The sequence below is a fragment of the Pyxidicoccus fallax genome (assembly GCF_012933655.1).
GTDB lineage: Bacteria > Myxococcota > Myxococcia > Myxococcales > Myxococcaceae > Myxococcus > Myxococcus fallax.
In genome coordinates this window covers 1-57671 of the sequence record NZ_JABBJJ010000019.1, presented here as the reverse complement: position 1 = coordinate 57671, position 57671 = coordinate 1, and the positions used below count along the sequence as shown (strand labels likewise).

Below are 57671 nucleotides of genomic sequence, written 5' to 3'. Positions count from 1 at the left end.
TTCCCTGTCCCCCTCCCGGTCAACTGCGCAAGGAAGCTAGGGACCGGGGCACAGGCAAGGAAACCGGGTCGAAACAACCACATGGGCCCCAAGCAGGGCCCGTCAGGCAACCGGGCGTCCAGGCACGCCACCTCGAAGAGCAACGTGCCGGAAGCCCGGAGAGGACTAGCGGGTGCCGCGACGGCGGCGGGTGCCCGCGTCGGGAGCGACGCCCGCGTCCACGGCGCCCGTGTCCACGCCAGCGTCACCCTCGATGCCGCCGTCACCCACGCCGCCGTCCGCGCCGCCCGCGCCAGCGCGCTCCACCGGCGGCGGCGGGTTGACGAGCGCCAGCGAGCCGAGGAACGCGTCCGCGCCCGGCGCGCCGATGCTCGGGTTGTAGAGGACGAGCATGGTGTAGAGGCGCGGGCCCACCAGGTAGTTGCGCGCCTTCACCTCGCCGTTGGGCGAGGACACCGTGTAGGACTTCCCGGGGTAGCCGTCGATGGTGATTTCCTGCTCGTTGCTGACGGTGCCCTTGAGCTGGTTGGTGAGACCGTCGCGGCCCTCGTTGAGGAAGGCCTCCGGAGGACGGGCGGCGACGACCTTCTCCGGGTAGTCCGCGATGCTGACGGAGTAGATGACGCCCTCGGGCGTCTGCAGCGAGTACGCCGCCGTGGCCACCTCACCCGCGGGGATGGTGACCTTCTGCCGCTGCTCCTGCGGCTTGCTCGGCATCTTCACCGAGAAGCCCTCCTGCGCGTCCACCTGGACGAACGCCGCGGCGGGGTCGGCCGTGGGAGCAGCCCCGGTGTCACCACCCTCGTGGGGGACCTCCTCAATCGTGGAGGAGGCCTGCTGGTTGTCAGCGGTCTTCTGCTGACCGGCGCACGCGGCGGCAATCAGCGCGAGGGTGGCAACGGCGGCGAGAAGTCGGGACACCGGGGGCATGGGCACGTTTCCTGATGGAGGTTGAACGCGGTGCGTCGATTGAATGAAGGTAAACGAACTGCTTGCCTGCTGACTACCCAAGATTGGGGGGCTTGCCAGTTTCCGTGCGACTTGTTTCATCGGCATCCGTCAGCGAGCGGACGTCTCGGGGGTACCCCCCCTTGATTACAGGACACCCCGGAAGCTCCGGCGACCCTACTCGCCCAGGTACGCGCGGCGAACCTCGGCGCTCTCCAGCAGCGCCTTGCCGGGGCCCGCCATTACCACCTCGCCCGTCTCCAGCACGTAGCCATAGTGGGCCGAGTTGAGCGCCAGGTGGGCGTTCTGTTCCACCAGCAACACGGATACGCCCGTGGCGTTCACATCGCGCAGGGTGCGGAAGATGGTCTCCGTCACCTGCGGCGCCAGCCCCAGGGACGGCTCGTCCAGCAGCAGCAGCTGGGGCCGGCTCAGGAGCGCGCGGGCGATGGCCAGCATCTGCTGCTCGCCGCCGGACAGCGTGCCCGCCAGCTGCTTGCGCCGCTCCTTGAGCACCGGGAAGAGCGTGAAGCCCTTCTCCAGGTCCTCCTGGATGGCGGCCGTGTCCTTGCGCAGGTACGCGCCCAGCTCCAGGTTCTCCAGCACGGTGAGGTTGGGGAACACGCCGCGGCCTTCCGGCGCGTGCGCCATGCCCCGCGGCACCAGCTGGTGCGCCTTGAGGGACGTGGTGTCCTTGCCCTCGAGCGTAATCCGCCCCGCGCTGGGCTTGAGCATGCCGCTCACCGCGCGCAGGGTGCTCGTCTTGCCGGCGCCGTTGGCGCCGATGAGGGCCACCACCTCGCCCTTGCCCACCGTGAGCGACACACCCTTCAGCGCCTGGATGGCGCCGTAGTGCACCTTGATGCCCTCCACCGTCAGCAGCGGCGGGAAGGACCGGCGCTCGCCCAGCGTCTTGATTTGCGCCTCGCTCACGCCGCCCCTCCGTGGCTCTCCAGGTAGCTGTCACCCAGGTAGGCCTCGATGACCTTCCTGTCGCTGCGCACCTGCGCCGGAGCGCCCCGGGCAATCGTCTCCCCGTGGTCCAGCACGGTGATGTGCTCGCAGATTCCCATGACCAGCTTCATGTCGTGCTCGATGACGAGCACGCCCAGTTGGAAGTCGTCGCGCAGCTTGCGGATGAGCACCATCAGGTCCGCCTTCTCGCGGGTGTTCATGCCCGCCGCGGGCTCGTCCAGGAGCAGCACCTTGGGCTTCGTCCCCAGCGCGCGGGCAATCTCCAGCCGGCGCTGCTCGCCGTAGGGCAGGTTGCGCGCCTCCTCGTCGCGGCGGTGCGACAGGCCCATCACCTCCAGGAGGTGCTCCGCCTGACGCGTCAACTCCCGCTCCTCCGCCTGGAAGCCCGGGGTGAGCAGCAGCGCCCGCCACCAGTCGCGGTAGTTGCCCAGCGCGTTCTTCATCTTCGCGCCCACGCCCAGCACGTGCGGGTGCAGCGCGCCCTGCGCCCGGCACGCCACCTTCACGTTGTCCAGCGCGGTGAGCGCGCGGAACAAGCGGATGTTCTGGAAGGTGCGCGCCAGCCCCAGGTGGTTGATTTGATGCGGCTTGAGCCCGTTGACGCGCTGGCCGCCCACGTGCACGTCGCCGCGGGTGGGCTGGTACACGCCCGTCAGCACGTTGAACGCGGTGGACTTGCCCGCGCCGTTGGGGCCGATGAGGCCCAGCAAATCCCCCTGGCGGATGGTGAGCGAGAAGTCCGTCAGCGCCTTGAGGCCGCCGAACTGGATGCTCACCCCGTCCGCCTGGAGCAGCGGGGCCTGGGCCCCTCCCGTCACGCTCACGGCCGCGCTCACGACAGCCCCCTGCGCTTGCGCGGAATCCACCGCGGCAGCACGTCCCAGAGTTCCCGCACGCCAAACAGCCCCTGCGGCCTGGACAGCATCAGCACCACCAGCAGCAGGCCGTAGATGGGCATGCGAATCTGGTCCACCTTCTGCGCCAGCGAGCCCTCGGTGCCCAGCGCGTTGAACAGCGAGCGCATGCCCTCGGGCAGGAGCGTCAGCAGGATGGCCGCGACGATGGCGCCCGTGGTGGAGCCCAGGCCTCCCAGCACCACCATGACGACGATTTCCATCGACTTCACGAAGGTGAAGGAGCCGGGGTTGATGATGGGCACGAAGTGCGCGAACAGCCCGCCGGCGATGCCCGCGAAGAACGACGAGATGACGAACGAGCGGACCTTGTAGCCCGTGGTGTCCACGCCCATGGCCTCGGCGGCCACCTCGTCCTCGCGGATGGCCCACAGGCTGCGGCCGTGGCTGGAGCCGGCGATGCGCCGCGCCACCAGCACCACGAGGAACACCCAGAAGTAGACCATGTACGGGCTGGAGTACTGGGGGATGCCGGACAGGCCCAGCGCGCGGCCGAACGCGTTCGTGTTCTGCACCACCACGCGGATGATTTCGCCGAAGCCCAGCGTGACGATGGCCAGGTAGTCACCGCGCAGCCGCAGCGACGGCAGGCCCACGAGGAAGCCGCACGCCGCCGCCGCGAGGCCGCCCACCAGCAGCGCCACGGTGAAGAGCACCTGGTCGCTGGCCGCCACCGGGAGGAAGGACAGCGCCACCTCCTTGAGGTTCAGCGACAGCACGCCGGAGATATACGCCCCCACCGCCATGAAGCCCGCATGGCCGATGGAGAACTGGCCCGTCATCCCGTTCACGATGTTGAGACTCACCGCGAGGATGATGTTCACCCCCATCACCGACAGGAGGTAGACGGCGAAGGGGGACTCGCTGACCAGCCACTGGAACAGCGCCAGCAGCACCAGCGCCACCAGGACGGGGAAGATGCCGCGGAGGCCCGCCGGAATGACGGAGCGGGCCTCGGGGACGGGGAGCGCGGGGGTCTCCATCATCACACCTTCTCCGCGGCGACGCGGCCGAAGAGCCCGCCCGGCTTCACCAGCAGCACCAGGATGAGGAAGCCGAAGGCCACCGCGTCACGCCAGGTGCTGGCCGCGTAGCCCACGACGAACTCCTCCACCAGCCCCAGCACCAGCGCGCCCACCACCGCGCCCGGCACGTGGCCGATGCCGCCAATCACCGCCGCGACGAAGGCCTTCAGGCCCACGTACAGCCCCATCAGCGGGCTCACCGACGTGTCCTTGATGGCGTACAGCAGGCCCGCGCCCGCCGCCAGCGCGCTGCCCAGCATGAACGTCAGGGCAATCACGCGGTCGGTGGGGATGCCCATCAGCGCCGCCACGCGGTGGTCCCAGGACACCGCGCGCATCGCCCGGCCGAAGCGCGTGCGGAACACGAGGTACTGGAGCGCCACCATCAGCGCCACGGCGATGAGGAAGCTGATGACCTGCCAGTTCCACACGACGACGTCGCGGTCGCCGATGACAATCCACTCCTTCGGCTCGATGACCTCCGGGAAGGCGCGCGGAGACGCGCCCGGCAGGAAGCCGATGTCCAACTGGAAGCCGTAGGACAGCGCGAAGGAGATACCGATGGCGGTGATGAGCGCCGTCAGCCGGGGCTTCTCGCGCAGCGGCCGGTACGCGAACCGCTCGATGAGGAAGCCGAGCAGCGCGCAGCCCAGCATGGCCACGGCGAAGATGAGCGCCACGCCCAGCAGCGAGTTGCGGGCCTCGCGGCCGAGCGCGAAGGCGGTGGCGTAGCCCATGTAGACGCCGACCATCATGACGTCGCCGTGGGCGAAGTTGATGAGCTTGAGGACGCCGTACACCATCGTGTAGCCGAGCGCGACGAGCGCGTAGATGGTGCCGGCGGCCAGACCGTTGATGAGGTGCTGGAGAAGCTGCGCCATTAGGGATTGACCGTGGTGACGTACTCGGTCTTGCCGTCCCCGACCTTCAGGACGACGGCGGACTTCACGGCGTTGCGCTTGTCGTCCAGGGTGATGGTCCCCGCCACGCCCGGGAAGTCCTTCGTCTGGGCGATGGCGTCACGCACCGCCGGACCGGACAGGTCCTTGGAACGCTTGAGGGCCTCAATCGCCACGCGGGCCGCGTCGTAGCCCAGCGCCGCCAGCGCGTCCGGCACGCCGCCGTAGGTGGCCTTGTACTCGGAGATGAACTTCTGCACGCGCGGGTCCGGGTTGTCCGGCGAGTAGTGGTTGGAGAAGTAGCTGCCCTGGATGGCGCTGCCGCCCAGCTCGAAGAGCTTCTCGGAGTCCCAGCCGTCGCCGCCCATCAGCGGGACCTTGAGGCCCACCTCGCGCGCCTGGCGGGCGATGACGCCCACCTCGCTGTAGTAGCCCGGCACGTAGATGCCGTCCGGCTGCGTCTTGCGGATGGCGGTGAGCTGCGCGCGGTAGTCCGTATCGCCCTGGCTGTAGCTCTCCGTGGTGGTGATCTTCCCGCCCATCTCCGTGAACTTGCGCGTGAAGACGTCCGACAGGTCGATGGAGTAGGCGCTCTTGTTGTCCTGCAGCACCGCCACCTTGTTGAGCTTCAGGTCCTCGCGGGCGAACTTCGCCATCACGTAGCCCTGGAACGGGTCGATGAAGCAGACGCGGAAGATGTAGTCGCCCTTCTGGGTGACGGTGGTGTTGGTGGACGAGGGCGTAATCATCGGCACGCCCGCCGCCTGCGCCTTCTCCGCCATGGCCAGCGAGTTGGACGAGGCCACGTCGCCGAGGATGATGGCCACCTTGTCCTGCGTAATCAGGCGCGTGGTGGCCTGGGCGGCCTCCTCCGGCTTGCTCTGATTGTCGTAGACGCGAATGGCCAGCTTCTTGCCCTTCACGCCACCGGCGGCGTTGGCCTCCTTGAGGGCCATCTCGATGCCGTTGCGGGTGGAGATACCGAAGGTGGCCTGGCCGCCGGTGAGCGCGCCCACCTGGCCCAGGAGGATGACGTCACCGCTGGCGGGGACATTGCCGCCGCCGGGCGCGGCGGGCTGCCCCTGCTGCGTGGCCTGCGCGCCTCCCTCACCGGACGGGGCGGGCTGCGTCTTCTTCTCGCAAGCGGCCGCCAGGACGGCGAGCGCGGCGAGCAGCATCGGGGCAATTCGTCGCATGCGGGGCTTCCCTCAGCAGGGGGGAGACGACAAAGCCCCGGTTTTCTAGGAGAGCCCTCTCCATGGGTCAAGCTCGCAGCCGGGCCCGAACCACCCCCACACGCTCCGTGCACCGCGTCAGTCAGGAGTGCAGCCCGTCCACCGGGCCATCGTGGAGCACCTCGCCTCGCTCCTCCACCTCGGCCGTTTCCCGGCGAACGGTGGTGTGCACCTGACGCAGTTCCTCCTGGGTGGACCTGGAGATGGAGACCTCCTGCCAGACGTGGGCCGTCTTGGTGAACTCCACCCGCTCCTCGTGCAGGGGGATGACGAAGGTGGCCTGTTCGAAAGGTGCCACCCCGCCCGGCACGGGCCGTGCGTCCGCTCCTCGGGGCCGGACGCCCTCCGGGCCTTCGACGGTGACGCGCTCCACCACCAGCTCCTCGCGCCGCACCGCGATGGAGAAGTGCTTCACCTCCGTCCGGACGACCTTGTGCAGGCGCAGCTGCCCCACCTCGTGCGTCACGATGCGCGGGGTGGCCTCCTCATGGGCCAGGGGGATGACCAGGTCCTGGGACTCGCCGAACGCGCCGGACCGCAGGGTCTCCGGACGGCCGTTGGCGGCCGCCTCGCGCGAGCCCGGCCCGGGCATCACCTCGTCGCGGGTGAGGCCCAGGTGCACCTCGCCGTCGCGCATCGCCACGATGTCCGTGAAGCGCGCCACGTAGTCCCGCGCCCGGAGCACCCCGCGCTCGACGACGAAGGTTTCCCCGCCACAGCCCACCACGGTGCCCAGCCGCGCACCGTCCGCCGTGATGACCCGCATCCCTTCCTTTACGTCCCAGCGCATGTGGTGCTCCTTCCGAAGTCCGGCACGCGCCCGCGGCTCACCCGGAGGTGGTCGCCAGCGCCTCGTGCCAGGGTTGTTCCCTGCCGCTGGGCCCCCGCCGGGGCCCCCGCTCCATGCTCCGGGCACCCTCGCGCCCGGGTGGCTCGGACACCGTCGCCGCGCGCGGCTCCAGCGCGGCCAGCCGCCGCCTTCTCACCGCCCTGCGCCAGTCGAGCAGGGCCGCCACGTCGTCCTCGGAAGGAGGCTCCGCCGCGGGCTCGGGGGGCGCCATGGCTTCGGTGTCGACCGGAGTCTCCGCGGACACGCGGCCCGCCTCCTCATGCGAGGACTTCAGCCGGCGGCGCGCCAGCCCTCCGGCCACCAGCGCGCCCATCACCCCCGCCGCCCAGCGCACGCGGACGGGCGAGCCCCGGCGCTCCAGGCCCAGCACCCTCCGCAAGCCTCCCAGCAGGAGGGGCGCGCTCACGCTCGCCGCCGCGCCTCCCAGCAACAGTCCGCTCCACCGCCCCTGACGCGTGCTCGCCTGACTGGTGTGCATCGACTCTCCCCACGTGGGCACTCGCGGCCTGTTGGCACGCGTACGGAAGGTGGGGCGGGCCTTCTTCGGGTGAGAAGCCCTCGCGGGAATGCCCGCCCGCCGTTTCGCTCCCTGGCTTGAGGGGGAGCGAGGAGTCGTGCGCGCGTTCGGGCGGGCAGGCGCGGTGCCGAGCCCTCTGGCGTCGGCGGTCGCCCACTGTCGTTCGGCCCACTCACTCCCACCTTCCCGATGAGACCGGGGCGGAAAAAACCCGCGGCATCGTGCAGCGCACGAGCCGGCAGTCACCGCACCAGGGCCCCGGGGGCCTTCCGCTCCGGCAAACACCCCACCCTGGTTACAAGGAGCCAGCCATGTTCCAGCGTAGCGATGTGAGAGAGGGAATGATCGTTCGTAGCGTCGACGGCGAGAAGCTCGGCAAGGTGTTCGCCGTGGGCGACGGCGAGTTCCACATCGAGAAGGGCCTCTTCTTCCCGAAGGACTACCTCGTCCGGTACTCCGAAATCAGCGACATCCGCGGCGGGGAGATCATCCTCAACCACGGCAAGGAGGCCCTGCGCGGGCTGTCTGGCGACAACCGCTACGACGCGGGCGCGACGGCGGGCCTGGGCGGCGGCGCGGGCGTGGGCCCCGGCGCGGTGGGCGTGCCGGCCACCGGCAGCACCACGACGGGCTACGGCGCCACGGGGCTGGGCACCAGCGCGGACACACTGTCCGGCAGCGGCCTGGGCCGCGACACCAACCTCGGTGCCAGCGCGAGCGCGAACCTCGGCACCGAGCGCACGATGACGGGCCGCTCGGAGGACATCGCCATCCCCGTGCACAAGGAGGAGCTGGACGTCCTCAAGCGCGAGCGGCAGGCCGGTGAGGTGCGCGTGCGCAAGGACGTCATCGAGGAGGAGAAGGTGGTGGACGTGCCGGTGCGCCGCGAGCGCGTGCGCGTGGAGCGCCGCGACGTGACGCCGGACCGCCCGGCCATGAATGCCTCCTTCCAGGAGGAGACCATCGTGGTGCCGCTGCGCGCCGAGGAAGTCGAAGTGCAGAAGCGCGCCGTGGTGGACGAGGAGGTCGTCATCCACAAGGACGCCATCGAGGAGGAGCGCCGCGTCGCGGAGAGCGTCCGCCGCGAGGACGTGGACATCCGCACCGACGGAGACGTGGAGGGCGGCTCGCGCACGCTGGGCGCGCCCAGCGATGACCCGCTCAAGCGCGGCTACTAGTCGCTGAAGCACGTAGGCCCCCGGGGTACCCCGCGCCCCGGAGCGCCTTCCCTAGCGCGCGGCCCCTCGGGGTGCCGCACGCACGAGTGTCTCCACCTGCGCCTGCGCGTCCTTCACGCCGGGCCGTCCGGCGGCCTCCGTCCGGTCCAGCTGGTTGAACTGACGCAGCCGGTCCGGGAAGTGCCTCGACGTGAGCCGCGCCAGCTCCGTGTCTCGCGCCGGCGTGCACACGTCCGCCAGCCGGTCCGCCATCTCCTGCGCGCCGCCGAAGCGCGCCTCGGGCCGCTTGGCCAGCGCCACCTCCATCACGTCCCACAAGGGCTGGGGGATGACGTGCGGCCGCGGCAGCCGCTCGTCGCAGATGGCATGCATGGAGGCCAGCTCGTCGCCCCGGTCGAAGGCGCGCTTGCCCGTGAGCGCCTCGTAGAGGATGAGGCCCATGGCGAACAAGTCACTGCGCGCGTCCAGCCGCTGGCCTCGCGCCTGCTCCGGGGACATGTACAGCGGCTTGCCCTTGACGATGCCCGGCAGCGTCACCGTGCGCTGCGACCGCGCCTTCGCCACGCCGAAGTCCAGCACCTTCACCCGCCCGTCGAACCCCACCATGAGGTTGTGCGGGGACAAGTCCCTGTGCACGAGCTGAAGCGGCGCGCCGTCCTCGCCCCGCAGCGAGTGCGCCGCGTGCAGTCCGTGCAGCGCCTGCACCACCACCGCCACCGCGTGCGCCGGCTCCAGCGGCCCCTTCAGCGAGCGGATGAGCCGGTCCAGGTCCACGCCCCGCACCAGCTCCATGGCGATGTAGTACGCGCCCTGCGCCTCGCCGAAGTCGTAGACGTGCACCAGGTTGGGGTGCGACAGCCGCAGGCCGATGCGGGCCTCGTCCAGGAACTGCTGGACGATGGCCGGGTCCGCCGTCAGGTGCGGGAGGATGCGCTTGAGCGCCACCAGCCGGCCCAGCCCCTCCGGCCCACGCGCCCGTGCCACCAGCACCTGCGCCATGCCGCCGGTGCCCAGCGGCGTCACCACGTCATAGCGGCCAATGCGCCCGCGCGGCTCCGGCGTATCGTCGTGGGCCAGGTCGTCCAGGCGCTCCAGCGCGCCGCGCCCGTCCGTCAGCGCCAGGAAGCCCAGCACCGCCGTGTCCAGCTGCTCGCCGATGGCCTCCACCAGCTTCATCACCAGCACGCCGCCGTCGTCGAAGCGGCCCTCCACCACCAGCCCCAGGCCGCCCAGCTCCAGCTTCCCCAGCTTTAGCCGGGTGCAGAAGAGCATGCGCCCGTCCTGCAACCGCCGGGGCCCCGTCCAGTGCGCCGCCTGGAAGACGTCCACGCCCGGGCCCAGGTCGCCCAGCACGCGCGTCAGCACCGGCCCCCGCGTGCCCCGCAGCGACACGAAGCCCGCGGGCGCGTGCACCATGCGCGCGCACTGCGTGAGGAACACATCCAGCCCGGCGTCCAGGTCCAGCCCGCGCTCCAGGCAGTCCTCGAGGATGTCGTCGGCCATCCGGTGGACGGCCACCAGGCCGCGCAGGAACGCGACCTCCGTCTGCAGTGAGGGAAAGTCCACGGGTGCATTCAACACCCATGGGCGTCATCCCTGGAAGACGGGTAACCCCGTACCTAGACGCGCTCCCGGTCCTTCAAGGGAACGTTGGCTGGAAGACGCTCGACGGAGTCCTGGTGGAGGGACACAGGCTGGCGCAGGTCCATGAGGCCATGCGCCTCCAGCACGCGCTCCAGGTGCGCCACGCGCTCACGCAGCAGGGCGTTGTCGGAGGCGCCAAGCTGCGCCTCGCGCAGGCGGATGAAGGCGTCCACCAGCGGCTTGAGGGAGAAGCGCAGGGTGAGTCCCATCATGGGGATGCCCACCACCGTGATCACGATGAAGAGGGTGACGATGCTATCGACGATGTCTTCCATGGCGCCTGCCTCGCGGGACGACGGGGTACCGTCTGCTACGCCCGGGCGCGGAAATGATTGCACGCGCCCGGGGTGAAGCCCGGAGGGCCCAGGGCCCGGAAGCTCAGCTCGCCTGACCCGTGTAGATGGCGTCCGCGATGCGGTAGGCGCTGCCCTCCAGCCGCTGGAAGGCGTCCTTCAGGGCGGCGGCGTCGGAGGTGTTGAGCAGGCCCTTGAGCCGCTCCAGGTCCGACTTGATTTCCTCGCGGTCCTTCTCTGACAGGAGGCTGGCGTACTCCTCGAGGCTCTTCTCCGTGGTGTAGATGAGCCCGTCCGCGTTGTTGCGCAGCTCGGCCAGTTCCTTCTTCTTCTTGTCGTCCGCCGCGTGCGACTGGGCGTCGGCGATCATCCCCTGGATTTCCGCCTCGGACAGGCCGGAGTTGCTCACCACGCGCACCTGCTGGACCTTGCCGGTGCCCAGGTCCTTGGCGCTGACGTGGACGATGCCGTTCGCGTCGATGTCGAAGGACACTTCAATCTGCGGCACGCCGCGCGGCGCCGGGGGGATGCCGACGAGCTCGAAGCGGGCCAGCGTCTTGTTGTCCGCCGCCATCTCGCGCTCGCCCTGGAGCACGTGCACGCTCACCAGCGGCTGGTTGTCCACCGCGGTGGAGAACACCTGGCTCTTCTTGCAGGGGATGGTGGTGTTCTTCTCGATGATCTTCGTGAAGACACCGCCAGCCGTCTCGACGCCCAGCGACAGCGGCGTCACGTCCAGCAGGAGGACGTCCTTCACCTCGCCCTTGAGCACGCCGCCCTGGATGGCCGCGCCCACGGCGACGACCTCATCCGGGTTGATGCCCTTGTGCGGCTCCTTGCCGAAGAACTCCTTCACCTTCTGCTGCACGCGCGGCATGCGCGTCATGCCGCCCACCAGGAGCACCTGGTTGATGTGCTGCGCCGTCACGCCCGCGTCCTTGAGGGCGATGCGGCACGGCTCAATCGTGCGGTCGATGAGGTCGGAGACCAGTGCCTCGAAGGTGGCGCGGTCCACCGTCTCGGTGAGGTGCTTGGGGCCGGTGGCGTCGGCGGTGATGAAGGGGAGGTTGACCTCGGTCTCCGGCGCGCTGGACAGCTCGTGCTTGGCGCGCTCGGCGGCCTCCTTCAGGCGCTGCAGCGCCATGCGGTCCTTGCGCAGGTCCAGGCCGTTGTTCTGCTCGGCGAAGCGCTTGGCGAGGTAGTCGATGAGGCGCTGGTCGAAGTCCTCGCCGCCGAGGAACGTGTCGCCGTTGGTGCTCTTCACCTCGAAGACGCCGGCGTTGAGCTCCAGGATGGAGATATCGAACGTGCCGCCGCCGAGGTCGTAGACGGCGATGCGCTCAGTGCCGCCGTCCTTCACCTTGTCCAGGCCGTAGGCCAGGGCCGCCGCCGTGGGCTCGTTGATGATGCGCAGGACGTTGAGGCCGGCGATGCGGCCGGCGTCCTTGGTGGCCTGGCGCTGGCTGTCGTTGAAGTAGGCCGGGACGGTGATGACGGCCTCGGTGACGGGCTCGCCGAGGTAGTCCTCCGCCGTCTGCTTCATCTTCATCAGCACGATGGCCGAGATTTCCGGCGGGCTGTAGCCCTTGCCGCGAATCTCCACCCACGCGTCCCCGTTGGGGCTGGAGGCCACGCGGAACGAGCTCACGCCGATGGCCTTCTTCGCCTCGGGCGAGTCGAACTTGCGGCCGATGAGCCGCTTCACCGCGAAGACGGTGTTTTCCGGGTTGGTGATGCCCTGCCGCTTGGCGATCTGCCCCACGAGGCGCTCGCCGGAGTCGGTGAAGCCCACCATGGAAGGCGTGGTGCGGCTGCCTTCACTGTTGGGGATGACCACCGGCTCGCCGCCCTCCATGACGGAGACGCACGAGTTGGTCGTCCCAAGGTCGATTCCAATCACCTTGCCCATGACGCTTACTGACTCCCCCCGGAAGAGTTCTCGGACTGCGGGGGCGTGGAGGCCCCCTCATCGCTGGACGGGGAGGTCGCCGCGACCTCCGCCGGTTGAGTGACGGGTGTCGCTTCCACGGGCGCGGGAGCCCGGGCGACGACGACGAGCGCCGGACGCACCAGCCGCTCGTTCAGATAGAAGCCGCGCACCACCTCGTAGGCCACGTGGCCGGCGGGCACGTCCGCCGTCTCCACCTGCTGGATGGCCTCGTGCATGCGCGGGTCGAAGGGCTGCCCCTTCGCGCTGAAGGACTTCACGCCATGGCGGCCGAGCGCGTCCTCGAAGGACTTGCGCGTCATGGCCACGCCCTTCTGGAAGCTGTCGATGTCCGGAGACTTCGCCGCCGCCTCCAGGGCGCGGTCGAGGTTGTCCATGACGGGGAGCAGGTCCTTGAGCAGCTTCTCCGAGCCGAAGCGCTGGACCTCCTCCTTCTCCTTCAAGGCGCGCTTGCGGTAGTTGTCCAGGTCCGCGGCGGCGCGCACGGTGCGCTCCTGCGCTTCCTTGGCGCGCTCGTGCGCCTCGCGCAGGCGCTCCATCGTCTCGCGGCCCTTGGCCTGGCTGAACTCCAGCTGCGCCTTGAGCGACTCCACCTCCTGGCGCAGCGCCTCCACCTCTTCGGGCGTCGCGCTGGGGGCGGCGGAGCCACCCTCGGGGGGAGGAACGTCGGAGGTCTCCGCGGAGGCAGGCTCGGAAGCCTGCACCTCGATGACGGTCACCTCTTCGTCGGGGTCCATGTGACGCTCGACGCTGCGCACCGCCGCGTCGATGACGTCCTGACCGATGTCCGTCTGGATGCTGCCCTTCTCGTTAGCGCCGGCCACGGCGCGCACTATCTCATGCGCCGCCAGCCGATCCAACAGCGGGGCGGGCCCGCCAGTACCCAGCCCAGGAGTACGAGCAGGCCGCTTCATTTGCAACGGAACTTCACGCCCCGGCAGTGGGCTTCCTTGCTCTCCCAATCGTCTTCTTGGAAGCCGCGTTCCCCTTCTTGGCGGCCTTGGCGGCCGGGCGGGAGGTGGCCCCCTTGGCGGCGGCCTTCTTGCGGCCAATCGACTTGTTGCCCGCCTTCCTGGCGGTGCGAGGCTCGGCCTTCGGGGCCCCGGAGGCGCCGGGGTCGGCATTGCCCCCGGAGGAAGCGGCCGGGCGGGCCTTCGCCTCCGCCGCCGAGGCCGGGGCCTGTCCCGCGCCGTCCTCCGGCTTGAAGGCGCGCTCCACGGCGCCCTCCACCTGCTTCACGGCGGATTCAATCTTCTCCGTCGCCACCTTGCTGGTGACGGTGGCCCAGGTCCGCAGCTGCTCCAGGCCCTCCTTCACCTTGGTCTGGTTCTGCGGGTCCTTCACCTCCTTGAGGAGGCGCTGGGCCTCGCCGCGCAGGTCATCGGTGGTGCGCTTGAGCTCGTCACCGGTGCGCTTGAGGAAGTCCATCAGCTGCTTGTCCCACTTCTCGGCCATTGCTGTGTCCTCCGTGGGGCGGCGGGGCCCCCCGTCGCGAAGCATGCCACTCCACACCCGCCGGGAGCGCAAAACCTTCCTGGGCTTTCTGGACTCACGAACGGCGCACGCGACCATTGCCTTCCCTGCTGGTAGAATGCGCGCGCCGAGCCCCCGACCCCAGGGCTCGCGCTGGAGCCCACCGACATGTTGTCTGTTCGAGTGACCGGGACGCTGGCCGTCCTCGTCCTGCTGAGCGCCTGTTCCTCGGGTCGTAGCGACCCGAACGGCCCGATGCTGCCCGCCGTCGAGCTGTCGCCCACCACGGTGGGCGTCCCCTACGAGGCGATGCTGCCGGCCACGGGCGGCACCCCGCCGCTGCGCTACTCGTTCGTGGGCACGCCGCCGCCGGGCTTCTCCTTCTATACGGCCGAGGCGCGGCTGACGGGACCGGGCACCGAGCCGGGCGACTACACGCTCACCGTGGGCGTGCAGGACGCGGATGGCCACGAGGACGTCCGAACCTACGCGCTGAAGATCTGGCCCCTGCCGGCGGTGTCCGGCGCCGAGCCTCCCTTCGCCACCACGGGCAGCAACTACCTGCACACCTTCGCCGCCACCGGCCGGCCGCCGCTGCGCTGGTCCGTCGCGGAGGGCTCGCTGCCCATGGGGCTGAACTTCAGCCAGGACGGGGTGCTGAGCGGCGTTCCCCAGGGGAGCGGCATCCATCCCCTCACCCTGCGCGTGCAGGACGGCAGCGGGGTCTGGGCCGAGGCCCGGGTGACGCTGCGGGTGGGTTCCCCCGGGGAGCAGCCGGATGGGGGACCTCTGCCCACGGACAGCTTCCCCGTCTCCGTGGCCAACTGGAACATCGAGTGGTTCGGGGACCCGATGTTCGGCCCCAGCGATGAGCCGCTGCAGCTCGCCAACGTCCAGGCCGTCATCGCCGACGCCGGCGCGGACATCTGGGGCCTGGCGGAAATCGTCAACACGGACCGGTTCAACGAGCTGAAGGCCCAGCTGCCCGGCTACGACGGCTTCCTCGCGAACGACGCCAGCCGTGTCTCGGCCGGCACGAGCTACTACGACGCCAGGGACCAGAAGCTGGGCGTGCTCTTCAAGTCGGACGTGGTGAGGGTGCTGCAGGCGAGAGTGGTCCTGACCCAGTACAGCAACGACTTCGCCGGGAGACCCCCCCTGCGGGTGGACCTGCGCATCACGCGCGATGGCGCCAGCGTGGACATGACGCTCCTGGTGGTGCACCTGAAGGCCACGACGAGCGACGACCCCACGGAGGACTATCAGCGGCGGCGGGCCGCGGCCGGGTGGCTCAAGGACTATCTGGACGCCCAGCTGCCCACGCAGCGGGTCATGGTGGTGGGGGACTGGAACGACGACGTGGATGTCTCGACGGTGGGCGGGCTGGATACCCCCTTCCGGGACTTCGTCAACGACACCGCGGACTACGTCTTCCCCACCCAGGCCCTGTCCCTGGCGGGCATCCGCAGCACGGCGAGCCGCCCGGCCTTCATCGACCACCAGCTCGCCTCCAACGAGATGGCCGCGGCCTACGTCGCCAACTCCGTGACGTCGATGCGGCCGGCCATCACCCGCTACAGCAGCACCACGTCCGACCACTACCCCATCCTCAGCCGCTACGACTTCAACCCGAACGGCCTGCGCTAACCGCGGCTCACCGCGCCCAACGGCGGTGAGACGCTCGCGGCCGGCACGACGTACAACGTCACCTGGGTGGCCAACCGCGTGGAGTCCGTGCGGGCGTCAGGCGTCGCACCCGGGCCGCGTCGGCAGCAAGCCAGCCCGCGCCGGGGGACGTCCCCCGGTGACAGGGCGCACCCCGCATATAAAGGAGGGGGCCGCCATGGTGGAGACGCTCACGCTGTACCGCCCGGTGGGCCTGAGGGAGTCGGAGCTCGTGCTGGCCAGCGGCTGCTCGGGCTTTCCTCCCCGGCTGCCGGACCAGCCCATCTTCTACCCGGTGATGAACGCGGACTACGCGCGGCAGATTGCCCGCGACTGGAACGCGCCGGACGCGGGCTCGGGGCACGTGGGCCTCGTCACCGCCTTCGACGTGGACGCGGCGTACCTCGCCCGCTTCCCCGTGCGGACGGTGGGCGGGCGTGGGCACCAGGAGCTGTGGGTGCCGGCGGAGGAGCTGGCGGAGTTCAACGCCCGGCTGGTGGGCCCGGTGCGCTTCCTGGAGGTCTGGTATGGCCCGGGCTACCGGGGGCCGGACTCGCCGCTGGGCCCGCTGGAGTCGCAGGTGGCGGCGCTGCTCGAGCGGACGGGCGGCGCTGAGGCCCGGCTCCAGGAGTTGATCCGCGCCTGCCCGGCCCCCTTCCTCCTCAACTCCGGCTGGTGGGCGACCCGCCCCACGGGGAGGGAGGACCTGCTCGCCCGCGTCCGCGCGGCGTGGGCCCGGGAGTTCCCGGCGTGGCCCCTGCCCCAGCCCGGCTGAGTCGCGGTGGGTGCTGCTTCCCGTGGAGGGAGCAGCACCCACCCCTGTCGTTTGCGCCCATATCACCGCGCCCGGACAACGAATTCCGCCGAATCGCTCAAGAAATCGCCCGGTCTTCGTCCATCGGCACGACCCAGAATTCGAGCACGCTCCGTATCTCTTTTTGTGAGGGAAACGGATGGCGCAGGGCACGGGGCCCCGGGCCGCTCGATAGGGACCGGGAGTGTCCGTGCTGCCAGGAAACGACAGGGCCGTGTTGGAGGCCTTCCGCCGCGGCGATGCGGCCGTCCTCACGCAGGTGTACCGGAAGTACTCGCCGGAGGTGCTGCGCTACCTCTCCCGGCGGTTCGCGGTGGGTGGGGAGGGGGGAACGCGCACGGTGGCGCTCTCCGCGCTGGATTTGGATGCGGCGCACCAGGAGACCTTCGTCCGGGCCTTCCGGCCCAACATGCGCCAGGCCTACGACGGGGTCCGCCCCTACCTGGGCTTCCTGCTGACGGTGGCCCGCTCGACGGCCATTGATTTGATGCGCGCCTCCGGGCGCGTGGCGCGCGAGGCCGTCCCCATGGACGACGCGCCCGAATTGAGCCACCTGCCCACCGAGGGCCGCAGCCCGGAGGAGGAGGCGCTGGGCACCGAGGTGCGCGCGCTGGTGCGCCAGTTCCTGGACGCGCTGCCGGAAGAGGGCCGCGCGCTCGCGCAGCTGCGCTTCGTGGAAGGACTTTCGCAGGAGTCCGCCGCCGAGAAGCTCCAGCTCACCCGGGGAGAGGTGCGGGTGCGCGAGAAGCGGCTGCGGACGCAGTTCACCGAGCATTTGAAGGCCTCGGGCTGGCTGGACACCTCGTTCGAGCCCGGGCGGATGGAGTTGGGAGTCCTCCTGGCCTCAATGGCCCTGTGCGCAATAGGGAGCATGCCATCATGAGGTGGTACGAGCGACACATCGACGCCAGCCTGACGCGCTGGTCCCAGGGAGTCCTGGCCCCGGCCGAGTCCGCCCGCCTGCTGCGCCACGCGCACGGCTGCGCCCGCTGCGGCGCCCGGTACGAGCAGTGGGTCCGCGCCCACCGCGCGCTCGAGGGCGACCTGGACCAGCCCTCCTCCATGGAGCGGCACGCGCTGACCGAGGGCGGCCTGGCGGCGGCCCTGGCCGCGGCGGCTCCCGCCGAGGAGGCGCCGGCGCGGTGGTCCTCGCTGGCGCTGCTGGCCGGCGCGGTGGCCGCCGTCTTCCTGGCGGTGGTGGTGGTGCCGCCCGCCACGAACACCCCGAACGCCCACGAGTTCACTGCCCGTGGAGAGGGCACGCCCCCGCCGGGCGTGGCGCTGCGCATCTTCTGCGCGGCGGCCGGACAGCCCATGCGCGAGCTGCACGCGGGAGACGCCTGCAAGTCGGGCGCGATGCTGGCCTTCGCCGCCGGTGGCAACGCCCCCTACTCGCACGTGGCCGTACAGGTACGGGGCGCGAAGAAGGCCGAGGTGACGGCGGGGCCCTTCGTCCTGTCCGGCGCCCCGGGGAAGGAAGGCCCCCTGGAGCTGACCGTCCCCATGCCCCAGCAGCCGGGCGCGGTGGAGGTGACGGCCGCCTTCGCGGACCGCCCGGTCGCGGCCCTGGCGGCCCTGCGCGGCGAGCAGGACGGGGGGGTGGTGGTGCTCAAGCAGGAGGTCAAGGTAGAGGATGGCCCATGAGAAAGCTGGGACTGCTCCTCGGTGCCTGCGGGCTGCTCGCCACGAGCAGCGCCTCGGCGGAAGGGGTGGTGCGACGCGCCCTGGTCATTGCCCACAACGGCAGTGACGACCCTTCCCTTCCGGACCTGCGCTTCGCGGATGATGACGGCGTGCTGTGGGCGGAGACGCTCCAGCGCATGGGCGTGGAGACGACGCTCCTGGTCGACCCGGACGCGGTGACGCGTGCCGGGAATCGGCCTGTTCTGGCGGGCGCGCGTCCGCCCACGCCGGACGAGGTGAAGCGCGAGGTGGCCCGGCTGCGCGCCGCCAGCCTCGCCGACGACGAGCTGGGACGGCAGACGGACGTGCTCGTGGTGTACGTGGGCCACGGCAACACGGACGAGGCCGGACGCGCCTACTTCACCCTCGCGGGCGGCCGGCTGGACAAGGCGAGCCTCTACTCGGACGTGGTGGACCCGCTCGCCTCGGACTTCACGCACGTCATCGTGGACGCGTGCCGCGCCTCCGGCGTGGTGGGCAGCCGCGGCGGACAGACGGACGCGGCGGTGCTGGCGGAGCTGCGCGGCATGCTCGCGCGCGAGCAGCTGGCCACCCGGCCCAGCGTGGGCGCCATCTTCGCCGAGAGCGACGACGGCGAGACGCACGAGTGGTCCCGCATCCGCGCCGGCGTCTTCAGCCACGTGGCGCGCTCGGGCCTCATGGGCGCGGCGGACATCAACGGCGACGGGCAGGTGGAGTACAGCGAGCTGGGCGCCTTCGTCTCCGCGTCGCTCCAGGGCGTCAAGGGACTGCCCGCGCGGCTGACCCTCCACGCCTTCGCGCCCACGCGCGAGCCCAGGCGACCGCTGGTGGGCCCCGCGCCCAGGGGCCCCAGCCTCACCCTGCCCTCGGGCTTCCAGCACTCGCGCATCTCCGTGGAGGACGCGGACGGCCGGCGCCTGGCGGACGTGCGCCGCTCGGAAGACCAGTACGTGCTGCTGCGGCTGCCCGAGCGCGACGTGTACTGGGTGCGCACCCCCACCGCCGAGGCGCGCATCACCCTCGCGGAGCTGGCCACGGGCATTCCGCGGATGGCCTCGCGCGAGCTGCAGGAGCGCGGCCCCGCCGAGGAGGCGCTGCGCCGCGGCCTGTTCGCGGTGCCGCTGGACAAGCTCTTCTACGAGCAATACGTCGCCGCCGCGGGCCTGGTGCCGGTGAACCTGGGCCGCGCCTTCCCGCCCGCGGAAGGGGGCACGCCGTCGCACCTGCTCCTGCGGGACGCCGCGACGCGTGGGTGGAACCTGGGCCTGACGGCCCTGCAGGCGCCGCTGGGGCTGCGCACCTTCGCCACCGGTCCGAGCGTGGCGTTCCACTCGGAGCTGAGGCCGTACCTCTACTACGGCGTGCGCGGCACCTACGCGCTGACGCCGGTGGCGCGCGACGGCATGCGCATGCACCGCGCCACGGTGCAGGGACTGCTGGGCACGGAGGGGCTGTACCGCACGCCGCTGTTCCTGGAGGCGGGCGCGGGCTGGGGCCTGGTCGGTGTGACGCGGGGCTCGGTGCGCATGGGGGACCCCTTCACGCTCACCACGCACACGGCGGCGGGACTGACGGGGACGGTGGCGGGACTGCGGCTGCGGCTGGCGGCCACGCTGTCCTGGGACCGGGTCACGGTGGACGGGGACGACGCGTGGGACCGGTCCTTCGGCGTGGAGCTGGCGCTGCGGCGCTGAAGCGGGGAGCGCGATGAAGCACGGGTTCATGCGGTGGACGTGGGGGGCGGTGCTCGCGCTGGCCTCGGGCTGTGACGGCATCGAGCTGGAGCGGCTCGTGAAGCAGCAGGAGCCGCTCTCCATCAGCCGCGACGAGGCACCGGGCGGCAACTGCGTCCTCGGCGGCAGCGAGGTGCTGACGGGCCTGGACGCCGACGAGGACGGCCAGCTCGACGACGCGGAGGTGCGGCGCACCTTCTACATCTGCGACACCGACCTTCCGGACGTGCTCCTGCTCAACGAGAAGGTGCTCCCCGGAGAGAAGTGCCCCCGGGGTGGCCAGGTGTCCCGCGCCGGCCAGGACACGAACGGCAACGGGGCCCTGGACGCGGCGGAGGTCACCCGCGAGGTGTACAGCTGCGAGGAGGCCTCCCCCGTCGTCGTCCGCTTCACCCCGACCTCTGACGAGTCCTGCTTCCCCTCGGCCACGCGGGTGGAAGCCGGGCTGGACCTGGACCGCGATGGCGTGCTCGACGACGCGGAGCGCACCGCCGCCACCCTCGCCTGCCTCGACTCGGGCCAGGTGAAGTACCGCCTGCAGCCGCAGCCCGAGAGCGCCCACTGTGGCACAGGGAGCACGCGGGTGGACGTGGGGCTGGACACGGATGGAGACGGAACGCTGGAGGACCCGGAAGTGTCCTCGACGGCCTTCGTCTGCCAGCCCCTGCGCACCTTCGACGGGACCTATGAGGTGCACAGCGCGGCGGACCTCGCGGTGCTGCGGGGCATCGGCCGCGTCCGCGGCGACGTCCGCATCAGCACCACGCCCCTCACGGAGGTGGAGCTGCCCGCGCTGCTGATGGTGGAGGGCGAGATTTTCGTCCAGGGCAACACGGCCCTGACGCGCCTGGAGATGACCGGCCTGCGCCTCGTGGAGCGGGACGTCGTCATCGACGGCAACGGGAACCTGACGACGCTGTTGCTCGGCTCGCGGGTCAGCCCGGGGCCGGCGCTGTGGATCGAAGGCGACCTGCGCGTGGAGAACAACCTCTGGCTCCCCACGCTGTTCGGACTGAGGAACGCACAGCCGCGCCGGGACGTCGTCATCCGCAACAACGACGCCCTCGAGACCGCGGGGAGCTTCGACAACATCCGCCAGCACCCGGGCTCCATCATCGTCGCCGACAACGTGTCCCTGCAGCACCTGCCCTTCCCCAACCTGAACCACGTGCGCGGCGACGTGCGCATCACCGCCAACACCGCGCTGCCCTCCCTCGGGCTTCCAGCGCTGCTGGGCATCTCCGGTGACCTCGAGGTCGCCGGCAACAGCAGCCTCCTGGACCTGTCCGGAATGCCCGAGCTCACCACCATCAACGGCGGGCTCCTGGTGGTGGAGAACGAGCACCTGCGCTCCACCAAGGGCATGGAGACCCTGAGCAGCCTGGGCACCTTCCTCCTCGCCCGCAACCCGGACCTGGAGACGGTGACGGGCTTCCCCAGCCTGCGGACGCTGGACAGCCTCTCCATTGGAGAGAACGCGAGGCTGCAGGCCCTGGGCCCGCTCCATCTCTGGAGCGTGGACAGCCTGTACATCCATCACAACCCGCTGCTGACCGACCTGTCGGGCCTCGGGAATCTCCAGTCCGTGCGGGCCCTGGGCGTGAACACCAACCCCTCGCTGACGAGCCTCCGTGACCTGGGCCACCTGCGCTCGCTGGAGCAGTTGCTCGTCGCGGACAACGCGAAGCTGACCACGCTCCAGCTGGACGGGCTGGAGCAGGTGAGCGCGTATTTCATCATCGAGAACAACCCCAGGCTGCCCACGTGCCTGGCCACCGGGCTCGCCACCCGCGTGTACACCGGGACGGAGGAGCCGGCGCGGACCTCCGGCAACGACTCCACGGCCTCGTGTCCTCCCCCGCCTCTTCCCGACGGATGGAATCCCCTCCTGCCAGGGGGCTTCGAGTGACGCCGATGAGATGGACCTGGGTGGTGGTGCTCATGCTGGCGGCGGGCTGTGACGGCATCGAGCTGGAGCGGCTCGTGAAGCAGCATTCCCCGGCCACGCGGGTGCTGAAGGAGCCGGCCGGAATCCGCTGCCCGAACGGCGGCGACGCCGTCCTGTCCGGCCTGGACCTCGATGACGACGGCGTGCTGGGCGACAGGGAGGTGACGGACACCCTCTACCTCTGCGACACCGCCATTGCCGGTGTGCTGATGACCACCCGGCAGGTGCCTCCCGGGGAGCAGTGCCCCCGCGGCGGGCAGGTGTTCCGCTCCGGCCACGACACGAACGACAACGGCGTGCTGGACGACGCCGAAGTCACCCGCGAGGTGTACGGCTGCACGGAGGCGGAGACGATGCTCCTCCGCACCCGCGGGTCCCAACCGCCGCCCTACGTCTGCCCCGGACCGAGCACGGTGGTGGAAGCGGGTCCGGACGAGAACCGGAACGGCGTGCTGGACGACACCGAGGCCCGGGGCCGGCTGCCCATGTGCGCGATAGCGAGCCTGGTGCGGGCAAGGCTGGTCCCCGAGCCCGCCGGCGCGCGCTGTGTGGCGGGGGGCACCCAGCTCGTGGCGGGCGTGGACCTGAACGGCGACGGCGAGCTGAGCGAGAGCGAGTCCAACGCGTCCACCTACCTGTGCCAGCCCCTCCACACCTACGAGGGCAGCTACGTGGTGCGGAGCCCGGCGGACCTCGCGCCACTCGCGGCCTTCTCCCGCATCCGCGGCCACCTCACCGTCGCGGACACGGCGCTGACCGAGCTGCACCTGCCGGGCCTCACCACGGTGGAGGGCCAGCTCACCCTCTCCAACAACCCGGCCCTGACGCACGTGGAGCTGCCCAACCTGCGCTTCGTGCGGGAGGACCTCCTCGTCGAGTCCAACGCCCTGCTGGAGACCCTGGTGCTCGGGGGCGCCTTTCGAGAGACCCTGTGGGTGGAGGCGAACCTGGTGCTGAAGTCCCACCCCCGGCTGAAGAGCCTGGGCGGGCTCTCCTTCGTGTCCCCCCGCCGCGGCGTCTTCCTGCAGGAGAACGACGCGCTGGAGTTCACCCCGGACATGGAGGGCTTCCTCAAGGTGGACGCCCTCCTGGACCTCCAGGTCACGGGCAACGACTCGCTGAGCGTCCTGCCCTTTTCCAGCCTCGTCCACGTGGGTGGCAACGCGCGGGTCGAGGACAACGCCGCACTGCGGGACCTGGCGCTGACGAGCCTGCGGTCCGTCGACGGGGCGCTCGCCATCACCCACAACGCCGCGCTGGAAGGCCTCACCGGGCTGCCCACGCTGGAGCGGGTGAACGGCCCGCTGAACGTCAGCCACAACGCCGCGCTGCGGACCACCGAGGGAATGCCGGCCCTGTCGCGCGTGGGCGCGCTCCTCGTCGAAGCCAACGCCGGGCTGGAGTGGGTGGGGGACATGCCCCTCCTGCGGGACATCGGCCTCCAGCTCGCCCTCCTGAACAACCCGAAGCTGCTCGGCCTGCGCGGCCTGAACAGCCTCCAGCTGGTCGACCAGGTGTCTGTCCTGGACAACCCGCTGCTGACCAGCCTGAAGCCGCTGTCCGAGCTGCCCCGGCTGAAGTCCCTGACGCTGCGGCGCAATGAATCACTCGAGGACCTGAGGGACTTCCTCGGGCTCCAGGAGGTCGGCGTGCTGGACGTGACGGAGAACGCGAACCTCACCCGGCTCGCGCTCGACAGGCTGGAGCGGGTGTACGGGGAGCTCGTCATCACCCACAACCCTCGGCTGCCCACCTGCCTGGCCACCCCGCTCCTCAACCTCTACGTGGGCCCGTCCGAGCCGCGCATCAGCGACAACGACGACGCGGCCGCCTGCGAGCGGTGAGACACGGGGCGGACAACGGTCCGCTCCCGAGGACCCCCACGATGCGCTGGACCTGGATGGCGGTATGGGCCCTGGTGGCCGGTTGCGATGGCATCGAGCTGGAGCAGCTCGTGAAGCAACACGCCTCGCGCACGCGCATGGTTCCGGAACCCCGGGGCCCCAACTGCGCCCAGGGGGGACACGCGCTGCAGTCCGGCCTGGACCTCGATGACGACGGCGTGCTCGACAACAGCGAGGTGACGACCACCGAGTATGCCTGCGCCGTGGCGCTGACCCGCAGGCAGCCGGAGCCGGCCGGCGCGCATTGCTCGCTCGGGGGGCAGGTGTTCCAGACGGGCATCGACGTGGACGGCAGCGGCGTGCTCGAGGACGCCGAGGTGACAGCCTCCGAGTACCTCTGCGTCACCCCCTTCCCCGACGTGCTGGTCCTCACCCGCGAGGTGCCTTCCGGAGCGCAGTGCCTCCACGGCGGCCAGGTCTCCCGCGCGGGCCATGACACGAACGGCAACGGGACACTGGAGGACGGCGAGGTCACCCGGGAGGTGTACGGCTGCATGCAGCCGGAGCAGGTGCTCACCCGCATCCGCTCGGGCGCGCCGGTGCCCTATGTGTGCGCCATTCCCATCACAATCGTGGAAGCGGGTCCGGACCTGGACCGGGATGGCGAGCTGGATGACGCCGAGACCCGGGGCCGGGCGAACTTCTGCGCGACCTCGGCCGCGGTGGTGGTGAGGCAGACCCCCGAGCCGGCCGGCTCGCGGTGCCTGATGGGGGGCACGCGGGTGATGGCGGGCTGGGACTCGAACGGCGACGGCGAGCTGGGCGGCAACGAGACCGGCGCGCCCATCTACGTGTGCAACGCCCTGCACTCGTACGAGGCAAGCTACCCGGTGCGGAGCGAGGCGGACCTCGCGGCGCTCGAGGGCATCTCGCGCATCCGCGGCAACTTCAGCGTCATCAGCAACACGCTGACCGAGCTGGTCCTGCCGCGCCTCACGACGGTGGAGGGCCAGCTCCACATCTCCAACAACCCGGCCCTGAAGCGCCTGGAGCTGCCCAACCTGCGCTTCGTGCAGCAGGACCTCGTCGTCAAGGGCAACCCGCTCCTGAAGGACCTGGTGCTCGGCGCCAACGAGACGGTGTGGGTGGAGTCGAGCCTGGAGCTGAGCTCCAATCCCGTGCTGAAGAGCCTGGGCGGGGTCAGCCTCGTGTCCCCCCGCAAGAGCGTCATCCTCCAGGACAACGACGCGCTGGAGTACGAGTCCATCCTGGGAGCAGCCGCCTTCCAGCGCGTCGAGACCCTCAGCGGCTCCCTCGTTGTCTCCGGCAATGACGAGCTGGCGGAGCTTCCCTTCCCGGTCCTCACCCATGTGAACGGGCCGGTGCAGGTCGCCAACAACGGCGTGCTGCGGAACCTGTCGCTGCCGGACCTGCGGTCCATCGGAGGGAGCCTCCACGTCACCCACAACGACGCGCTGTGGAGCCTGGAGGGACTCGAGCGCCTCCAGGAGGTGGGGGGCCTCACCCTGGAGGAGAACGCCAGCCTCGCCCAGCTCGGACTGAGCGCGCTGCAGCGGGTGAACCAGGCGCTCACCGTCACCCACAACCCGAAGCTGCCCACCTGTCTGGCCACCCGGCTTGCCTCCGCCGTCTACACGGGCACACCGGACCTGCTGCGCATCAGCGACAATGACGACACCGCCTCCTGCGACGATTGAAGGACGGACGGACACGCCCCACCACCGGAGGAGCCGCACCATGCGTTGGACCTGGATGGCCCTGTGGCTCCTGACGGCCGGCTGCGACGGCATCGAGCTGGAGCAGCTCGTGAAGCAGCATCCCCCCGCCACGCGGATGCGCCCCGAGCTCGCGGGCGCCAACTGCCCCCAGGGCGGGCATGCGGTGCTGACCGGCCTGGACCTCGATGACGACGGCGTGCTCGACGACGACGAGGTGAGGACCACCACGTACTCCTGCTTCAGCGCGCGCTCCTCCCTCCGGCCGGAGCCGCCAGGGCTTCACTGCGCGCATGGCGGACAGGCGGTGCTGACCGGCCTGGACCTCGATGACGACGGCGTGCTCGACGACAGCGAGGTGACGGCCACCGACTACGTCTGCGCCACCACCGTCCCGAACGTGCTGGTGCGCACGCGGCAGGTGGCTTCCGGAGCGCAGTGCACGCACGGAGGCGTGGTATCCCACGCCGGAGTAGACCTGGACGGCGACCAGTTGCTGGACGACGCGGAAATCACCCGCGAGGTGTATGGCTGCTCGGAGCCGGCGCCGGTGCTGACGCGGGTGCGCGACGTCGCGACGAACTACACCGTCTGCCCGAAGCCCGGCGCCCTCGTCGAGGCCGCCGTGGACCTGGACCGGGACGGCGTGTTCGACGACACGGAGGTGCGGGCCTCCCTCGAAATCTGCGTGAGCGTGAGCCAGGCCCGGGTCCGCCAGCAGCCGGAGCCGGCGGGCGAGCGCTGCCCCATGGGTGGCACGGCGGTGCAGGCCGGCCGGGACATCAACATGGACGGGGAGTTCGGCCCCAACGAGGTGCTCGGCACCACGTACGTGTGCCAGCCCACGGCCACCTATGACGGCATGTACCTGGTGCGCGACGCGGCGGACTTCGCGGCGCTCTCGGCCATCTCCCACATCCGGGGCTCGCTCATCATCGCCAACTCGCCGCTCACGGAGGTGGTGCTCCCCGGCCTCGTGTCGGTGGAGGGCTCGCTGAGCATCGACGGCAACCCCGCCCTGACGCGCGTGGACCTCGCGGGCCTGCGCTCCGTGGGCGAGGCCCTGTACGTGGCCGACAACGCCAACCTGGAGCTGCTGCGGGTCGGCCCGGCCGGCCCGACTCCCCCCTACCCGGTCCGCGTGGGCACCGACCTGACGGTGAGAACCAATGGGAAGCTCACGTCGCTGTTCGGGCTGGACGCGGTGGCTCCGCGCCACAACGTCTCCGTGAGCTCGAACCCGGTCCTGGGTGGCGGAGGCAGGTTCTCGTACCTCACCGACCTGACGGGCTCCCTGGTCATCGAAGGGAATGCCGCCCTGGGGGCAGTGCCCTTCTCCAGCCTGCGGACGGTGGCCGGCTCGGTTCGGCTCGTCGACAACGACGCGCTCATCACCTTCCTGGGCCTGGAGGGCCTGGTGACGGTCGGCGAAGACGTCATCATCGCCAACAACGCCTCCCTTCGGAGCACGGCGGAGCTGAACCTGAACACCGTGGGCGGCACCCTGTCGCTGACGGAGAACCCCGCCCTCCAGGACTTCACGCTGGGCTCCCTCTTTCTCGTGGGCAGGATCATCATCCACCGCAACGCGTCGCTGGAGTGGGTAGGGCCGATGAGGAGCCTCCAGGCCGTGGACAGGGACTTCGGCATCACCGAGAACCCGAAGCTGAAGTTCCTGATGGAGTTCCCCATGCTGGTGAGCGTGGGAGCCTATCTGCAGCTCAGCGACAACCCGCTGCTGACCGACGTGTCGGTCTTCAGCCGGCTGCTGCGGCTGGGAGTCCTGAACGTCAGCCGCAGCGCCGGGCTGACGAGCCTGGCGCCCTTCAGCGGCCTGCGAGAGCTGGACGGGCTGGTCGTGCAGGAGAACCCGGAGCTGACTCAGCTGGGCCTGAGCGGGCTGGTCCAGGTGAGCTCCTTCTTCTGGGTCACGGACAACCCGAAGCTCCCCGGCTGCCTGGCCACGTCGCTCGCGGACAGCGTGTACACGGGGCCCGTCCAGGACCGCGACATCCAGAACAACGCGGAGACGGCCTGCGGGCCCTAGCGTCCCGGCCGTCCCGGCGGTGGGCACCCGGGCCCGGCGGGCAGCCGGGCGGCCGTCCCCCCGGTCTCGAACGTGTGGTCGGGAGTTGGACACCCACCCGGGGCGAGGCAGCATCGGGAGCGTATGAGTCGTGAGGACATCGTCACAGCGCTGCGCCGGGTTCCCCTGTTCGCCAGACTCACGGACGAGCAGCTCCAGTGGATGGCCCGTCATGGCCGGCAGCTCCACTTCGCGGCGGGCACGTGCATCGCCGCGCAGGGGGCCCCGGCGGACGGGCTGTCCATCATCCTGGAGGGGCGCACGGAGTGGACGCGCCGCGTGGGCTCGCAGGAGGTGCCCGCTGGCGCGCTGGAAGCGGGCGACCTCTTCGGCGAGCTCATCCTCTTCCTGAACTCGCCCCACCCCACCACGGGCCGCGCGGCGACGGACGTGCGCCTGTTCCGCCTGGAGCCTGCCACCTTCTGGGAGCTGATCCGCCTGGCGCCGGTGTTGAGCCGGGGGCTGATGGAGGTGGCCTCGCAGCGCTCGGCGCCGAACGAGGTGAGCTCCCGTCAGCAGGCGGCGCTGCTGCCCGTGGGCCAGCTCGCGGCGGGACTGGGCGGAGAGCTGGACAGTCCGGCCGCGTCCGCGCGCCGGAGCGCGACGCGGCTGCGGGAGACGCTGCGGACGGTGTCGGCGCGGGCCATGGCGCTGGGCGAGCACGGGCTGTCCTCGGCGCAGCGCATGGCCCTGCTGGCGCTGCCCCGCGAGGCCGCCGAGCGCGGCCGGACGACTCCGCCGCTGGCGCCCGTGGCGCGGGCCGAGCGCGAGGAGGCGATGGGCTCCTGGCTGGAGTCGCGCGGGGTGTCGGACGCGTGGGAGGCGGCGCCGGTGCTCGTGGCGTCCGGGCTGGACGTGCCCTGGCTGGAGTCGGTGCAGACGCGGGTGGGCACGGCGCTCCTGGGCGACGTGCTGGCGTGGCTGGTGGCCGCGGTGACGGGCGACGTGCTGCTGGCGGAGGTGGAGCGCGGCACGGCGCGCGTGTCCGCGCTGGTGGACGCGCTGAAGACGTACAGCTTCCTGGACGCGGCGCCCGTGGAGGAGGTGGACGTGCACGACGGCCTGGAGGCCACGCTGTCCGTGCTGGGCCACCGGCTGGCGGGAGACCGGCTCACCGTGGAGCGCCAGTACGAGCGGGGCCTGCCGCGGCTGAAGGCGGAGGGCAGCGCGCTGGAGGAGGTGTGGACGCAGCTGGTGCTCAACGCCCTGCAGGCCCTGGGCGAGGGCGGCGGACGCCTGCGGCTGCGCACCTGGGCCGAGCCCTCGCGGGTGGTGGTGGAGGTGGCGGATGACGGGCCGGGGATTCCGAAGGACTTGATGCCGCGCCTGTTCGAGCCCTTCTTCAGCACGAGGCCCCAGGCGGCGGGCCTGGGCCTGGACATCAGCCGCCGCATCGTCGAGCGGCACGGCGGTGAGCTGCGCGTCCTGTCCGAGCCGGGCGGTACGCGTGTGCAGGTGCGCCTCCCGGTGTAGCCGGGGCGCGCTGTCCTGCGCTCCACGGGGCCACCATCCACCCGGCGACGGAAGTCCCGAGCCGGAGGGCCGGAGCGTCCGCCTCTTCACGCGCGGCCGGAAGGACGATGGCCGGCGGGAGCACTCCGGGCGTGGAATCACCGGAAGACTCCCGAGGAGGCTCGTATGTCCGGTGAGATTCAGGGCGCCTGGTTCAAGGCCATCCTCGGCTCGATGACGGCGGCCTCCTCGCGCTTCCCCCAGCAGCAGCAGCGCATCAACAGCATGCGCGACGACACGTGGTACGCCTGGGAGGACTACGTGCGCATGGTGGGCGAGCTCCAGGCGTCGCTGGGGGACAGGGCGGTGGAGGCCATCGCCCAGCGCTCGGCGATGCGCACGTTGCCGCTGGCGCGCGCGCTGGGCTTCGACTCGGTGGAGAAGGTGTTCGGCGACTTCGACGCGCTCCTGCGCGGCATGGTGCGGGCGCTGCCGCCGTCGGACTCCACGCGCACCGTGTCCTTCATGCCGCTGTCGGTGGAGCTGGAGAGCCATTCGCGCCTGCCCTCCGCGCTGCTGCTGGGCACCTTCCGGGGGCTGCTGATGGGCTTCGGGAAGATTGTCACCGAGGTGAAGGTGACGCAGCGGGGCGGCACGCGGCGCTTCTCGCTCAAGTGGATGTGACGGCAAGCTCCCGCCATGGTGCGCATCGGAGTCATCGGAACGAAGTGGGGCCTCATGCACGTGGGGGCCTTCCGCGCGGCGGGCGCGGAGCTGACGGCGCTCTGCGGGCGGAGCCCGGACAACACGCGCGAGGTGGCCGCGCGCGAGGGCATCCCCCTGGCCACCACGGACGTGCGTGAGCTCTGCGCCGCCGTGGACGCGGTGGTGGTGGCTTCACCGGACTCGCTCCACGCCGCCCACGTGGAGACAGCGCTGGAGTCCGGCCGCGCGGTGCTGTGCGAGAAGCCCCTCACCCGCACCGCCGCGGAGGCCCGGACACTGCTGGCCCGGGCACGCACCGCCACGCGCCCCAGCGCCGTCAACTTCCCCTACCGGATGCTGCCCCCGCTGCGGGGGCTGAAGGCGTGGCTCGCGGAGCGACCGGTGCGCCACCTCGTCCTCACGCTGCGCAATGGCTTCGTCGCGGACGACGGCACCACCTCCGGGCCGCTGCTCGGCGCCTCGGGTGACTGGGGCGGGGTGTCCCACGTCCTGGACGCGGCGCTGTGGCTCGCGGGCGCCTCGCCCGTCTGGGTGCAGGCGTCGCTGTCCGGCCGGCCCGTGCACACCGCCGCGCTGCATGTGGGGCTGTCCTCCGGCGCGGTGCTGGTGCTCACCCACGCGGCGAGCCCGGAGCCGGGCATCCACGGCGGCTGGACGCTGCTCGGGCGCGGCTGGGAGGCGGGCTTCTCCGGTGGCTACGTGCCGTCGCGCGGAGGCTGGTGCGTGTCCCCGGTGCGCGGCTTCGAGCACGGCGAATGGCGCGACGTGGCCCCCGGCGTGGAGCCGCGCCCCGGAGAGCGTGAGCCCTGGGCCCAGGCGCACGTGGAGGTCGCGCGCCGGTTCCTCGGCCTGCTCCGGGGCGAGGCCCGCGACGGGCTGGCCACGCTGGAGGACGGCGCCACCGTGCAGGACATCCTCGCGGCGGCCATGACCTCCGAGCAGGAGGGCCGCCGCGTCCACCTGGAGCCGCGCCCGGGCGCCTGAGGGCCTCCGCTCCCGGGGCGCCTGCCCGCCTGCCCTGCGTCCCCGCGCTTTCGTCCTGTCCCGGAGGCACTTATCCGGAGGGCTCCCACCTTGCGCCAGGCCCCCGGGTCATTGCGTGATGCACCCTCCGGCGGCGCGATGTGGGCGCCCGGCCCGCGAGAGATGCCCGACATGTCGTCCTCCCCTTCCCCCACCGACCGCGCCTCCCGTCCCACCGAGCCGTGGCTCGAGGAGCTCGACGTCCTCGTGCGGGCCCGCTACCCGCTGCTCTACCTCGTCTCCTGGGAGGAGCACCGGGTGGACGCCATCCTCACGGAACTGGCGCGCGCGCACGGCAAGGCGCTCTTCCACTGGTCCGTCACCCGGGGCCTGCGCAACGTGGGCAATTCGCGCGCCGCGGCCCTGCCCGAGGACACGCGCTCGCCGCTGGAGGCGCTGGCCGCCATCGAGAAGCTCGGCGAGCCCGCGCTGGTGGTGCTTAAGGACTTCCACCCCTTCCTGGAAGAGAAGCAGGTGGTGCGGGCCCTGCGCGAGCTGGCCCACTTCCTCAAGAGCACCTTCACCACCGTCATCCTCCTGTCCCCCTCGCTCCACATCCCCATCGAGCTGGAGAAGGAGGTCTCCGTCATCGACGTGCCCCTGCCCGGGTACAACGACCTGCTGCGGCTGCTGAAGGAAATCGTCGCGCTGGTGCGCCGCAACAACAAGGCCACCGTCGAGCTGTCCCGCGAGCACGCGGACCAGCTCATCAAGGCGGCGCTCGGGCTGACGCTGTCGGAGGCGGAGAACGCCTTCGCCAAGGCCATCGCCACCGACGGGAAGCTGTCCTCGGATGACATCAAGCGCATCCAGGACGAGAAGCGGCAGGTGATTCGCAAGAGCGGGCTCCTGGAGTACTACCCGCCCGACGAGAGCCTGGGGAACGTGGGCGGGCTCGCGAATCTGAAGTCATGGCTGAGCCAGCGCACCGCGGCCTTCGGAGAGCGGGCCCGCCAGTTCGGCCTGCCCGAGCCCCGGGGCCTGCTGCTGCTGGGCGTGCAGGGCTGCGGCAAGAGCCTCACCGCGAAGGCCGTCTCCGCCCACTGGAACCTGCCGCTCTTGCGGCTGGACATGGGGCGCATCTTCAGCGGGCTGATTGGCTCGTCCGAGGAGAACCTGCGCAAGGCCATCCGCGTGGCGGAGAGCGTGGCGCCGGTGGTGCTGTGGGTGGACGAAATCGAGAAGGGCCTGTCGGGCGTGGCCTCCTCCGGCGCGGGGGACACCGGCGTGTCGGCGCGCGTGTTCGGCACGCTGCTCACGTGGCTCCAGGAGAAGACGGCGCCGGTGTTCGTGGTGGCCACCGCCAACCGCATCGACGGCCTGCCGCCCGAGGTGCTGCGCAAGGGCCGCTTCGACGAAATCTTCTTCATCGACCTGCCCGAGGCCGCCGAGCGCCAGGACATCTTCCGCATCCACCTGAAGCGCCGGAAGCGCGAGCCCGCGAGCTTCGGCATCGAGGAGCTGGCCACGCTCACCGAGGGCTTCAGCGGCGCGGAAATCGAGCAGGCCGTCATCGCCGGGCTGTACGAGGCCTTCGCGGAGGGGAAGGAGCTGGAGCAGCGGCACCTGGTGCGCGCCATCCAGGACACCTTCCCCCTGTCGGTGACGATGGCGGCGGACATCGACCGGCTGCGTGAGTGGGCCCGGGGCCGTACCCGCCCGGCCTCGTCCGGAGCCCCCACCGGGAGTCCCCGATGACGCCCAAGCTCTCCCGCTTCCTGCACCTGGAGCGCTCCCGGGGCGAGCGCACGGAATCGGAGACGTCCACTCCGCTGCGGGACGGTGGCCGCTTCGAGTCCCTGGAGGAGCGCAAGGAGGCCCACGCCGAGGCCGCCATCCCGGAGACCCACCTGGAGCGCTTCAAGGGCGAGGCGCCCCTGGCCCTCGCGGACGCGCCCGAGGACACGCGGCGCTTCCCGCGTTGCATGGTGTGCGAGTCCGAGAACGGCCGCTTCGCGCCGAGGTGCACCGTGTGCGGCGCGGACCTGGGGACCCCGGAGCAGCTCGAATTCAACGAGCGGCTCTGGCAGGAGCGCAAGCACGGGCTGAGCCGGACGCGCGCGGACGAAATCGAAGCGCTGCGCCAGCAGGAGGAACAGCGGCGGCGGGAGCAAGCCGAGCAGCTCGAGCTTCAAATCGCGCGGCTCCGCGCCGAGGAGCGGCCGGCGCGCTGGGTGCGCATGTTCTCCCAGCACTCGACCCTGGGCACCGCGCTGCTGTCCCTCATCCCCCACCCGCTGCTGCGGTGGCTGACGCTCGGCGGGCTCTTCTGCCTGACCGGGGGCCTCTGGCGCTACGGCCGTGGGGGAACGCAGCTGGCGGGGGCCATGCTGACCGTGTTCCTCGTCGCGCTGTTCGTTCCCCCCGGTGCCCTCCGTCGTGGCAGGCGCTGAGCGCCCGGCGCCGCGTCACTCCGTCCGGCCGAGCGCCGCCACCGCCGCGGCCATCACCTGCTTCACGGGCACGCCCGCGGCCTCGGCCACCTTGCGGCAGTCCTCGAACTCCGGATGCGCGTTGAGCACGGCGCCACCGCGCAGGCCGCGCTTCACGCGGACCTTCCCCCACGGCGTCTCCACCTCCACCCAGTCGCGCTCCAGCGCCTGCCGCTCCACGCGGTGGTAGCGCACGCCCAGCGTGGTGGACTCGCGCAGCACCGCGTCCACCACCGCCTCGCGCGCGCCGCCCTCCACCAGCGCGCCCAGCAGGTGCCCGGGCCGGCTCTTCTTCATCACCACCGGCGCCACCCACGTGTCCAGCGCGCCCGCGGCGAGCAGCTTGTCCACGAGGTGTCCCAGCAGCTGCGGCGTGGCGTCGTCGAGGTTCGCCTCCACCACCCAGAGTCCCTCGGTGCGGGCCTCTTCCATCCGCCCCAGCGACGCGCGCAGCACGTTGGGCCGGTCTCGGAAGTCCTTCGTCCCCACGCCGTAGCCCACCTTCTCCACGATGAAGTCCGGCGGGTGGCCAATGCGCGTCAGCACCTTGAGCAGCGCCGCGCCGGTGGGCGTCGTCAGCTCGCCCACGCCCTCGAAGCGCACGGGCACGTCGCGCAGCAACTCCAGCGTGGCGGGCACCGGAATGGGCATGTTGCCGTGGGCCACGCGGATGCTGCCGCTGCCCAGGGGCGGCGGGGCCGCGTACACCTCGGGGTTGCCCAACAGCTCCAGCACCACCGCCGCGCCGCAGATGTCGACGATGGAGTCCACCGCGCCCACCTCGTGGAAGTGGATGTCGTCGATGGACACGCCGTGCACCTTCGCCTCGGCCTCGCCGATGGCGCGGAACACCGCCAGGGCCCGCTCCTTCGCGCGGGGCGGCAGCGTGGGGGCCGCCTCGATGAGCCGGCGGATGTCCGAGTAGGCCCGGTGCGGGTGCGCCTCGCGCGCGTCCAGCACCACGTCCAGGTGCGTGCCGCTGATGGCGTGGCGCACCGCGCGCTGCACCGCCAGCTTCCACCCCGGCACACTGAGGCCCCGCAGCGCCGCCTCGATGTCCGCGGGCGCCAGCCCCAGGTCGATACCCGCCGCCAGGAACATGTCGCCGGCGATGCCGCCCACCGGCTCCAGGTAGAGGATGCGCCGCATCACCGCCGTCCCTTCGTCCGCGAAATCAGCGCCGCGTAGAAGCCGCCGCCGAACCCGTTGTCGATGTTCACCGTGGCCACGTTGGAGGCGCACGAGTTCACCATGGCCAGCAGCGCGGACACGCCCTTGAAGTTGGCGCCATAGCCCACGGACGTCGGCACCGCGACGACGGGGATGCCCACCAGTCCGCCCAGCGCGCTGCCCAGCGCGCCCTCCATGCCCGCCACCACCACCGCGGCGTGGCACTCCTGGATTTCCTCGCGCCGCCGCAGCAGCCGGTGGATGCCGGCCACGCCCACGTCGTAGACGCGCCGCACCTCGGCGCCCATGGCCTCGGCGGTGATGGCCGCCTCCTCCGCCACGGGGATGTCGCTGGTGCCGGCCGTCACCACCGCCACGCGGCCCGCGCGCACCTTGCCCTGCTTCAGGTGGAAGATGCGGGCCACCGGGTGGTACTCGCCCTTGGGGAAGCGCGCCACCAGCGCCTCCGCCTTGTCCGGCTGCAGCCGCGTCACCAGCACCGTCTGCTTGCGCTCCACCAGCGTGCCGACGATGCCCAGCAGCTGCTCCACCGTCTTCGGCTCGCCCAGCACCACCTCGGGGAAGCCGAAGCGCAGGTTGCGGTGGGTATCGAGCGTCGCGTAGCCCAGCTCCGCGAAGGGCAGGTCCTTCAGCTTGCCCACCGCGTCATCCACCGACACGCGACCCGACTTCACGCTCCCGAGGAGCTGCTTCAGCGCCTTCTCGTCCATGGGCGTCCTCTACCCCACTCGGTGCCGGGGGAGAACGCCCGCATGATTCACCCCGGGTCCAAGACCTGGGAAACTGTCGAGGCAGACACCTGCTCGACCCCCGTCGAGCATCCCAACCAAGGAGCAGGACATGCTGCGAAACCCCGTCGTGCGAGCACTGGCGTTGACGGCCATGGCCTGGGTGGCCGGGCTGGGCTGTGGGGGTGGCACCCTGGAGGCCGAGCCCGAGCGGGAGACCGGCAACGCGGAGCAGGAAATCGGCTACTGCGGCCCTCCCAACTACACCTGCCCCACCCTCGGGACGACCTGCGTCCGGGGTTCCTGCCTGAAGCAGTGCGACCCGGAAGAACCCCTCTGTCCCGTCGGGCAGAGGTGTTGCGTGGAGTACATCCCGCCCGGGGGCCCGGTGGTGATGCCGTACTGCACCAGCTCCTGCCCGAGCAACTGAGCCACGAAGCCCCGTCCTGGAGCCGGCGGTCTTCCGCTGGCTCCGGGCCGCGGGCCCGCTACACGCCCAGCCGCGCCAGCAGGGCGCGCGAGCTCTCCGGCTCCAGCACCAGCAGCAGCTGCCCGCCCACCGGGGGCACCGAGGCCGCCTGGAAGCGCGCCTCCAGCACCACCCTGCGCCCCGTGTCGCCCGACACCTCGGCCAGCGCCCCATCCACCGCTTCGCGCGAGTCACCCCGCCGCAGCGTGGGCACGGAGGGCATCAGCTTCCAACCGGTGAGCCGGCCCATGGCGGACAGACACGCGCTGGCGACGATGTTGGCGACCTCCGCCACCACGCTGTCGCGCTCGGCCTGCTCCGCGGGCTGTCCACCCAGCAGCAGCGTCTCCAGTGCGCCGCTGTCCCCCCGCGAGAGGACCAGCAGCAGCACGCCGCGCAGCTCGCCGCGGATGCCCAGCCACGACGCCACCACCGGCCCGGTCGCGTCCACCAGCGCGGCGGTGTCCGCCACGTCGCCCTGGAGCACCCGGGGAATGGAGAGGTCCACCTTCCGCCCTCCCATCAGCCGGGAGAGCGCGTTGGCGGCGTGGCCACAGCCGATGTTGGCCACCTCGCGCAGGGCATCGAGCTGCGCGTCGCTGGGAAGGGGCAGGCTCACGCGGACAGTAACCTCGGCACGTCCAGGATGAAGACTGGACGGCCACTTCCCAGGATGGTCACTCCGGACAGTCCGGGCAGCAGGTCGAGCGGGCGGGACAGCGGCTTGAGCACCACCTCTTCCTGGCCCAGCAGCCGGTCCACCGCCAGCGCCACCCGCCCCGAGTCCGCGTCCATCACCACGAAGGGCCGCGCGCCCTGACGCGGGGGCGCGGGGACGCCCACCAGCGTGTCCAGCGAATGGACCGGCAGCAGTGAGTTGCCATGGGGCAGGAGCGCCGTCTCGCGGCTGCGGCTGAGCGCCTCGCCGTCCGCCTCCGTGGCGCCCACCACCTTGGCGATGGGCAGGCCGAAGACCTCGTCACCCACCTCCACCAGCAGCAGGTGCACCACCGCCACCGTCAGCGGCAGCCGCAGCGTGAAGCGCGTGCCCCGGCCCTTCTCGCTGTCGATTTCGAGCGTGCCGCCGACGTTCTCCACCACGCGCTTCACCGCGTCCATGCCCACGCCGCGGCCGGAGATGTCGGTGATGTCCTTGGCGGTGGACACGCCGGGCAGGCACGACAGCAGGAAGGCCTCGCGGTCCGACATGCGCGCCGCGTTCTCCACGGAGAGCAGCCCGCGCGCCACCGCGGCGCTCTTGAGCTTCGCCGGGTCCATGCCGCGGCCGTCGTCCTCGATTTCGATGATGACGCGGTCCCTGGCGCGCTTCACCGCCACCAGCACGCGCCCGCGCGGGCCCTTCTTCGCGGCCACGCGCTCCTCGGGCGACTCCAGCCCGTGGTCGATGCAGTTGCGCAACAGGTGCATCAGCGGGTCGGCCAGCTCGTCGAGGATGGCCCGGTCCAGCTCGATTTCCGCGCCGGTGATGACCAGGTCGACCTCGCGCTCCTTGCGCCGGGCGATGTCGCGCGCGGCGCGGGGCAGCCGGTCCGTGATGAGCGACAGCGGCGTCATGCGCGCCGTCATCACCTTGTCGTGCAGGTCCTTCACCAGCGTGTGCAGCCGGTAGACGCCCTCCTCCAGCGCGGGGCGGGCGTTCTCCGGCAGCACCTTGCCCACCTCGCGCAGGCGGGCCGTGGCGAGCATCAGCTCGCCCACCGTGTCCAGGAAGTAGTCGAGCAGCTCCGTGCGCACGCGCACCGTGCGCGCCGTGGCGTCGTTGGCGGCGCGGGCGGCCTCCGCGGCGGGCGCGGCCACCACCGGGGCGGGCGCGGCCACCGCCGGCTTCACCGAGACGACCTCCACGTCGACCACGTTCTTCAGCGACGCGTGGATGCCGGTGTCGCCCGCCGTGGTCTCCAGCTCGAGCTGGATGTAGCCGTCGGGAATGCGGCCGGCCTTCAGCTCCTCCAGCGCGGGCCGCAGGTCCACCAGCGTGCCCAGGTTGGTGAGGCGCTTGTGCACCAGGAACGCGCGCACGCCGGGCACCTGGCAGGTGGGCGCGATGCGCAGCCGCACCGCCCAGCGCTGCATGGGGCCGCGCGCCTCGGCCGGGACCCGGGGCGGGAGGACGCTGCGGACCTCGGCGGGCGGAGGCGTCTGGGCGGGCACCGGGACGCTCGCGGCGTCCTTCAGCCGGTCCACCAGGTCGTTCGGCGGCGGCTCCACCAGCCCCAGCGCCGCGGCGACGACGGCCACCGCGCCCTCGGCCGCGCCCACCGAGGGCACACCTGACGCGGACACCACGTTGGGAGACGTGCCCGGAGGCGTCAGCAGGTCCGGAGGCAGCGGCAGGCCCTGAGCCGCCAGGTCCACCGTGGGCCCCGCGATGCCCACCGGGCTCTGCGAGCGCGAGGTGCCGGAAGGCGTTCCCGCCCCGGTCCCCTTCGCCACCTTCTCCGCCACGGAGCCCGTATCACCCGAAGCCTGCGCGCCCGCCGCCTCCGAGGTGGAAGCCGCGCCGCCTCCCGCCTGGGCCGTGGACTCCGTGCCCGGCTTCGTCGTGCCCGCCGGGCCCTCGACGGCCGTGTCACCCGCCGGCCGCGCCGGGCCATCGCCAGAGGCCGTGCCCGTGGAGGCACCGTCCGTCGCCGCCGGCTTGCTCATCGTCGTCTTGGCGACGCGGGTGGTGGCCAGGCCCTTGCCGGTCATCGCGATGTAGCGATTGCCCAGCTGGGTCAGCAGCACGGAGGCCTCATCCGCCGGCTTGCTCTCCGCCACGGCCCGCACCTGCGCGAGCATGGTGTCCGCGGCGGTGAGCAGCAGGTCCACCACGTCACGGTCCAGACGGCCGCGGTCCTGCCGGACGGCGTCCACCAGGTCTTCCACGCGGTGCGCGAGGACGGCGATGGGCTCGAAGCCCATCGACGACGCCATGCCCTTCACGGAGTGGGCATGGCGGAACATCGAATCCACCACGGTGGCGGTGCCCTCGCGCTCCAGCTGCACGAGGTCCCGCCCGAGCGCCTCCAGGTGGTCGGTGGCCTCGGAGATGAAGAGCCCGAGGTAGCGGGACATGTCCATCGTCATGACCCGGCCTCGTCAACGCAAAGGGAGCGGCCGCCGGGGGGCGACACCGCTCACGTCTCTCCCAGCACCTTCTTCACCACCGCGAGCACGTCCTCGGCGCGGAACGGCTTGACGATGAAGTCGGACGCTCCGGCCTCGATGGCCTCCATCACCAGGCTCTCCTGACCGAGCGCCGAGCACATGATGACGACGGCGCTGCTGTCGGCCTTGATGATTTCCCGAGTGGCCTCGATGCCGCTCTTGAACGGCATCACGATGTCCATCGTGGTGAGGTCGGGCTTGAGTTCCTTGTACTTCTCTACCGCTTCCAGGCCGTTGGCGGCCTCGCCGACGACCTCGAAACCTCCAGACGCAAAGATGTCCTTGATCATGTTGCGCATGAAGATGGCGTCGTCGACGACCAGGACCCGCTTAGCCATGTGAAGAACTCCGCCTCCGAATCACCTAGAGGAGCGCGGACACTAGCATCCGCGCTTTCCAGGGGGCTACTCACTTGGAGTGGGTGAACAAGGCAACCACCGCGGCATCCAACCCTTCGGGGTCCAGGACGGTGACTCCCAGACCACCCAGCCGGGCAACCCCCCGGATGGCGGGGGTCAGCTTCCCCGGTGCCGTGCTCACTCGCTCCACCGCTTCGATTCCGTCTACATCCGTCACCAGCAGGCCCAAATCCCGCCGCCCGCGGTCCAGCAACACCACCCGTGCCGGCGGTGTGGGCCCTTCCGGCAGGCTCAAGAGCTGCCGCAGCTCCACCACTGTCACGACCCTGCCACGAAGATTCATCACCCCGGTAATCGCCGAGGGGGCGCGCGGCACCCGGGTGAAGCGCTCGGGAGGCACGACGACCTCCCGCACCGCCGACAGCGGCAGCCCATAGCGCTCTTTCTCCACCCGGAAGATGACGTGCCGCACAGGAGTAAGGTTCTATCCGCTCTGAAAGGGTCGGGGGTTGCCCGCCCTTCCCCTACCGTTTGGACCGCGAAGCCGCCACCGTGCCACGGCGCGTCGAGGCGGGACGAGTTTTTTTCGCGGCGGCCTTCTTCGCCGCGGTCTTCTTCGGGGCCGCGCCCGCGTCCAGGGCCTTGAGCACCTTCTGCGGGGCCACGGCGCGGAAGCTCTCGTGAATCCACTGGGTGAGCAGCTCCACGGGGACGCTGTCACCGGGCTTGAACTCGGAGGTCACCCAGCCGCTCTTGCCCAGGCCGTAGCCGGTGGGCGTGGCGAAGGGGAGCATCAGCGCGGCCTCGTTGGAGTCCGGCAGCTTGGTGGTGACGCTGAGCCGGTGGTCCTCCAGGACGAGGACGGCGAACATCTTCCCCTTCACCTTGGCGGTGCGGTGGCCCCAGGGGAACTCCTCGGTGACCTCGGGGAACGCCAGCATCACCTCGCGCAGGCGGTCCTCGGCGGCCTTCAGCTTCGCGTCCGGCTTGGAGGCGGGAGAGGTGCTCATGGGCTCAGGCGGAAGCTGCGCACGACGCTCTGCAGCTCGACGGAGAGGTTGGTCAGCTCGCTGGCCAGCGACGTCATGCGCGACACGGCGGCCGTCTGCTCCTGGATGACTTCCTGGATGGCCTCGGTGGAGGCGGCGTTGTTGCGCGCCACCAGCTTGATCTCCTCGATGGCCTTCACCATCTCCTCGCTGCCCTTGAGCTGCTCGCGGGTGCTGTCGGAGATGAGGTGCACCTTCTCGGCGCCCTTGCGGATGGTGTCGGTGATGGCGCTCATGGACCGGACGATGTTGCCCAGGTCCTCGCGGCCCTCCGCCAGCTCCGCGATGCCTTCCTTCATGGCGCTCACGACGGAGGTGGACTGGCCGGAGATGTCGCGCGCCAGCTTCGAAATCTGCTCCGCCGAGCGGCCCGCGCTCTCGGCCAGCTTGCGGACCTCGTCGGCCACCACCGCGAAGCCGCGGCCGTACTCACCCGCGCGCGCCGCCTCGATGGTGGCGTTGAGCGCCAGCAGGTTGGTCTGCTGCGCCACCTGCGTGATGGCGTCGACGATCTTGGAGATTTCCTGCGTCTTCTCGCCGAAGGCGAACACCTGCTGGCTGGCGGCCTCGATGCGGTTGAAGACCTTCTTCACCTTGTCGCCGGCCAGGCGCGCCGCCTTGGCGCCATCCTCGGCCGCGCTGCTCGTCTCGGCGGTCGTCTTCGCGGCGTCCTCGGCGCTGGCCGTGGTGCGCTGGATGCTGCCGGCCATCTCGGTGATGACCTTGGAGGCCTTGGAGACGAGCTGCGACTGCGACTCGGCGCCGGAGGCGATCTTGTTCATCGACGAGCCCACCTCCTCGGTGGAGCCGTTGACGTTCTCCGCGGAGCGCTGCAGGTCGATGGCGGTGTCGGCGACGCTCTTCGCGGTCTCTTGAATCTTGCCCACCAGCTCGCGCAGGTTCTCCTGCATGCGGGTGATGGCGCCGGTCAGCTCGTCGATTTCGTCGCGCGTGCTGCCGCCCTCGGCGGCCACGGGCTTGGACAGGTCACCCTGCGAGATTTCGTAGGCGGAGGCGCTGAGCACCTTCACTCGGGTGACGCGCGCCAGCAGCGAGGGCAGCAGCGCCGCGGCCGCGCCGGTGATGAAGATGGCCACGCCACCGCGGACCAGGTCCTTCCAGAGGCCCGGCCCGGGGCTCAGCTCGCGGAAGAGGATGTCCGACGAGAACATCCACACGATGAGCAGCAGTCCGAGCACCACGTAGCCATTGAGGATCTTCCGATGGAGGGAGACCTCGCGGGTGGCACGGGGGCTGTCGCCGACGGCCCGCATCAGTCGCTGCACGGGCTCGCGGCGGGGAGTGAGTCCGGGGGATGTGTCGTCGCGATGGGGACGGCGCACGGGATGCTTTCAGGGGAGAAGAAGCGTCACGGGTTTAGCCTTGCTATTCCGCAGGGTCAATCCGGCGGACGGGGCACGGAAGTGGTCGAACCCGGCAGGCGGTGGGAGAACGCGGCCTGTCATGTCCCTGCAAACCCACCCGCTTCCCTCTGAGAAGTGGCCGATGCGCGTGACACGGAGCCCCGCCCTGGCGCACGCGCGCTCGAATGCCTGGCCGCGTCCCTGGGGGACGGCCATGAGCAGCTCATAATCCTCGCCTCCGGCCAGCGCGCCCTCGGGTCCGAGCGCCTTCCTCACGGCGGGCGTCATGGGCAGACGCTCCAGCTCCACCGTGGCCTGAACGCGCGAGGCGGAGCACAGATGACCCAGGTCTTGTGCGAGGCCATCGGAAACATCCATTGCGGCGGATGCGAAGCGAGAGGCGAGCCTCCCCAGCGCGACGCGAGGCTCGGGGCGGCGCTGGCGGCGCACGGCGGCGCCGCGCTTCACGCCGGAGCGCAGGTGCTGCAGGCCCAGGCGCGCGTCACCGAGGGTGCCGGACACATAGAGGAGGTCCCCGGGGCGGGCGCCGGCGCGGGTGAGCGGCGGGCGGGACAGCTCTCCGGTGGCGGCGATGGTGATGGACAGCTCGCGGGCGGAGGTGAAGTTGCCGCCGACGAGGGCGATGCGGTGCTCGCGGGCCAGGGCGGCCATGCCGCGCGCGAGGCCGGACAACTCCCGAGCGGGGAAGTCCTTCGGCATCGCCATGGCGCAGACGAACCAGCGCGGCGTGCAGCCCATGGACGCGAGGTCGGAGAGGTTCACCGCGAGCGCCTTGTGGCCGATGTCCTCGGGCGAGAAGGCGGCGCGGGTGAAGTGCACGTCCTCCACCACGGCGTCGGTGGTGACGCACAGCGCGCCGCGCTGGGGCGCGAGCACCGCGCAGTCATCACCGGGCCCCACGGGCACGCGGGCCCGCGGGAAGTGGCTCAGGAAGCGGCGGATGAAGTCGAACTCACCGGGCATGGGCGGCGGAGGAAAGACCAGCCGGTGCCCGGGGGCAATGGACTTGGGGCCTACTCGATGCGCGGCACCCGGTCGAAGTCCATGGTGCGCACCGGGGCGAGCTGCTCGAAGCGGTCCTTGCGCCGGTCCAGCGACGCGGCCCTGCGGATGAGCGAGCCCAGTTCCGCCACGTCGGCCCGGCCGCGCAGGGGCTCGCCCACGCCCTCGTGCAGGGAGATGAGCTGCTCCCACGTCAAGGGGCGCATCCAGTAGGAAGCGCGCAGCTTCTCCGCGAAGGCGGCGGCCACGTAGGACAGGCGCGTGGGCGGCGCGGCGCTGGCGTAGGACGGGCGCAGGACGCGGGAGGGCAGCACCTTCACCACCTCCCGGGAGCTGCCCCCCTCGGGGGCCTTGTAGCGCAGGCGCAGGGTGGCGAAGTCCTCCACCGCCGCCTCGCCGCGGAGCTTCACCTCATAGATGGCGGTGACGGTATGGCCGGAGCCGACCTCGCCCGCGTCCACCGAGTCGTCCGCGAACTGCGCCTTGGCGAGGATGCGGTTCTCGTAGCCCACCATCCGGTAGCGGGCGATGGCGCGCGGGTCGAACTCGAGCTGCACCTTCACGTCCTTGGCCACCACCTGCAGCGTGCCGGTGAGGTTCTGCACGAAGATGCGGTGCGCCTCCTCCAGCCGGTCCACGTACGCGTAGTTGCCCTCGCCCACGTGGGACAGCCGCTCCATGAGCACGTCGTTGTAGTGGCCCATGCCGAAGCCGACGGTGGACAGGGTGATGCCCCGCTCGGCGTAGTCCTTCACCCGCGCCCAGATGCCGTCCGCGTTGGTGACGCCGTTGTTGGCCACGCCGTCCGAGCAGAGGATGACGCGGTTGATGCCGCCCTCCAGCAAGTGGGACGCGGCGAGCGAGTAGGCCAGGTCCAGCCCCGCCTGGACGTTGGTGGCGCCATCCACCTGGAGCCCGTCGATGGCGCCCAGCAGCACGTCCCGGTGCAGCACGCTGGTGGGCGGCAGCACCAACCGGGCCGAGCTGCCGTAGACGACGATGGACACCCGGTCCCGCTCGTCGAGCGCGTCCACCAGCATCCGCAGCGCCTGCTTCACCACGGTGAGCTTGTTGGCGTCGGCCATGGAGCCGGAGATGTCGATGGTGAAGATGAGGTGCGACGGCTTGCGCTGCGCGGCGGGAATCTCGCGCGCCTTCAGGCCCACGTGGAGCACGTGGTAGCCGGGGCGGCTGGGAGACGGGAAGCCCTCCACGTGCACGGCGAAGGGAACATCCGGGCCGCTCTCGTAGCCATAGTCGAAGAAGTTGACGAACTCCTCCACGCGCACGGCGCTCTCATCCGGGAACACGCCACGGTCCAGGTAGCCGCGCGTCAGCGAGTACGACGCGGTGTCCACGTCCACGGAGAAGGTGGAGAAGCGCTCCTCCTCCGTCTCCACCGTGGGATTCACGCCGTAGCCCTGGAAGTACATCTCCAGGAAGGCCTTGTCGGAGGTGTCGTACCGGGGCGTCTCCACCGCCGCGCCACTGCCGTACCGGCCAGACATCTGCGAGAGCAGGTAGGGGCTCGGGGGCGGCGGGGGTGAGTAGTTGGAGCGGGACGAAGCGCTGGAGCTGGACTGGCCCGCGCGGATGCGATTGGCGGACAAGGGGACGCTGGCGGAGCGCCCCGGGATTTCAATGCACTCCCCCAGGCTCTCCTGGCTCAACTCCACGTTGAACCGGTAGGTGGTGTTGATTCGCACGTAGAGCTCCCGGGCCATGGGCTTGTACCCCTGGGCCTCGAAGCGGAGCGTGTAGGCACCCGAGGGGAGCTGCGGAATCCAGTAGAAGCCGTTCTCGTCGGTGACGACGGTCTGCTCCCCCATGAGGCTGGGCGAGGTGGCGGTGACCACCACCCCCTCGACGAGCGCGAAGGCATTGGCATCCATCACCGTGCCCATGATGACGCCGAAGCCGTCATCCGCGAGCGCGGGCCGGGCGAGCAGGAAGAGGAAGCACAGCAGGGCGTTTCGGAGCGCGGACTTCATCCGGGAGGACCTCCGTCATCGGGATGGGTCCTTGTTCCACGAGACGCACGGCCGGGGCCGCACGGCAGGCTCCGCGCATCATCATCGTTTCATCACGGGCCCGGGCTCCGCGCCGCCCCGCGCCTCCAGCCCGCGCTCGCCGGCGAGCCGGTCCTCCTCGCCGAAGAGCTGGCTGATGCTCAGGTCGAGCTGGCTGTCGAGGACGTCGAGGAAGCTCTGGAAGCCGGCGGCGGAGAGGTTCAGCCGCGCCCGCAGGTGGCGCCGCGTCTCGTCGTGGACGGTCTGCCGCGCGCTCTTGAGCCAGCGGGAGACGGTGGACTGGTTCACCCGCAGCAGCGCGCCCAGCTCGGTGGTGGAGAGCTTGTCGACGAAGTAGAGCCGGAGCAGGTGCCGCTCGTCGGAGGACAGGGCGGAGAAGGCGTCGCGGATGGCCTGACGGAGCTCCGCCTGGTGGCGCTGCCGGATGAGGTCCAGCTCCGCGTCCCGTCCCGGTGCCGGGAGGGCTTCTATCAGCTCGGCGACGTCCTCTTCTGGCTCGGGCTTGTCGGCGGCCTGGAGCTTGAGGGCGATGCGCACGGCGGTGACGCGCACCCAGCTCATGAGCGCGCCACGGCCCGTATAGTCATTGATGCGCGGCCCGCTCTCCGGCGTGCGGACCAGGAGCTTCACGCGCGTCAGCTGGCAGATGTCATCCAGGGCGGCGGAGGGCTGCTTCAGGTAGCCGAGCATTCCGGGCAGCTTCGCCAGGTAGTGCGTCTCGAAGAGGCGGGTGGCGAGGGGCAGGCCCTGGGCGCAGGCGCACGCGAGGTACAGCTCCGCCAGGGAGAGGGACTCGAGCACCGGCGCGAGGGGACTGCCGGGGCTCACCTCGGGGAGGCGCTCGGCGAGGTGGCGCACGAACAGCTCCGCGGAGAGGTCCACGCCGGGCCATTTCTCGCGAGAGGCATTCCAGGCGTGACCGAGCAGTCCTTCGAGGACGGCGGCGTCATCGGGTGGGGCAATACGACCCCGGGCCTGAGTGACAAGCGTTGCAACCAGCCCCAGCCCGTTCCCCATGTAAGCCTCGCACCCCCCGAAGTCTGTCGCGGGTGGGGGTGTTGAAACCGCTTCAACCTGTTTGCGAGACTCTCTCACCAATCCCCATGACTTCGTCAAACGCAGCCCAGGGAGGGGCGAGCGCGGACCCATGTCTGTCCGACGAGCTCCTGGTGGAACTGATGGAAGGCCGGCTGTCCGCGGACGCGCTGGCCCGCGTCCATCGCCATGCCGCCGGGTATGAGGCCTGCCGCAAGCTGATGGCGTCCGTGGCGCGAGGCGGCCTGGCCGTGGACGCCGCCGCCGTGGCCGTCCATGACAGCACGCAGTCCATTCCGGTCCTGGCGCCACCCGCGCGGCCGACTCCCGGCGAGGAGCCAAAGCCGGCACCGGAGCTCGCGTCCGAGCCCGGGACGCCGTGGACTCCGCCCGCCGAGTTCGACGAGTTCCAGCTCGGGCCGCTGTTGGGGCGTGGGGGCATGGGGCTGGTGTACCTGGCGCATGACACGTCGCTGGGGCGGCTGGTCGCGGTGAAGTTCATCGCCGCGTCGCGCCCCCGGCCCACGGTGCTGGCCTACTTCGAGACGGAGGCGCGGGCCATCGCGCGCCTGCAGCATCCCAACGTCGTCACGGTGTACCGGGTGGGCACGGCGGACGGGCACCCGTACATCGTGTCCGAGTACATCGTCGGGCGGAGCCTCGCGCACCTGCCCTTGCCGCTGCCGTGGCGGCGGGTGCTCACGCTGGGGCTGGGGCTGGCGCGGGGGCTCGCGGCGGCACATCGGCAGGGAGTGCTCCACCGGGACCTCAAGCCCTCGAACGCGCTCGTCACCGACGACGGCGTGGTGAAGCTGCTGGACTTCGGGCTGGCGGAATACTTCGACCCGGACACGGCCTCACCGACGACGCGCGCGCGACAGGCCGCGGGCACGCCGCGCTACATGGCGCCCGAGCTGTTCGCGGGAGAGCCCGCGTCGCCGCAGAGCGACATCTACGCGCTCGGCGTGACGCTGTATGAGCTGTGCACGGGCAGCACGCCGCCGGTCGGCTCGCGCGCGACGCAGGAGCCCGCGGCGCCAGAGGGAGCCAAGACACCGCTCGCGCCGGACATCGACTCGGAGTTCGCGGCGCTCATCATGCACTGCCTCGCGGCGGATCCGGCCGAGCGGCCCGCCTCGGCCGATCTGCTCCGCGAGGCCCTGGAGCGGCTGGAGCAGCTCCATACCGCCGCGCCGCTCGCGGCGGGGAATCCCTACCGGGGGCTGGCGCCCTTCGAGGCGGAGCACCGGTCGCTCTTCTTCGGCCGTGACACGGACATCCGCGCGGTCATCGAGCGGCTGCGGCGGCTGCCCATGGTGCTCGTCGCGGGTGACTCGGGGGTGGGCAAGTCCTCGCTGTGCCGTGCGGGGGTGCTGCCCCGGGTGGAGGCGGGGGCCCTGGACGAGAGCCGGGAGATGGTGACGGTGACGCTGTGGCCGGGGCCGCGTCCGCTTCAGGCGCTCGCGGCGGCGCTGGTGCCGGTGCTGGGGATGAACGAGCAGGAGCTGGCGCTCGCGCTCACGGTACCGGACTGGCTGGGGCCGAGGCTGCGTGCGATGCACCAGGAGCGGCGCGGGCTGCTCATCTTCATCGACCAGTTGGAGGAGCTGCTCACCCAGGCGGAGCCGGCGCAGGCCGCGCGCTTCGCGCTGCTGCTGGGAGAGCTGGCCCTGCCCTCTCCGGGCGTGCGCGTGCTGATGGCGGTGCGCGGCGACTTCCTTACGAGCGTGTCCTCGCTCCCGGGTCTGGGAGACGAGGCCGAGCGAGCGCTCTACATCCTCCGGCCGATGACGCCCGTGGGCGTGCGCGAGGCCATCGTCGGCCCGGCGCGCAGCCGCGGGGTGACGTTCGAGTCCGAGGAACTCATCCAGACGCTCATCGCGTCCATGGCGCGCGATGCGGGTGGACTGCCCCTACTCCAGTTCGCGCTGGCGGAGCTGTGGGAGCGGCGCAATCCCGCACACAGCCGCATCACGAAGGAAGCGCTGGAGGCGATGGGCGGCGTGGCCGGAGCGCTGACGCGGCACGCGGACGGAGTGCTCTCGCGCCTGACGCCGTCCGAGCGGCAGGCGGCGCGGAAGCTGCTGCTGAACCTGGTGACGGCGGAGGGAACCCGCCTCGAGCTGAGCGAGGAGGAGCTCCTGCCGACGAAGGACGCGGCGCCGCGCACGGCGCTCCGCGTGCTCACCGAGGGCCGGCTCCTGCATACCTATACGGTGGGCTGGTCCCCCCGGTACGTGATTGCCCACGACTCGCTCATCCAGGGCTGGGACACGCTGCGGAACTGGCGCGACCGCGACATCGGCCAGCGCGCGGTGCGCCAGCGGGTGGAGGCGGCCAGCGCGGAGTGGGAGCGCCTGTCACACGCCCAAGAGGCACTGTGGGGCGAGCGGCACATCAATGAGGCGCGCGCGCTGGACCCCTCCATGCTGGGTCCTCGTGAGCAGGCGTTCCTCGCGGCGTCCCAGCGGGCACTGAAGCTCCAGCGGTGGACCCGTTATCTCGCCGTGCTCGGGGTGGTTCTGGCCCTGGCGGGTGTTTATGCAGGTCTTCGCTGGAGGCAGTACCGAATCAACAAAGCCTTCATCGACGAGCGCATGGAGCTCGCGCGGACACAACTCGCCGCCGGGCGCGAGAAGGGAGAAAAGGCACGCAGGCATGCCGAGCAGGCGTTTCCGCTGTTCGACGGCACGCGCCAGCCTCCTGAGAACACACCCGCGTATGCATCCATGGACGAGCCGGAGAGGCTCTGGCTTCAGGCCCTCCAGCGGCGCAAGGAAGCAGACACCACCTTCATGGAAGCGATCGACACCCTGGAGCAAGCGCTCGACCGCGACCCAGGCCATGGCGACGCACGTCTACGCCTCGCGGAGATTGTCTATGAGCGGATACAGCTCGCCGAGTACTTCCATCAAAAGGACTCCGTCGCCGAGCTGCGAGGGCGCCTGGAGCGGCTGGAGCATGGGACGAATGGAATCTGGCTGACTCGACTCAACGCTCCAGCGGAGCTCGTGGTGGAGACGACTCCTTCGGGTGCACACGTTGAAATCGGGCAATACAAAGAGGACGACCAGGGGAGGCTGAGCCTCGAGTCGCTGCGACGGCTCGGCACGACCCCCATCCGTGGTGAACAACTGCGCGCGGGCTCATACCTCCTGCGCATCAGCCATACCGACCGTCCCCCGGTCACCGTACCGGTGTACCTCACGCGAGGGAAGACCGAGCAGGTCAAGGTCTCGCTGCCCGTCTCCATCCCGGAGGGCTATGTCTATATCCCGCCCGGGTGCTTCCTGATGGGCAGCGCCGAACCCGAGCGAGTGCGCCGCCGCCTCCTGAGCGCCTCGCCACTCCACCGTTACTGCATCACGAAGGGGTATTACATCAGCAAGACGGAGGTGACGTTCGGTGAGTGGGTGGACTACCTGAACACCCTGAAACGAGACGACAAGACAAGGCGCCTGCTCGAAAAGCCAGTCCCCAGCAGCAACGGCAAAGCCATCACACTCCAAGACCTGGGCCGCTCGGGCTGGCGATTTTCCTTCTATCTCTCGGTCTCGGAGAACCGTGTCCTCACCGCGAGGGAGAACGAGAAGTTCCACTACCCGGGCCGGCATCCATCCGTGCCCATCGACTGGCGCCGGCTGCCACTGGCAGGCGTCACCACCATGGACCTCGAGGGCTTTCACTTCTGGCTGACCCACACGAAAGGGCTCCCGGATGCGCGTCTGTGCACCGAGCATGAATGGGAGTACGCCGCACGAGGTGCCGATGGACGCGACTACGCGCATGGCAACCTGCTGCGGCCCAATGACGCCAATATCGATGTCACCTACGGCCGGGAGCCCACGGCCTTCGGCCCCGATATGGTCGGCTCACACCCGGAATCGGACAGCCCCTTCGGTGTCCAGGACATGGTGGGCAACGTAGACGAGCACATGAGCGCCGTGCCCCAGGACCTCGGTCCCTACGTCGTCAGGGGCGGAGGCTGGTACTACGACGCCCTCTCCGCGCTCTCGGCCAATCGCACCGCGGGTGAGCCCAACCTCCGTGACGTGGCAACGGGTGTGCGTGTCTGCGCCTCGTATCGGTCTCCGTAGGACCCGTGTGAAGTGCTTCACTCCCTCGGAACACTAGCCCGGTCGCGTGTACGAATTCCTGCATAGCTCTCCGCCGCGAGGGCTCCTTCCCACTGAAGGCACCGGGTAGCCCCCGGCCGCCTCACTCAAGGGAGAAGGACGTCCATGAAAGCGCTGAAGAGTTTTCTGCTCACCTTCGCGTGCTTGTTGCTCACACCGCCGGTGCTCGCAGCCCGCCCGGCGCCCTCTCCAATCCCCGGACCTCGCTCGGCCCCAGCTGTCGTGTCGGTGCCTGCGGCCGACCGGTACGCACTCCGGTGCCAGGAACGAGCGCCCGAGCGGTATAGGAGTCATCAAGGCACGGCGCTGTGGGGCACGAAGCCTTCGTGGGACTCCAGCCCGGGCACGAATGAGAAGCACAGCGTGCTCGTCTCCATCGACGTGAATGCCGTGCGGAAGACCGAAACCGGGGTGAAGGCGGTGCGGCTGGAGAAGGGGCGCCTCGTGGCCTGGCCCCAGACGTCCCAGCAAGTCGCTGGCACGGTGCTCCAGGGCACCTCCGGTGATGGCAAGCCCGTGGAGGTCGCCATCTGCGCCGCCGAGCCCGCAAGCGACGACCCCGAGCTGACGTGGTACCGCATCGAGGCGTGGAACCCGGTGGCACAGGAGTGGGAGAACCCGTGCACGGCCGATGGCCGCGTGCCCGCGCCGCGGGCCGTGGCGGTGAGTGGCGTCTGGGACGGTACCGGAGCGCGGCGGGACGTGCCGGGCAAGCTGACGCTGGCGTGCGAGAATGGCGCCATCAGCAAGTGCGTCCGCTGGGGCTACAAGCCGTGGACCGAGCGAAATGGGAAGTCACTCGTCGACCTGCACCAGGCCTGCACGCGCATGGCGCGCGCCGACTACTGCGGCAATGGCCGGAGCCACACGCGGGACTACACCGTCATCGACATGTACGATGGGTTCGGCGTGCTGTCACCGACGACGCAAGCCTCCGAGGACTTCGACCCGAAAAAAATCACGTTCGAGGCGGCCTGGGCGCCGGACGGCGCGACCTGCATCTCGCGCACGCGAGATGGGAAGGCATTGTCATCCATCCTCCAGGAATGCCCCCAGCGCTTCCGCGCGAGCACCGTGGACCTCGGCGAGGGTGACCGCTGCGCGGTGCAGCGTGAAGGTGTGAGTCCCAAGGCGGCGCTGCTGCGCAACCGCTCTCACGGCAGCCCTTGAGACCCGGGCATCGTGGGAGGACCTGAGAGGCCCGCGAGCAACTCGCGGGCCTCTCGTCATTTCTCACGGGGATTCCGGGCGTTCTCCACGCCGCCAGTAAGAATTTCTGCATACGTTTTCGATTGGGCCGCTCTTCATCCCTGAAGGCGTCGGCAGATGCCGCACGCCCCACCTCCAGGGAGAAGTCCTTCGATGAACGCGATGAAGATGTTCCTGCTCACCTCGATATTCTTGATGCCCATGCAGCCAGCGTTCGCCGGCCCTCCGGCATCCGATGCCCAACGCTATGCGCGTCGGTGCCTGGGCCACTCCCTCGAACGCGGTGTTCGTCCGGATGCGACACTCCTGTGGGGCACGAAGCGCTCCTGGAGCTCCACCCGGAGGACGGATGAGCGGCGCAGCGTGCTCGTCTCCGTCGACAACGACGCCGTGCTGAAAACCGACCTCGGGGTGAAGGCGGTGCGGCTGGAGCAGGGACGTCTGGTGGCCTGGCCCGATGCGTCCAGCAGCCTCGTTGGGACGGTGCTCCAGGGAAACTCCAGCGATGGCAAGCCCGTGGAGGTCGCCATCTGCGGCTCGGAGCCTGCTCCCGAGAACTCCTCGCTGCACAGGTATCGCATCGAGGCCTGGAACCCGGTGGCACGCGAGTGGGAGAACCCCTGCGCGGCCACCAGCGTCATTCCCAATCCTCGCGTCCTCGCGGTACAGGGTGTCTGGGACTCCAGCGGGGCCCGGCATGACATTCCCGGCAAGCTGACACTGGCCTGTGAGGGCGGCGCCATCGGCCAGTGCATCCGCTGGGGCTACAAGCCATGGGAGCAGAGAGACGGGCAGTCCCTGGCCGGCCTCCACCAGACCTGCACGCGCATGGTGCGCGCCGACTACTGTGGCAATGGCCTGAGTCACACGCAGGAGCACACCCTCATTGATATGTACGACGCGCTCGGCGTGTTGTCGCTGACGACGGAGTCCTCTTCCTTCTGGAATACAGAGCGGGCCTCCTTCGAAGCCGCCTGGGGCCCTGAGGGTGCGGACTGCCTGGCGCGAACTCGCGACGGGCGCGCCCTGACGGTCATCCTCCATGAGTGCCCCGGTCGCTTCCATCCGGGCGACGTGGACCTGAGCGACGGAGATCGCTGCACCGTGCACCGCCAGGGCCTGCGCCCCGACAGGGTGCTCCTGCGCAACCGCTCCTATGCGAGCAACGAATACACAGACTCTCTCTGATGTCGGCCGATTAAACACACAGCGGCCACCCGCCCCCCATCCACTCTCTCAAACAGTGAGCATTGCACCGCCGGGCATCCGGGTGTGAACCCCGTAACAGCGATACCGAACCGTCACACGTATTGACCCTCCAAGACCCCCGCTGCTTCGGCGCGAGACCGCCGGGGCCGCGGACAGCCATGGAGCGGTGACGATGTGGCGAGCACTCGGAAGGACGATGGTCGTCGTCCTATGCTGTATGGCGGGCCTGACGGCTGTCGATACAGAGCCCGATGTGTGGCTGCTGGAGGCACGATCGGCCCTCGCCGAGGCCGCGAAGCTCCAGCAGGCTGGCAGAGCCACCGACGCCATTGCCTGGCACGAGCGCGCGCTCGCCATCCAGGAGACGACGCTCGGCAAGGACCATCCCGACCTCGTCCCTTCACTCAACAACCTCGCGCGACTCAACCAAGCCCAGGGGGACTACGCGAAGGCGGGGCCCTTGTTCGAGCGAGCACTGACTCTGCTCGAAGCAGCACACGGCGGGGAGCACCCGGCCGTCGCCAGGGCGCTCAGCAACCTCGCGGCCCTCTATCATGACCAGGGGCTCTACACACGGGCGAGGCCCCTGCTGGAGCGCGCCCTCGCCATTCAACAGGCCACGCTCGGCGGGAATCACCTCGACGTCGCGACGACGCTCAACAACCTTGCCCTCGGCTACGCGGCCCAGGACCTGCACGCGCGAGCCGAGCCGTTGCACCAGCGCGCTCTCGCCATCCAGCAGGCGTCCCTCGGCGGCGGACACCCCGAGGTGGCGAGGACACTCCATCATCTCGCCCGCCTCGCCCACCGACAGGGGCTCCACGCCCAGGCGGAGTCCCTGTACGAGCAGGCCCTCGTCATCCAGAAGGAGGTGCTCGGCGAGGACCACCTCGACACCCTCCGGACGTTCCATGCCCTCGCCGGTCTTCATGCCGACCAGGGGATGTACTCACGAGCCGAAGCGCTGTACGTGCGAGCCATCTCCCTGACCGAGGCGTCACTCGGGAGTCACCATCCCGAGACGGCCTGCTCGCTGAACAATCTCGCGAACCTCCATGCACGCCAGGGACTGGGTTCCCGGGCCATGCCCTTGTATGAGCGCGCGCTGCCCATCCTGGAAGCCTCGCTGGGCGAGAATCACCCCAAGGTTGCCGGTACGCGAAACAACCTGGCGCTCCTCTACTCCAGCCAGCGGCGGTACGAAGAGGCCGAGTCCCTGCACCTGCGCGCTCTCGCCATCCAGGAAGCCGCATTCGGCCCGGCGCATCCGGACGTCGCCACATCGCTCAACAATCTTGCCCTCTTGTCCGCCGAGCAGGGCGAACCCGCCCAGGCCGAGCAGTACCTGTCCCGTGCGCTGGACATTCAACAGGCGTTGCTGGGCGAGAACCATCCCAGCATCGCCCAGATGCTCGGCAATCTCGGCTGGCTCCACGTCGCGCAGCATCGGCTCGACGAGGCCCTGCCGCTCCTCACACGTGCGTTCGCCCTCTCCGAGCAACGCCTGCGACAGGAGGCACTGGCCTTCTCGGAGTCGCGCCTCGCGAGCTTCCTCAAGCTCCTCCGGCGTGACGAGGAGCGCCTCTACGCCCTGCTCCGCGCGCATCCCGACGACGCGAGGGTCCAGCGTCTGGCGCTCAGCGCCGTGCTGCTGCGCAAGGGCCGTTCATTGGAGGAAATCGCGTGCACCTTCCGCGCCGTGTACCGCGAGTTCGGCGAGGAGGACCGCATCGACTTCCAGCAACTTCGCGACCTGCGCACCCGGCTGGCCTCGCTCTCTCAGCAGGGCCCCGGCACGCGCCCCCTGGCCGAGTACCAGCAGCACCTGAAGGAGCTCACCAGCCACGCGGATGCGCTCGAAGCGAAGCTCGCCCGGCGCTCGGCGCCCCTGCGCGCGCTCACCGCGCCCCCGTCTCCCGAGGACATCGTCGACCGTGCCGCCGCCGCGCTTCCTCCCGACGGGGTGCTCGTCGAGTTCATCGCCTATGCGGACCAGCCGCTCCACACCGGAGCGCGTGGAGCTTCGCGTGCGCCCCAGCTTCACTACCTGGCGCTGTTGCTCTTCCCTGACGCGAGCATTCGCGTCGTCGACCTCGGTCCCGCGATGCCCATCGACCGCGCGGCCACGCACCTGCTCGATGTCATCTCCCGCCGCGACGCCGCCTACCTGCGTCCCGCGCAGGCGCTCTACTCTCGCGCCTTCGCGCCTCTCGTTCCGCACCTTGGCGGAGTCCGTCGTATCTTCCTGGCGCCGGATGGGCAGCTCGGCCTCGTTCCCTTCACCGCGCTCCACGACGGTCGCCGCTTCCTCCTGGATGTCTTCGGGTTCTCCCCGCTCACCTCGGTCAAGGACCTGCTGCCGCGCGCGGATGGTGTCGTTCCGTCTACCTCCATCGCCGCCTTTGCCGACCCTGTCTCCGGAGCTCACCAGCGCGTGGTCCAGGCAGCGCCTCGCTCGAAAACACGAGGCGCTTCGGCAGGGGCGCGCCTGGACTCCACGCCAGGTGTCGACCCCACCCAGCAGCAATGGCTACCGCTGCCCGGCACTCGCAAGGAAGCCGAGGCCATCCAGCGCCTGTGGCCCCAGGCCCAGGTCTACATTGGCGCGGAAGCCACCCGGCAGCGACTCTTCGCCCTCTCCCCTCCCGGCCTCCTGCACATTGGCACCCATGGCTACAGCCCGGAGAATGAGGTGGCCCCCGATGGCTCGCGTGCCATTGGCTATTTCGGAGGCTTCGGAGGTGGCACGCCGCCGCACCATCCGGCCGACCCGCTGCTCCGCTCAGGCTTCATCCTCGCGGATGCATCTGCTCCGACACGGGTTGCCGAAGGGCACGGAGCGGGAACGCGTGTCACCGCGCTCGAGATCGCGAGCCTCAACCTTTGTGGCACTCAGCTCGTGGTCCTCTCCGCCTGCGACACGGGCCGTGGGGAGGTCCAGCTCGGCCAGGATGTCTACGGCCTGCGCCGAGCCTTCTTCATCGCGGGCGCGGAGACGGTGGTGGTGAGCCTGTGGAAGGTGAACGACGCCAGCACCGCCCTGCTCATGGAGGACTTCTATCGTCGCCTGGCCGCCGGTCAGGGGCGCGCGGACGCCTTGCAGGGCGCCATGCGCACCGTGAAGAAGACGCGGCCGCATCCCTACTACTGGGCCGCCTTCATGACGATGGGCCGGGATGGTCCGCTACAGGGACTCGCTTCCGAGCCCCCCAGGATGACCGCGGAGTGACCCAGGCCGGCCATGGCCCGAGGCCCGGGCCATACCGCCGCGCCTGGATGCGCGCCGACTACACGAACACCGTCGGATCGAACTCATCCACATTGACGGGGAGCATGCGCGGCAGGGGCCGCTGGAAGACACGGGCATTCAGCTCCAAATCCAGAATCTTCAACCCCGAGGGCACCAGCTCCCGGAACTTCTGGCTCACGTACTCGCGCAGGCCCAGCACGGCCACCTGGCGCTTCTCCGCGAGCATGGGCTTCAGGGCATCGGCGAAGTCCGCCCCGTCGTGACTCGCGAGCACCACCGACGCGTTCGGCCGCTGCGTCCGGATGTGCTCCAGCAGCTTCAAGATACCCAGGTCCACGACCTTCTGGTCCGGCCGCCCGTACAGCAGCGCCACCTCGCACCCCGCGGACTTCAGCGCCCGCACGAAGCCAATCATCACGTCCGGCAGCTGCTCGCCGCGGGCATTCAGCACCACCACGCAGCGCACCGGCGCCGGGAAGTTGTTCTCACAGAAGGACACCAGCCGGTCGAACTGCACGCGGTCCTGGGCCTCGGGCTTGCGGCCCACGACGTTGGACACGGCCCAGTCGATGTTCTCTGCGTCGATGAGTACGTAGGAAGCGGCAGGAGGACGTCCGGAGAGCATTCCCGGAGAATACGCGGCACTCGAGGGTCCGGGTGGACTCAGTGACATCCCCGGGCCCGAAAGTCCGCAATCCCGCTCCTCAGAACCGGTCCGGCCCGGAAGACGTCTCCGGGGACGTCGGCGGCACCGCCGTGAGCAGCCCGTGCTCCGGCAGCGGCGGCCGCAGGGGCAGCGCCACCGTGAAGCGCGAGCCCCGGCCGAACTCGCTCTCCACCGACACCCGCCCTCCGTGCCCCTCCACCAGGCTCTTCACAATCGCCAGCCCCAGCCCCGCGCCACCGTGCTCGCGCGTGGAGCTGCCGTCCACCTGGTAGAAGCTCTGGAAGATGTACTCGAACTGATCCCGACGGATGCCCACGCCCGTGTCCTCCACGGACACCCGGAAGCCCTGGGTCCCCAGCTCGGTCAGCGCGCCCACCTCCGACATCAGCACCGACACCCGGCCCCCGGACGGGGTGAACTTCACCGCGTTGGCCAGCAGGTTCACCACCACCTGCCGCAGCTTGTCCGCGTCCCCCGTCAGCCGCGGCTGCGGCCCGTGCGGCAGCCGCAGCTCCAGCTCCACGCCCTTGCGCTGCGCCTGCGGCGCCACGCTCGACACCGCCGTCTGGATGACGCCGCCCAGGTCCACCGGAGCAATCACCAGCCGCAGCTTGCCCGCCTCAATCTGGCTCAGGTCCAGGATGGAGGAGATGAGGTTGAGCAGCGACTCGCCCTTCTCGACGATGGTGCGCACGTACATCAGCTGCTCCGGGTTGAGTGCCCCGGCCAGCCCCTCGGCCAGCATCTCCGAGTAGCCGATGATGGACGCCAGCGGCGTGCGCAGCTCGTGGCTCACCGTGCCCAGGAAGGTGGACTTCAGCCGGTCCAGCTCCTTCAGCCGCGTGTTGGCCTGCGCCAGCTTCGAGTTCTGCGACTCCAAATCCCGGTGCGTCTCCAGCATCGCCTCGATGTGGAGCTGCGTCGCCAGGTACGCCCGCTGGCCGCTGGCCACCAGCGCCGCCAGCACCTGCCCGAAGTGCGTCAGCACCTGCGCCGCCGTGCGCTCGGGGGCGCGCCGCACCTTGCCCACCAGCTCGTGCGCCCGCTCCAGCTCCAGCCCCGCCACGTCCGTCAGCGAGGGCGGGAAGTCCACCAGCTCCTCCGGCGTGAAGGGCCCCAGGATGACGCGGCCCAGCACCTCGCCCTCCCACGACACCGGCATCACCAGGTAGCGCAGGCCCGTGAAGCACGGCAGCGCGACGATGCCCGCCTCCTGCGCGCCCTCGCCGGACGCCACCCGCGCCCCGTGCACCGGCGCCACCGGACCGTCCTTCACCCGGGCCACCGTGGCCGTGCACCGCGCCCGCCCGTCCGGGAAGGCGAAGACGTACGAGCAGAACTCGCCGTGCCCCACCTTCACGTCCGCCAGCCGCGTGCCCCGCGCGTCCAGCACCTTGATGCCCACGCGGTACAGCTCGCTGAAGCTCCTCACCACCTCCGTGAAGGAGGGCAGGTCCAACATGTCCGACAGCGTCAGCCGCCGCTGCAGCACCGACTCGCGGCGCTGGGGAAGTCCCGGGCCCTCGGGCGGCACGCTCATCGCCCGCCTCCCGTGCCGCTGCGCTCACCGCCCGCCGGCTGCCCGTACCGGGCCTCCAGCTCCGTGCCGGTGACGTCCATGCGCCGGAATATCTGCCCGAGGAACTCCTCCTCCGTCAGCCCCAGGTGGCGCGCCAGGTGGGCCCGCGCGTCCAGCCGCCGGTAGGCCGCCTGCGCCACCGCGTGGAAGGTCTCCAACACCCCCTCGCCCTTCAGGGC

General features: G+C 70.6%; 47 protein-coding genes and 1 pseudogene (1 of these 48 running past the window's edge). 20 read left to right on the top strand and 28 right to left on the bottom strand.

Annotation, left to right across the window (positions count from 1 at the left end; translation table 11 throughout):
- The 9 genes from HG543_RS06380 to HG543_RS06340 form a co-directional block, all read right to left on the bottom strand.
- A protein-coding gene (locus HG543_RS06380) for a sialidase family protein (RefSeq protein ID WP_169343779.1) crosses the window boundary here: on the bottom strand, window position 1 shows a 1-nt sliver of it. The gene continues 2444 nt to the left of window position 1, outside the view; only 1 of the gene's 2445 nt is visible here; the start codon is cut by the window's left edge — 1 of its three bases falls inside, at window position 1; the stop codon falls past the left edge of the window.
- A gap of 164 nt (window positions 2-165) precedes the next feature.
- Window positions 166-930 carry a hypothetical protein gene (locus HG543_RS06375; RefSeq protein ID WP_211193764.1) on the bottom strand — a complete coding sequence of 255 codons (765 nt, stop codon included), beginning with the start codon at window positions 928-930 and terminating at the stop codon, window positions 166-168.
- 195 nt (window positions 931-1125) lie between these two features.
- Window positions 1126-1881: an ATP-binding cassette domain-containing protein gene (locus HG543_RS06370; RefSeq protein WP_169343777.1), complete on the bottom strand. Its 756-nt coding sequence runs from the start codon at window positions 1879-1881 to the stop codon at window positions 1126-1128.
- Window positions 1878-2759 carry an ATP-binding cassette domain-containing protein gene (locus HG543_RS06365; RefSeq protein WP_169343776.1) on the bottom strand — a complete coding sequence of 294 codons (882 nt, stop codon included), beginning with the start codon at window positions 2757-2759 and terminating at the stop codon, window positions 1878-1880. Before HG543_RS06365 ends, HG543_RS06370 begins: the two co-directional genes overlap by 4 nt.
- Complete coding sequence (locus tag HG543_RS06360) at window positions 2756-3820, bottom strand: branched-chain amino acid ABC transporter permease (RefSeq protein ID WP_169343800.1); 1065 nt, start codon at window positions 3818-3820, stop codon at window positions 2756-2758. The genes HG543_RS06365 and HG543_RS06360 overlap by 4 nt, the downstream gene beginning before the upstream one ends.
- 2 nt (window positions 3821-3822) lie before the next feature.
- Entirely contained in the window at window positions 3823-4743 is a 921-nt protein-coding gene (locus HG543_RS06355; RefSeq protein ID WP_169343775.1) for a branched-chain amino acid ABC transporter permease, read from the bottom strand.
- Window positions 4743-5957: an ABC transporter substrate-binding protein gene (locus HG543_RS06350; RefSeq protein WP_169343774.1), complete on the bottom strand. Its 1215-nt coding sequence runs from the start codon at window positions 5955-5957 to the stop codon at window positions 4743-4745. Before HG543_RS06350 ends, HG543_RS06355 begins: the two co-directional genes overlap by 1 nt.
- Before the next feature lie 121 nt (window positions 5958-6078).
- Window positions 6079-6786, bottom strand: a complete 708-nt coding sequence (locus HG543_RS06345) for a YsnF/AvaK domain-containing protein (RefSeq protein WP_169343773.1) — start codon at window positions 6784-6786, stop codon at window positions 6079-6081.
- A 37-nt stretch (window positions 6787-6823) separates the two neighbouring features.
- The gene (locus HG543_RS06340) at window positions 6824-7324 is read right to left on the bottom strand and encodes a hypothetical protein (protein ID WP_246356803.1); all 501 of its coding nucleotides are present in this window, start codon (window positions 7322-7324) and stop codon (window positions 6824-6826) included.
- Between the two features lie 350 nt (window positions 7325-7674).
- On the opposite strand from HG543_RS06340, the gene HG543_RS06335 reads away from it, so the two are divergent.
- On the top strand, window positions 7675-8541 hold the full coding sequence (locus HG543_RS06335; protein WP_169343772.1) for a YsnF/AvaK domain-containing protein: 867 nt from the start codon (window positions 7675-7677) through the stop codon (window positions 8539-8541).
- A gap of 51 nt (window positions 8542-8592) precedes the next feature.
- Here the strand turns inward: HG543_RS06335 and HG543_RS06330 are convergent, their stop codons facing one another.
- From HG543_RS06330 to HG543_RS06310, 5 genes are all read right to left on the bottom strand, one after another.
- The gene (locus tag HG543_RS06330; protein WP_169343798.1) at window positions 8593-10044 is read right to left on the bottom strand and encodes a serine/threonine-protein kinase; all 1452 of its coding nucleotides are present in this window, start codon (window positions 10042-10044) and stop codon (window positions 8593-8595) included.
- A gap of 116 nt (window positions 10045-10160) precedes the next feature.
- Complete coding sequence (locus HG543_RS06325) at window positions 10161-10460, bottom strand: hypothetical protein (protein WP_169343771.1); 300 nt, start codon at window positions 10458-10460, stop codon at window positions 10161-10163.
- 103 nt (window positions 10461-10563) lie between these two features.
- Window positions 10564-12387 carry a molecular chaperone DnaK gene (dnaK, locus tag HG543_RS06320; RefSeq protein ID WP_169343770.1) on the bottom strand — a complete coding sequence of 608 codons (1824 nt, stop codon included), beginning with the start codon at window positions 12385-12387 and terminating at the stop codon, window positions 10564-10566.
- 5 nt (window positions 12388-12392) lie between these two features.
- Window positions 12393-13259, bottom strand: coding sequence for a nucleotide exchange factor GrpE (gene grpE / locus HG543_RS06315; protein ID WP_169343797.1), 867 nt, complete (start codon window positions 13257-13259; stop codon window positions 12393-12395).
- 94 nt (window positions 13260-13353) lie between these two features.
- Window positions 13354-13881 carry a transcriptional regulator gene (locus HG543_RS06310; RefSeq protein ID WP_171817811.1) on the bottom strand — a complete coding sequence of 176 codons (528 nt, stop codon included), beginning with the start codon at window positions 13879-13881 and terminating at the stop codon, window positions 13354-13356.
- Window positions 13882-14067: 186 nt separating this feature from the next.
- On the opposite strand from HG543_RS06310, the gene HG543_RS06305 reads away from it, so the two are divergent.
- From HG543_RS06305 to HG543_RS06240, 14 genes are all read left to right on the top strand, one after another.
- Complete coding sequence (locus tag HG543_RS06305) at window positions 14068-15546, top strand: endonuclease/exonuclease/phosphatase family protein (RefSeq protein WP_169343768.1); 1479 nt, start codon at window positions 14068-14070, stop codon at window positions 15544-15546.
- Window positions 15547-15742: 196 nt separating this feature from the next.
- Entirely contained in the window at window positions 15743-16339 is a 597-nt protein-coding gene (locus tag HG543_RS06300; RefSeq protein WP_169343767.1) for a hypothetical protein, read from the top strand.
- A gap of 229 nt (window positions 16340-16568) precedes the next feature.
- Window positions 16569-17261, top strand: coding sequence for a sigma-70 family RNA polymerase sigma factor (locus tag HG543_RS06295; protein WP_169343766.1), 693 nt, complete (start codon window positions 16569-16571; stop codon window positions 17259-17261).
- Entirely contained in the window at window positions 17258-18022 is a 765-nt protein-coding gene (locus HG543_RS06290; RefSeq protein WP_171817812.1) for a hypothetical protein, read from the top strand. The genes HG543_RS06295 and HG543_RS06290 overlap by 4 nt, the downstream gene beginning before the upstream one ends.
- Window positions 18019-19737, top strand: coding sequence for a caspase family protein (locus HG543_RS06285; protein WP_169343764.1), 1719 nt, complete (start codon window positions 18019-18021; stop codon window positions 19735-19737). The genes HG543_RS06290 and HG543_RS06285 overlap by 4 nt, the downstream gene beginning before the upstream one ends.
- 13 nt (window positions 19738-19750) lie before the next feature.
- Entirely contained in the window at window positions 19751-21685 is a 1935-nt protein-coding gene (locus HG543_RS06280) for a DUF7151 family protein (RefSeq protein ID WP_169343763.1), read from the top strand.
- 5 nt (window positions 21686-21690) lie between these two features.
- Window positions 21691-23568 carry a DUF7151 family protein gene (locus tag HG543_RS06275; RefSeq protein WP_169343762.1) on the top strand — a complete coding sequence of 626 codons (1878 nt, stop codon included), beginning with the start codon at window positions 21691-21693 and terminating at the stop codon, window positions 23566-23568.
- Window positions 23569-23609: 41 nt separating this feature from the next.
- The gene (locus tag HG543_RS06270; RefSeq protein ID WP_169343761.1) at window positions 23610-25286 is read left to right on the top strand and encodes a DUF7151 family protein; all 1677 of its coding nucleotides are present in this window, start codon (window positions 23610-23612) and stop codon (window positions 25284-25286) included.
- Window positions 25287-25326: 40 nt separating this feature from the next.
- The gene (locus HG543_RS06265) at window positions 25327-27351 is read left to right on the top strand and encodes a DUF7151 family protein (protein WP_169343760.1); all 2025 of its coding nucleotides are present in this window, start codon (window positions 25327-25329) and stop codon (window positions 27349-27351) included.
- A gap of 123 nt (window positions 27352-27474) precedes the next feature.
- On the top strand, window positions 27475-28863 hold the full coding sequence (locus HG543_RS06260; protein ID WP_169343759.1) for an ATP-binding protein: 1389 nt from the start codon (window positions 27475-27477) through the stop codon (window positions 28861-28863).
- A 165-nt stretch (window positions 28864-29028) separates the two neighbouring features.
- On the top strand, window positions 29029-29526 hold the full coding sequence (locus tag HG543_RS06255; protein ID WP_169343758.1) for a hypothetical protein: 498 nt from the start codon (window positions 29029-29031) through the stop codon (window positions 29524-29526).
- Window positions 29527-29541: 15 nt separating this feature from the next.
- Window positions 29542-30552 (top strand): Gfo/Idh/MocA family oxidoreductase, encoded by a 1011-nt coding sequence (locus HG543_RS06250; protein WP_169343757.1) that lies wholly within the window; start codon window positions 29542-29544, stop codon window positions 30550-30552.
- A 171-nt stretch (window positions 30553-30723) separates the two neighbouring features.
- On the top strand, window positions 30724-32289 hold the full coding sequence (locus HG543_RS06245) for a Ycf46 family AAA ATPase (RefSeq protein ID WP_169343756.1): 1566 nt from the start codon (window positions 30724-30726) through the stop codon (window positions 32287-32289).
- Window positions 32286-32984, top strand: coding sequence for a hypothetical protein (locus tag HG543_RS06240; protein ID WP_169343755.1), 699 nt, complete (start codon window positions 32286-32288; stop codon window positions 32982-32984). The genes HG543_RS06245 and HG543_RS06240 overlap by 4 nt, the downstream gene beginning before the upstream one ends.
- A gap of 15 nt (window positions 32985-32999) precedes the next feature.
- Here HG543_RS06240 and larC read toward each other — a convergent pair whose 3' ends face one another.
- Window positions 33000-34172: a nickel pincer cofactor biosynthesis protein LarC gene (larC, locus tag HG543_RS06235; RefSeq protein WP_169343754.1), complete on the bottom strand. Its 1173-nt coding sequence runs from the start codon at window positions 34170-34172 to the stop codon at window positions 33000-33002.
- A complete protein-coding gene (larB, locus tag HG543_RS06230) occupies window positions 34172-34924 on the bottom strand; it encodes a nickel pincer cofactor biosynthesis protein LarB (protein WP_169343753.1) in 753 nt (250 codons plus the stop codon). Before larB ends, larC begins: the two co-directional genes overlap by 1 nt.
- Before the next feature lie 130 nt (window positions 34925-35054).
- Between larB and HG543_RS06225 the strand changes: the two genes are divergently transcribed.
- Window positions 35055-35372 (top strand): hypothetical protein, encoded by a 318-nt coding sequence (locus HG543_RS06225; RefSeq protein ID WP_169343752.1) that lies wholly within the window; start codon window positions 35055-35057, stop codon window positions 35370-35372.
- A 58-nt stretch (window positions 35373-35430) separates the two neighbouring features.
- Here HG543_RS06225 and HG543_RS06220 read toward each other — a convergent pair whose 3' ends face one another.
- The 9 genes from HG543_RS06220 to HG543_RS06180 all read right to left on the bottom strand — a co-directional run bounded on the left by HG543_RS06220 (window position 35431) and on the right by HG543_RS06180 (window position 45289).
- On the bottom strand, window positions 35431-36030 hold the full coding sequence (locus tag HG543_RS06220; protein ID WP_169343751.1) for a chemotaxis protein CheC: 600 nt from the start codon (window positions 36028-36030) through the stop codon (window positions 35431-35433).
- On the bottom strand, window positions 36027-38501 hold the full coding sequence (locus HG543_RS06215) for a chemotaxis protein CheA (protein WP_169343750.1): 2475 nt from the start codon (window positions 38499-38501) through the stop codon (window positions 36027-36029). Before HG543_RS06215 ends, HG543_RS06220 begins: the two co-directional genes overlap by 4 nt.
- A 50-nt stretch (window positions 38502-38551) precedes the next feature.
- The gene (locus HG543_RS06210; RefSeq protein WP_011556618.1) at window positions 38552-38920 is read right to left on the bottom strand and encodes a response regulator; all 369 of its coding nucleotides are present in this window, start codon (window positions 38918-38920) and stop codon (window positions 38552-38554) included.
- Between the two features lie 70 nt (window positions 38921-38990).
- Complete coding sequence (locus tag HG543_RS06205; protein ID WP_169343749.1) at window positions 38991-39413, bottom strand: chemotaxis protein CheW; 423 nt, start codon at window positions 39411-39413, stop codon at window positions 38991-38993.
- Window positions 39414-39465: 52 nt separating this feature from the next.
- Window positions 39466-39951, bottom strand: a complete 486-nt coding sequence (locus HG543_RS06200; RefSeq protein WP_169343748.1) for an MmcQ/YjbR family DNA-binding protein — start codon at window positions 39949-39951, stop codon at window positions 39466-39468.
- Window positions 39948-41333 (bottom strand): methyl-accepting chemotaxis protein, encoded by a 1386-nt coding sequence (locus HG543_RS06195; protein ID WP_169343747.1) that lies wholly within the window; start codon window positions 41331-41333, stop codon window positions 39948-39950. Before HG543_RS06195 ends, HG543_RS06200 begins: the two co-directional genes overlap by 4 nt.
- A 9-nt stretch (window positions 41334-41342) precedes the next feature.
- The gene (gene thiL / locus HG543_RS06190; protein WP_169343746.1) at window positions 41343-42338 is read right to left on the bottom strand and encodes a thiamine-phosphate kinase; all 996 of its coding nucleotides are present in this window, start codon (window positions 42336-42338) and stop codon (window positions 41343-41345) included.
- Window positions 42339-42388: 50 nt separating this feature from the next.
- Window positions 42389-44368: a YfbK domain-containing protein gene (locus HG543_RS06185; protein ID WP_169343745.1), complete on the bottom strand. Its 1980-nt coding sequence runs from the start codon at window positions 44366-44368 to the stop codon at window positions 42389-42391.
- An 81-nt stretch (window positions 44369-44449) separates the two neighbouring features.
- Window positions 44450-45289, bottom strand: a complete 840-nt coding sequence (locus tag HG543_RS06180; RefSeq protein ID WP_343073288.1) for a sigma-70 family RNA polymerase sigma factor — start codon at window positions 45287-45289, stop codon at window positions 44450-44452.
- 296 nt (window positions 45290-45585) lie between these two features.
- Between HG543_RS06180 and HG543_RS06175 the strand changes: the two genes are divergently transcribed.
- The 4 genes from HG543_RS06175 (at window position 45586) to HG543_RS06160 (ending at window position 55225) form a co-directional block, all read left to right on the top strand.
- Window positions 45586-49539 (top strand): bifunctional serine/threonine-protein kinase/formylglycine-generating enzyme family protein, encoded by a 3954-nt coding sequence (locus tag HG543_RS06175; RefSeq protein WP_246356805.1) that lies wholly within the window; start codon window positions 45586-45588, stop codon window positions 49537-49539.
- Window positions 49540-49941: 402 nt separating this feature from the next.
- The gene (locus HG543_RS06170) at window positions 49942-50748 is read left to right on the top strand and encodes an ADYC domain-containing protein (RefSeq protein WP_343073287.1); all 807 of its coding nucleotides are present in this window, start codon (window positions 49942-49944) and stop codon (window positions 50746-50748) included.
- A 402-nt stretch (window positions 50749-51150) separates the two neighbouring features.
- Window positions 51151-51975 carry an ADYC domain-containing protein gene (locus HG543_RS06165; RefSeq protein ID WP_343073286.1) on the top strand — a complete coding sequence of 275 codons (825 nt, stop codon included), beginning with the start codon at window positions 51151-51153 and terminating at the stop codon, window positions 51973-51975.
- A 238-nt stretch (window positions 51976-52213) separates the two neighbouring features.
- Complete coding sequence (locus HG543_RS06160) at window positions 52214-55225, top strand: CHAT domain-containing tetratricopeptide repeat protein (RefSeq protein ID WP_246356802.1); 3012 nt, start codon at window positions 52214-52216, stop codon at window positions 55223-55225.
- A gap of 58 nt (window positions 55226-55283) precedes the next feature.
- Here the strand turns inward: HG543_RS06160 and HG543_RS06155 are convergent, their stop codons facing one another.
- The 3 genes and pseudogenes from HG543_RS06155 to HG543_RS06145 form a co-directional block, all read right to left on the bottom strand.
- Window positions 55284-55871 (bottom strand): NYN domain-containing protein, encoded by a 588-nt coding sequence (locus HG543_RS06155; protein WP_169343739.1) that lies wholly within the window; start codon window positions 55869-55871, stop codon window positions 55284-55286.
- 79 nt (window positions 55872-55950) lie between these two features.
- Complete coding sequence (locus HG543_RS06150; protein WP_169343738.1) at window positions 55951-57453, bottom strand: ATP-binding protein; 1503 nt, start codon at window positions 57451-57453, stop codon at window positions 55951-55953.
- A pseudogene (locus HG543_RS06145) lies at window positions 57450-57671 on the bottom strand (GTP-binding protein); the annotation flags it as partial. The pseudogene HG543_RS06145 and the gene HG543_RS06150, both read right to left, overlap by 4 nt.

What these genes read in the sequence shown, in the direction of transcription:
- HG543_RS06275 (WP_169343762.1), top strand. Translation starts at nt 21,691, where the DNA reads ATGAGATGGACCTGGGTGGTGGTGCTCATGCTGGCGGCGGGCTGTGAC.
- HG543_RS06225 (WP_169343752.1), top strand. Translation starts at nt 35,055, where the DNA reads ATGCTGCGAAACCCCGTCGTGCGAGCACTGGCGTTGACGGCCATGGCC.
- HG543_RS06265 (WP_169343760.1), top strand. Translation starts at nt 25,327, where the DNA reads ATGCGTTGGACCTGGATGGCCCTGTGGCTCCTGACGGCCGGCTGCGAC.
- HG543_RS06155 (WP_169343739.1), bottom strand. Translation starts at nt 55,871, where the DNA reads ATGCTCTCCGGACGTCCTCCTGCCGCTTCCTACGTACTCATCGACGCA.
- HG543_RS06305 (WP_169343768.1), top strand. Translation starts at nt 14,068, where the DNA reads ATGTTGTCTGTTCGAGTGACCGGGACGCTGGCCGTCCTCGTCCTGCTG.
- dnaK (WP_169343770.1), bottom strand. Translation starts at nt 12,387, where the DNA reads ATGGGCAAGGTGATTGGAATCGACCTTGGGACGACCAACTCGTGCGTC.
- HG543_RS06185 (WP_169343745.1), bottom strand. Translation starts at nt 44,368, where the DNA reads ATGAAGTCCGCGCTCCGAAACGCCCTGCTGTGCTTCCTCTTCCTGCTC.
- HG543_RS06345 (WP_169343773.1), bottom strand. Translation starts at nt 6,786, where the DNA reads ATGCGCTGGGACGTAAAGGAAGGGATGCGGGTCATCACGGCGGACGGT.
- thiL (WP_169343746.1), bottom strand. Translation starts at nt 42,338, where the DNA reads ATGCCCGGTGAGTTCGACTTCATCCGCCGCTTCCTGAGCCACTTCCCG.
- HG543_RS06340 (WP_246356803.1), bottom strand. Translation starts at nt 7,324, where the DNA reads ATGCACACCAGTCAGGCGAGCACGCGTCAGGGGCGGTGGAGCGGACTG.
- HG543_RS06330 (WP_169343798.1), bottom strand. Translation starts at nt 10,044, where the DNA reads ATGGCCGACGACATCCTCGAGGACTGCCTGGAGCGCGGGCTGGACCTG.
- HG543_RS06290 (WP_171817812.1), top strand. Translation starts at nt 17,258, where the DNA reads ATGAGGTGGTACGAGCGACACATCGACGCCAGCCTGACGCGCTGGTCC.
- HG543_RS06280 (WP_169343763.1), top strand. Translation starts at nt 19,751, where the DNA reads ATGAAGCACGGGTTCATGCGGTGGACGTGGGGGGCGGTGCTCGCGCTG.
- HG543_RS06250 (WP_169343757.1), top strand. Translation starts at nt 29,542, where the DNA reads ATGGTGCGCATCGGAGTCATCGGAACGAAGTGGGGCCTCATGCACGTG.
- HG543_RS06300 (WP_169343767.1), top strand. Translation starts at nt 15,743, where the DNA reads ATGGTGGAGACGCTCACGCTGTACCGCCCGGTGGGCCTGAGGGAGTCG.
- HG543_RS06310 (WP_171817811.1), bottom strand. Translation starts at nt 13,881, where the DNA reads ATGGCCGAGAAGTGGGACAAGCAGCTGATGGACTTCCTCAAGCGCACC.
- HG543_RS06215 (WP_169343750.1), bottom strand. Translation starts at nt 38,501, where the DNA reads ATGACGATGGACATGTCCCGCTACCTCGGGCTCTTCATCTCCGAGGCC.
- HG543_RS06200 (WP_169343748.1), bottom strand. Translation starts at nt 39,951, where the DNA reads ATGAGCACCTCTCCCGCCTCCAAGCCGGACGCGAAGCTGAAGGCCGCC.
- HG543_RS06375 (WP_211193764.1), bottom strand. Translation starts at nt 930, where the DNA reads ATGCCCCCGGTGTCCCGACTTCTCGCCGCCGTTGCCACCCTCGCGCTG.
- larC (WP_169343754.1), bottom strand. Translation starts at nt 34,172, where the DNA reads ATGCGGCGCATCCTCTACCTGGAGCCGGTGGGCGGCATCGCCGGCGAC.
- HG543_RS06210 (WP_011556618.1), bottom strand. Translation starts at nt 38,920, where the DNA reads ATGGCTAAGCGGGTCCTGGTCGTCGACGACGCCATCTTCATGCGCAAC.
- HG543_RS06355 (WP_169343775.1), bottom strand. Translation starts at nt 4,743, where the DNA reads ATGGCGCAGCTTCTCCAGCACCTCATCAACGGTCTGGCCGCCGGCACC.
- HG543_RS06260 (WP_169343759.1), top strand. Translation starts at nt 27,475, where the DNA reads ATGAGTCGTGAGGACATCGTCACAGCGCTGCGCCGGGTTCCCCTGTTC.
- HG543_RS06175 (WP_246356805.1), top strand. Translation starts at nt 45,586, where the DNA reads ATGGAAGGCCGGCTGTCCGCGGACGCGCTGGCCCGCGTCCATCGCCAT.
- HG543_RS06285 (WP_169343764.1), top strand. Translation starts at nt 18,019, where the DNA reads ATGAGAAAGCTGGGACTGCTCCTCGGTGCCTGCGGGCTGCTCGCCACG.
- HG543_RS06360 (WP_169343800.1), bottom strand. Translation starts at nt 3,820, where the DNA reads ATGGAGACCCCCGCGCTCCCCGTCCCCGAGGCCCGCTCCGTCATTCCG.
- HG543_RS06240 (WP_169343755.1), top strand. Translation starts at nt 32,286, where the DNA reads ATGACGCCCAAGCTCTCCCGCTTCCTGCACCTGGAGCGCTCCCGGGGC.
- HG543_RS06270 (WP_169343761.1), top strand. Translation starts at nt 23,610, where the DNA reads ATGCGCTGGACCTGGATGGCGGTATGGGCCCTGGTGGCCGGTTGCGAT.
- HG543_RS06335 (WP_169343772.1), top strand. Translation starts at nt 7,675, where the DNA reads ATGTTCCAGCGTAGCGATGTGAGAGAGGGAATGATCGTTCGTAGCGTC.
- larB (WP_169343753.1), bottom strand. Translation starts at nt 34,924, where the DNA reads ATGGACGAGAAGGCGCTGAAGCAGCTCCTCGGGAGCGTGAAGTCGGGT.
- HG543_RS06350 (WP_169343774.1), bottom strand. Translation starts at nt 5,957, where the DNA reads ATGCGACGAATTGCCCCGATGCTGCTCGCCGCGCTCGCCGTCCTGGCG.
- HG543_RS06150 (WP_169343738.1), bottom strand. Translation starts at nt 57,453, where the DNA reads ATGAGCGTGCCGCCCGAGGGCCCGGGACTTCCCCAGCGCCGCGAGTCG.
- HG543_RS06325 (WP_169343771.1), bottom strand. Translation starts at nt 10,460, where the DNA reads ATGGAAGACATCGTCGATAGCATCGTCACCCTCTTCATCGTGATCACG.
- HG543_RS06160 (WP_246356802.1), top strand. Translation starts at nt 52,214, where the DNA reads ATGGCGGGCCTGACGGCTGTCGATACAGAGCCCGATGTGTGGCTGCTG.
- HG543_RS06245 (WP_169343756.1), top strand. Translation starts at nt 30,724, where the DNA reads ATGTCGTCCTCCCCTTCCCCCACCGACCGCGCCTCCCGTCCCACCGAG.
- HG543_RS06255 (WP_169343758.1), top strand. Translation starts at nt 29,029, where the DNA reads ATGTCCGGTGAGATTCAGGGCGCCTGGTTCAAGGCCATCCTCGGCTCG.